This window comes from Enterobacter chinensis, from assembly GCF_034008295.1.
In the GTDB taxonomy this organism is placed as follows: domain Bacteria; phylum Pseudomonadota; class Gammaproteobacteria; order Enterobacterales; family Enterobacteriaceae; genus Enterobacter; species Enterobacter chinensis.
The window spans coordinates 286,298-340,917 of the sequence record NZ_JARDVI010000005.1; the positions used below are offsets into that span (position 1 = coordinate 286,298).

The window sequence follows — 54,620 nt, forward strand, 5'->3', positions numbered from 1 at the left end:
ACCTCGTTCAGTTTATGTTTAGTCAAAAAACCAAACCGTTCCTAAACGGCAAAAAAATTATCGGTTGACGCCTCTACAACAAAACATCATCGCAACATTTCAAAGTAAAGAAATTAACAAAATCAGTATAAAAGCGCGATAGCTATCACATTTGCAGTCATAAACATCGCTTGTTAAGGTGCGCCCAGATGAATTTAATGACGAGGCATAAAACATGAAAAAACTGAATATCCTTCTTCTTTCTGCTCTGGCTGCCGTATCGGGTTCCGCACTGGCAATGGGCGGCACCGTTGAGCAGGGTAAGAACTTTACTAACCTTAATCTGGAAATGGGGAAATCCTCATCCGGTCTGTATGTCGAAAGTAACTGGCTCAAAAACACCGAAGATGGTACCCAGACCGGCGGCGTTGGCGCAGGCTACAACCTGGAAGTGGGTCCGGTGATGCTGAATGCGGGCGCGAAGGCAATCTACCTCGGCCCGAAAAAAGGCGATAACGGTGTGGCGTTCCCGATCGGTGGCGGCGTAAACGTTGCGCTGACCGACAGCATCCACGTGTATGGTGAAGGCTATGTGGCACCTGAAGGCCTGAACAACAGCGTGAAAAACTACGTTGAAGCCAACGGCGGCGTAAGCTGGACGCCAATTACGCCAGTGACCCTGAAAGTGGGTTACCGCCACGTGAGCGTTGATGGCAAAGACGGCCGTCCTGGCCACACGCTGATTGACGGCGCATATGTAGGCGGTGGAGTCACCTTCTGATGAAACACCGCATCACCGCGCTTTGCGTTCTGAGCCTCACGCTGATGCTCACCGGCTGCGTCCAGTACAAATGGGTGAAACCGGGCGTCAGCGACGTTGAAATGAATAAAAAGCTCACGGAATGCGAAGCGCAGGCACTGATCGATCTGCCCCCGGATAACGTGGTGACCGGTTCAAGCTCGGAAAAAACGGACAAATCGAAAAAGAAAAAGGACACTTCCACGAGCTACACGGTTGAAGACGCGAATGAATATCGCCGTGATACGTTAGTCGACAGCTGCATGTTCAAAAGCGGCTGGGACAAGATCGAAGTGCAATGACCCCTTAAAAAAACCTGCCGGCTGGCAGGTTTTTTATTACCTCTTACTTGCGAACAACAACCAGCTTCTGGTTCACAAACTCTTTGATCCCCAGATCCGACAGCTCGCGTCCGTAACCGGAACGCTTCACGCCGCCGAACGGCAGCTCTGGTGCGGTATCGGTGAGCCAGTTGATGTACACCATCCCGGTCTCAATCCGCGACGCCATTTTCTTCGCGCGTTCGATATCCTGGCTGAACACCGCGCCGCCCAGGCCATAGTGGGAATCGTTCGCCAGGGCGACCGCCTCGTCGTCATTTTTCACCACGTACATCTGTGCCACCGGGCCAAAGAACTCCTCGAAATATGCCGGGTTATCGCGCGAGATATTCGTCAGGATCGTCGGCTCGAAGAAGCTCCCGTCGCGCTGAACCGGCTTGCCGCCATAGTGCAGCGTCGCACCGTTTTTCACCGCCTCGTTAACCTGTCTGGTCAGCGTTTCCAGGGCATCTTTAGACGAGAGTGGTCCCAGCGTGGTGCTTTCATCCAGCGGGTCGCCAATCTTCACCTGCTTAAATGCCTCGGTGAATTTGCTCAGAAAGGCATCTGCAATTTTCTCGTGCAGGATAAAGCGCTTCGCCGCGGTACAGACCTGCCCGGCGTTGTTGAGCCGCGCATTCACGCCAGTCTTCACGGCTTTGTCCAGGTCCGCGTCATCGAGCACCACGAAGACGTCGTTCCCGCCCAGCTCAAGAGTCGATTTCTTGATGTGCTTCGCCGCCTGCGCGGCCACCACGCTGCCAGCTTTTTCGGAACCGGTCAGCGCGGCACCTTGCACGCGATCGTCGGCGATGATGTTCGCCACCTGCTCAGACGAAATAAAGAGGTTCGTCCACGCCCCTTCCGGCGCACCCGCCTCGCGCACCAGATGCGCAAAAGCCTCGGCGCAGTGCGGCACGATGCTGGCATGTTTAGCCAGCACGGGGTTACCCGCCGCCAGGTTCGGTGCCAGAACGCGCATCAGCTGGTAATACGGGAAGTTCCACGGCTCAACGGCCATCAGCACGCCGATCGGGTGATGCTCCACCCACGCATCCCCGAGTTCAGATGGGTACTTCACCGGAGCCAGGAACTGCTTCGCGTTGTCCGCATAGTAGCGGGCGATTTGCGCGCACAGCTTCACCTCGCCGCGGCTCTGTTCGATAAGCTTCCCCATCTCCTGGCTGGCGATTTTAGCCAGCTCCTCCGTGCGCTCGTCGATCAGGTCGGCAAGCTTATGCAGCACCGGCAGGCGCTGGCTGATGTCGCCTTTCGCCCACTCTGAATGGTAGAGCGCATCGGCCGCCTTCAGCGCCGCTTCAATATCCGCGTCGGTATGTGAGGGGTATTCTTTGATGAGCTGGTTAGTGGCAGGATTTACTGTCTGATAAGCCATGTCGAATCTCCTTGTTTTACCGCTTAGGGTATTAAGGGTAGTCAACATGACTGGCTGTGGGCGTAAAGTTGGGTATATCCGGAAGGTTCTTAATGAAGCGCTGCCAGAGGGTTCGCTGACGTGGTATAAAAAACCTTCAGAAGGAGCGCCCATGACCGATACCCGACACATCCGCCAGACGTTTCACCGCGCCTCAGGCCTTGAGCGGCGCAGCACGTGGCAGAGCACGCAGGCGTACAAACGTCACTGTCATCCCCAGCTCTCCATCGGCGCGATTGTGGAAGGCCAGACCTGCTGCGTCTGTCACGACAGAGAGTACATCCTTAACCCCGGGGACCTCATCGTGATCCCGTCCTGTGCGCCGCACAGCTGCAACCCCGTCGCCGGAAAGCCGCGCAGCTACCATATGCTCTATATCGACACCGAGCTTCCTCTGGCGCTACAGGTGATTCGTAATCCTACTCTATTTGCCCATTACCTGGACGTTGTCGAGACATTGTCTCCGGCGTCCGTGGAGACGCTGCTTTCCGCCCTTCCCCGCTGCGCGGATAAAGCAGAGGCGCTTCGCTCAACCAGCCAGCAGGTTCAGCAGGCGTTTCTTGCCGACCTGGCCGCACCGCCTTCGCTTGACGAACTCGCCCGGCGATTCTCGCTGCGCAAGGAGACGCTGATCCGCACCTTCAGGCAGGACACCGGCCTGACGCCGGGCAGCTTCCTCAACATCTCCCGCGTGGAGTTCGCCAAAGCGCGGCTGCGCGCCGGGGATGATATTGCCGACGTCGGCTACCAGAGCGGGTTTGCCGACCAGAGCCATTTTCATAAGACCTTCGTCAGCTATACCGCCGCCACGCCGCGCCAGTACGCCACGGGCCGATCAATATCCGACAATAAATAGATTTTGCATCACCGTAGTCTGACCTCAGATTTTTAAAGTGAGGTTGCTATGGAACTGTTATTCCCTTCCGCTTTTCTCGCCCTGGCGCTGGCGCATTTTGCTGCCCTGTTAAGCCCGGGTCCGGATTTTTTCCTGCTGGTGGGCTACGCCGCGCGCTACCGACTGCGCGGCAGCGCCGGGCTGTGTTTCGGCATCACTGCGGGCAACGGGGTGTACATCCTGCTGGTGATTATCGGCTGGAGCGCGCTGCGCCAGTTTTCGTGGCTGTTTACGCTTATCGAGCTTTGCGGCGCGCTGTACCTGCTCTGGATAGGTTCGCATCTGGTGTGCAGCCGACCTCAAGTGCTGGTGCTGAATGAAGCTCACCAGCGCTTTCCCCCGCTGCGTAAGCAGATCCTGCTGGGGCTCGGTTCGGCGCTGCTCAATCCGAAGAACGCGCTGTTCTATCTGGCGCTGATGACGGCGCTGCTGGGGCCGGACGTCACGCTGCTTCAGCAGTCGACCTGCGGCCTCTGGATGGTGCTGGTGGTGCTGGCATGGGATCTGGCGCTGGTGTCGCTGATGGGGCTACCCGCGGTTCAACAGAAGCTCAGCCGCTCGCTCTGGCTGATTGAGCGGACGGCAGGGGTGGTGCTGATGGGGTTTGGTGGGTGGGTGCTGTGGCGGTTTTTGCACATTCCCCCCGTCTCCCTCTATCCTTAACCCATGGAAAAAATAGCTGAACTCAAACGCGCCAAGCTGCTGGCGCTGTCGCTGCTGCTGGTTGCCGCCGCGGCGTTTATCACCACCCTGTTCCTGCCGCAGACCTTTTGGGTGCGCGGCGTGAAGGCCATTGCCGAGGCGGCGATGGTCGGCGCGCTGGCTGACTGGTTTGCCGTGGTCGCGCTGTTCCGCCGGGTGCCCATTCCGTTTATCTCGCGCCATACGGCGATTATTCCGCGCAATAAGGACCGAATCGGCGACAATCTCGGCCAGTTCGTGCAGGAGAAGTTTCTGGATACCCAGTCGCTGGTGGCGTTGATCCGCCGCTATGAACCTGCACAGATGATCGGTGCCTGGTTCAGCAAGCCTGAAAACGCCCAGCGCGTCGGGCTGCATCTGATGCAGGTGATGAGCGGTTTTCTCGAACTGACCGACGACGGGCGCATCCAGCGTCTGCTCAAACGCGCGGTGCATAAGGCCATCGACAAGGTCGACTTCACCGAAACCAGCGCCGTGATGCTGGAGAGCATGACCAAAAACAACCGCCACCAGGTGCTGCTGGACGCCATCATCAACCGCCTGATCGCCCTGATTCAGCGAGAAAGCACGCGGGACTTTATTGCCGACCAGATTGTCCATTGGCTGAAGACCGAGCATCCCCGCAAGGCGATGGTGCTGCCCACCGAGTGGCTGGGGGACCAGAGTGCGGAGATGGTATCGAACGCGGTGAACACGCTGCTGGACGACATCAGCCACGACCGCACGCACCAGATCCGCCAGGCGTTTGACCGCGCCACGCTGAAGCTTATCGACAACCTGAAAAACGATCCGGAAATGGCGGAGAAAGCCGACAACATCAAGCACTACCTGAAAAATGACGAAGCGTTTAATCGCTACCTGGGCGAGATGTGGGCCGACCTGCGCCAGTGGCTGAAGGCGGATATGCAGAGTGAGGACTCGCGCGTGAAGCAGCGCATCGCCAACGCCGGGCTGTGGTTTGGCGAAACGCTCACGCACGACGCCAGCCTGCGGGCATCGCTGAACGAGCATCTGGAACAGGCCGCGCACCGCCTCGCGCCGGATTTCGCGGCGTTTCTTACTCGCCACATCAGCGACACGGTCAAAAGCTGGGATGCCAAAGACATGTCCCGCCAGATTGAGCTCAACATCGGCAAGGACCTGCAGTTTATCCGCGTCAACGGTACGCTGGTGGGCGGGACGATTGGTCTGATCCTGTTTTTACTCTCGCAAATTCCGACGCTTATCCATTGAGCGTACTGAAGATCAGTTCACGCATCCTGCTTATAGCTGCATCAGCCGGGATATTTCCCTGATGCAGCGCAATCCCCAGCTCCCCTGCATCCGGCAGCAAACGGCTGTCGACCTGTAGCGTATCAGGCAGGCCAATACGCGTGCGGAGCGTAATACCCAGCCCCGCGCTGACTCCCGCCCACAGCCCGCTCAGGCTATGGCTGGTAAAGGCGATACGCCAGGGAATGCCAGCCGAATCCAGCGCCGCGATGGCCCTGCTGCGCAGGATACAGGGCGCGTCAAACATCACCAGCGGCAGCGGCTCACCCCGGCGCAGATACCCTTCGATATCCTCGCGGGATCGACAAACCCATGCAAGCGGTTCGCTGCGCACATAGCCGCCTTCTCGCCCTTCCTGCCAGACCAGCGCAAGATCGAGTTCGTTTGCCGCCACGCCGTTCAGCAGCGGCTGGTTGCGATCGACGCGTGCGGTTATCCGCAGTTCAGGGTGCTGTCTGTTAAACTCGCCGAGAATCTGCGGCATCACGGACTCGCCGAAATCTTCCTGCATTCCCAGACGAACTTCCCCCTGAAGCAACTCGCCCTTTATTGCCCGTAGCGCCTCATCATTTAACGCCAGCATGCGTCGGGCGTAGCTCAGCAGAATTTCACCCGCGGAGGTCAATGCCAGCGTACGGCCCTGCTTCACGGTGAGCGCAACACCGCACTGCTGCTCCAGCTTTTTTAGCTGGGCGCTGACCGCAGATGTGGACCGACACAATCTGCCCGCCGCCTCGGCAAAACTGGCGGACTGGATCCCCTCCACAAAACTGCGCAGCGCGTCCAGGTCTAATGCCAAAAGTCGTTTATCCATACCATCCTCATTTTCAGGACGTTTAATCAAAAACATTGCGATTTTATTTATGGTGGCACCCTGCGAGAGTCTTTACCAGACAACAGGAGGAAAAAATGAGCACAACATTACATCGCGACACACTGGCGCAGCTATCACCTAAACTGGCGGAACTCAGCCAGCAGGTGCTTTTTGACGATATCTGGCAGCGCCCACAGCTGTCCCCGCGGGAGCGGAGCTTGATCACCCTTGCTGCCCTGACGGCGCTTGGGCGCACCGCACAGATCCCCTGGCATATCGACTACGCCCGACAAAACGGCGTTACTGACGAAGAGATTGCCGAGGCGTTTACCCATCTGGCGTTTTACGCAGGCTGGCCTGCGGCCGTCAGCGCTCTGGCCTGCCTTGCTGAGGAGAAACGATAATGCCGTTTGTCCGTATCATGACGGGTGACCGCTATAGCGAGATGCAAAAGAAACACATCTCGGACATTTTGCATCAGGCGCTGACGGAGACCTTCGCCGTTCCCGCGCAGGACCGGTTTCATTTTTTTGAATGCTTCGCTGCCGGGGATCGATACATTGATCGGCACTATCTCAGTCCGGGCAGAACGGAGGGGGCGATATTATTCAATATCGTTGCCGGTAAGCCGAGGAGCGAAGAACAGAAAGCGGCGTTGTACCGCCAGCTGGCTACGGAACTGAATCTGAAGATGGGTATCGACGGCGCGGACGTGATGGTCGTTATCCAGTTTACGGCCGCTGAGGACTGGAGCTTCAGCGGCGGCATACGCTATCACCTCTGAATGACGTAGCGCGTGGGGGCGAATCGGTTGAGGATCAGGTGTACCAGAAAGACCATCGTCAGCGTCGCCACCAGCGAAAAGGTAACGGACGTGATGCGATAAAGATCGCTGAACACAAGGTCGCTGTCCGGGTGCATGTTCTGCCCGAACATAATGCCGATGGTCGTAATGCTGGAGAACCCCACCCCGGCACCGACCTTTTCCATCACGTGCAGCCGCGCGCCAAATGCCAGCCCGAGGCCGATCAGCGGCATCATCAGCAGCATATGGCTGCTGTGGTCGTAGAGGATAAGCTGGACGACCAGAATATAGAGACAGCCCAGCACCACACCAACCACGCGCCAGATGGAGCTCATCACCGCGCCGCGATAGTGCATCGGGAACAGAATCAAAATCCCCGCCATCAGCGCCGAGAGCGAATCGCTTAAATCGCTCATCTGAAAAACGACGAAAATCAGCGTCGCGACGGTGCCGGAGAGCAGCGACTCGTGGCGCACGCGAGCATCGTCTTTCTCGATAAGCGGCGGCGGCTTGCGCGGCTCCACATCCGGCAGGAGATAGTTCATCAGCGCGCTCAGGCATACCGCCATGACGCTTGCTTCAATGTTAGAAAACAGCAGCGTGTGCCAGTTGGTGGTGGGGTAGCTCATAAAATTGAGCATCACGCTCTGGCACACCACGCCCATTGAACCGAACAGAAACAGCGGCCCCTTGCTCATAAAGCGAAAGCGCATCACGTACAGGGCAAACACCACCAGCGTCATGATGACCGGCCATTGCGACAGATAGCCGATGATTATCACCATTTCCACGCAGTTGAGCGATGCGCTGAAGATAAACTGCTTCGCCACGTGGCGGTTAAACACCGGGACCAGCGACAGCAGCATGATCGGGTAGACCACGAAAAAGACGCCGTAGCTGGTGTTGTAAAAGCTGGAGATGCTGAGCGCAATCATCCCGGCAAAGACGATGCGCAGGGTCTGGCGAAAGTCGTTTGCCGTGTAGACGATGTTGCCGTGCGGGGTAAACACCCGCGCCAGGGTGCTAATAGACATAGTGAAGCAGGCTCACCAGATGGATTTGCATCCCGGAGAAGAAGCGCGCAAACGGACCTTCGCTGTTGTAGAGCTGCACGGTCGCGCGGGCGCCGGTCGGCAGATGCTTTGGCAGCGGTTCGTCCAGCGCAACATGAATGCGCATCCGCTGGGCATCACGTACCCAGCGGTTAGAGGTTTCCGGCTCGGAGAGCTGGCCGTTAACGGCCTCCTGACCGGCGAGGATCCCCGCGTCGCTGCTGGTCACGTGGGCGCGGAAAACGTGCCCCGGCAAGGCGTCAAACACCACGGCGGCATCGGTGCCCTGGTGGGTATGGCGCAGGCTCTTCTCGCGGAAATCGGCCACGATATCGGTCTGATTGTTCACCAGCGCCAGCGCGGCCGAGCCAGAGGAGGCATAAAAACCGGGGCTTAACTGCAGGTTGCTGACCGTACCGTCCGCGAGGGCGTAGACCTTCGTCCAGCCGAGATTCAGCTCCGCTTCATCCAGCGCGTTACGGTATTTTTGCAGCGTCACGTTGCGGTGCTCATCCCGCTCGCCGCGCTGGATGCGCAGGTTCTGGATATTCGCCTGAATCGAGCTGACGGACTGCTCGCTGCTCTGCCAGGCGGTACGGACCTTATCCAGATCCGCCTGCGAGACGTTCTGTAACGTGCTCAGCTTCTGGTAGCGATCGAAGGTCACTTTGTCGTTACGCGCGGTCAGCACCGCGGTTTTCAGGCTGGCCTGCGCGGCAGCGATCTGCGCGTCCAGCTGTTCGTTGGAAAGGCGAGCCTGCTCGAGGGCGATTTGCGCCGCTTCCACTTTATTGCGAAACGGCGTGTCATCGAGCTCAAACAGCAGATCGCCCCGCTTCACCTGGCTGTTGTTGTGGACATGTACCGCCGCCACATAGCCGGAGACGCGCGGAGAAACCGGCGTTACCACGCGCATCACGGTAGAGTCCGGCGTCAGCGGGATCCAGATATCGGCGATGACAAAGTAGACAAACATCAGCAGGAAAGAGGCAATACTCACCCTTACCCAGCGGGCAAACTTTTGTTCAGGAGTCATTATTTTTCGGTCTTGTTATCTTCTTCGCGGATTGTCCGCAAATTGCAGGCGATTTGATTCAGGGTGGCGCTGAAAATGTCGATATGTTCAGGCGCGATGTTTTGCGATACGCGCGCCTGATATGTCTCAATCACCTGAGTGAGCCTTTTTAATATGGCTTTTCCCTCAGGCGTCAGCGTCAGAAGCCGGATGCGCTTGTCATAAGGCGATACGGTGCGCAGCAGGTAACCCTGTTTTTCCAGCTGTGTCAGGGTGCGCATCAGCGGCGGCAGTTCAATGCCCTGCATCTCCGCCAGCTCACTCACCGAGACGTTATCCCCAAGCTGATGCAGCTGCATCATCACCGTCCAGCTCGACTGGGTTAACCCGGTATCGAGAATGGCGTCGTCGATGACGGCGCGCCATTGGCGCACAATCATCGCCATCCGCATGCCCATCGGCCTGCGGCAGAACAGTTCTTCTTCACTCATGGGGAAACCTCTCGTCACACGCGGCCACGATAATAGTTATCAGGGTAAGTATCAAGAAACGCGAGGCGAAAGAGCAGGAATTGTGAAAGGATATCTCTCGCTCCCGGTGGGCTGAGGGATCCCCAGTAATATGCTCATGCCGGATAACTTCTTCTGCCAGACTCAGGTATGGCAGAACCCGCCTGTGCCTGATGCTGCTTGCCTGATAGTGCCAGTGTAAACACTGCCTTTCTGCCCTGTAGCCTGCCAACCACATCATTTAACGGCAACGGCACAATAATCCGGACAGGTGAAGACAAAAGCAGGAAGGAACGGAACTTTTAAATAGTGTATTCTTTTTATCAGGTTAAAGGAGACGTGAATGACAGTGAAAGACCAGGAACTTATCGCGGCAGGATTCACCAGTAAGGATATCGAGAGAATCAAACGTCACCAGGCGACTGGGGACTCGCAGGAAAAGGTTCTGAAGGATCTGGCCGGCTATTTCCTGTCGGTAGCCTGGATCACCGGCGGGATGGCCATAATCACCCTGCTCACCGTGATCTTTGGCAGCGCCAGCCATGTTATCTCCTGTGTGATTGCCGTCGTCTTTCTGCTGATTGTGCTGCTTCTGGTGATGCCGGTCAGACTTGGCTATAAATCATGGAAGCTGATGAGATCACATATCAGCGACTCCGGTCATCACGGGTAAGAAGTTCCAGTACCACCTTCGCACTGACCCCCCATCCCAGAACCTTCATCGTCAGTTTGCCTGGAGACATAGTTTCCACCTTGCGGAAATAGTCTCCGGGAAGATAACGGAAAAGACGCCAGGCCTCAGCTTTCCCGGTCAGACCAAACACACCATAAACGTTGGCTGCAAGCGTGGTTGCATTAAAGATCCCCAGGCCGACATCGCGGCTGAAGCCCATAAATTCCGCTACGGACATAGCGCCGTCCGCCAGGATCCCCTCTGAAGCAGGTTCATTCAGGAGCTGGCGGGCTGCCTCCCGTGATACCGTATTAAGGGCATCACCGACCAGAACGGCACCGGCAAGCATACCAGCAGGCGTCATAGTTGCGATCATAACACCGCCAAACATAGCCTGAACGCCGGCGAGAACGACCTTAATCCCGGATATGAAGTATCCGACAATTTTATTCTGCTCTGTTACATACTGAATTTCAGCGTAGATTCGGGCATAACCGGTTTTCAGCATGCGCGACTGTTCAAGCAGGAACTCATTCTCAGCCCTGAGTTTTTTCAGGCAGGTAATGCATTCTTCATCGCTCCTTGCTCTCCTCGCCGCGTCAAACTGTTGCATGACAACCTGTCTTATCTCATCCACGAATTTCAGACGGGTCAGTGAATCACTGAGGTGCATGGCCGCGACGGTATTTGCGGTATTCACAAGCTTTCGGGCTTCCAGATTGATCATCGTATCAGCCCACTGGCGCCGACTCTGCCCCGGAAAAAGAGCGATATCCATTGCATATTCCTTTTCTGCCGTCAGGACGAATATTCCTTAACCCACCAGCCTGGGTCAGTTTGGGTGTAGAGAATTATTGTACAGAAAGCCTGTTTTTGGAACAGGCTTTCTGTAGCAATAGGGGGTACTCCAGCCCTGTGGGAGAGAGTCGGAGTGAGGGCATCATCCGCAGCGGAGTTTAGCGGCTAAAATGCTTCCTGACGGCAACTTTTCCTGAAGCCGTCACCACCACCTCCCGATACCCCGCCACCCGCTGGATCCAACCTTTACTTTCCAGATGCATGAGCAGCGCCGCGCCGGCTTCGCCTCCAAGATGAAACCGCCGCTCGCTCCAGTCCAGGCAGGCACAGCAGGCCTTGCGACGGGGATGAACACTTAACGCAATGCCGAGTTTCAGGAACTGCTCCCGGCCATACAGCGTCAGCGCAGAACCGTCTGCCTCAAGCCAGCCTTCTGCCTGCATGAACTCATAGATCTGCACCGCCACCGTTCCGGCAAGATGGTCGTAGCAGGTACGGGCTTCACGCAGGGCTTTCGGGGCGGTGGTTTCCGGCGGCGCAATGCGGCTCCAGGAGAGCCCCATCATCTGCTCGACCAGCGCCGCCACGTCGGGCCCGGCAAGGCGATAATAGCGGTGTCTCCCCTGAGACAGGCAGGTGATCAACTTCCCTTCCACCAGCCGGGCGAGATGCCCGCTGGCGGTCGACGGCGCAACGTCTGCCGCAGCGCTCAGTTCGGTAGCCGTCCACGCCCGCCCGTCCATCAGCGCGCAGAGCATTTTCACCCGCGACGGATCGGCCATTGCAGCCGCCACCGCGGCAATGGCCTGCTCCAGCGCCGCGCTGTTATCAGGGGGTAAGCTCGTCTTTAACATTCGTCGCCCAGGGTTCGGTGATCTCTGCGGCCAGCTTATCATCATCCGTCAGCAGAATAAGGTGATTCGCATGATCGCTGTACTGGGTCAGGATAGACACGCCCTTTGCGGCCAGCGCGGCCGCTAGCTCGCCCAACTCGCCGGGCCGCTCCTGCTTGAGTTTTCTGATAACCGGCTTGCGTACGGCCTGCACGTTGAACCCGCCATCGGTCAGCACGCGACGGGCTTTTTCCCCCTCTTCCACCAGGAAGTGGGCATGCGTGCCAAATACGCCACCGCCTTCCAGCCCCACGCCGCTGCGGCCCAGCAGTTGTCCAAAGCGCGCCAGTTCACCGGGGATATCGCTAAAAATCACATGAACGTCATACATCAGCATGCCCTCCGGTTTCGGAACTGTATTCCCGCACCACCTGCGCCACGCGAATGCGGTAGTACGCGAAAATCGACTCCCGCCCTTCGGCCTGCGCCGCCTGGTGAAACGCGTTCTGCTTCCAGCGAAGGATAGCCTCTTCGTCACGCCACCAGGAGAGCGAGAGAATTTTGCCGTCGGTGGTCAGGCTCTGAAAACGTTCGATATCAATAAAGCCGTCGATGTCCGCCAGCAAAGGCTTGAGTTCGGCGGCGAGCTGCAGGTAGCGCGCCTGATGATGAGGTTCCGCTTTGGCTTCGAAAAGGACTGCGATCATGGGTGTCTCTCCATTATGAGGGTGAGGAGAGAATGCAGGGGGAAAAAGCACAATGCTTCGGTAAGGAGCGAAATGTTGTGCCGGATGGCACTGCGCTCAACTTCTCGTTGAATTCCCGTGATGACGCACTTATGATGATTACTGTACGGATAAATGCCGTACAGTAATTTTGCCTGTAAAACGAGGCGTAAAGCCTGGATAAAGATTGAGAATGAAACCATGTCAGCACTGAAGAAGCAGCGCATCGATCTCCGGTTAACCGAAGATGACAAAAATATGATCGAAGAAGCGGCGGCAATGACAAACCAGTCGATTTCACAATTCATGGTCAGCACAGCCTCTGAACGCGCAGCAGAGGTAATTGACCAGCACCGCCGCCTGGTCCTTAGCGAAGCATCCTGGAATACGGTGATGGATGCCATAAGCAATCCGCCTGCGCCTAATGACCACCTGAAGCGAGCGGCTAAGCGTCTCCGGGATATGGAGTAATACGTGAACGACGTGAAGATAGGGATTTTTTCAGAAGACGTTGAGTACGACGTAAGCCATTTCGACTGCGGAGAAGAGAGCCTTAATATCTTTCTGACGGAGCACCTGAAACGCCAGCATCGCGGAAAGTTTTTGCGGGGTTATGTTCTCACCACACGAGAGTCAAAACCGCGTATTCTGGGCTATTACACGCTCTCCGGAAGCTGTTTTGAAAAGGCTTACCTGCCCTCAAAAACACAGCAAAAACGTGTTCCTTATAAAAATGTGCCGAGCGTTACCCTTGGCCGTCTGGCGATTGATAAACGTATTCAGGGGCAAGGATATGGCGAATTACTCGTTATCCATGCCATGAAGACCGTTTATTTAGCCTCCTTTGCCGTCGGCATTCATGGCCTGTTTGTCGAAGCACTCAACCATAAAGCCAAAGATTTTTACCTCAGGCTGGGGTTCATACCGCTCCTGGCAGAGAATGAATTCACACTGTTCTTACCGACGAAAACCTTTGAAAACGTGTTTGAAGAGTGATCCCAGCCCGTAACGCCCCGGCAAGCGGGGCGTGCTATCCATAGGCAGAGCTAACCGAGAATTGACCTCGGCTCCATAAACGCCCGGATCCCCCACTCGCCCATCTCGCGCCCCACGCCTGAGTGTTTGAAGCCACCGAACGGCGCTTTCGGTTCATGAGCGAGGGTATTCACCAGCACGCGGCCGGAGACTATCTGCTGCGCCACGCGACGAGCCCGCTCTGAATCACGACCCAGAACCATCGCGCTCAGGCCGTATTCTGTGTCATTGGCAATGGCGACAGCCTCCGCCTCGTCACGATAGGGGATTACGCACAGCACCGGGCCGAAGATCTCGTCACGGGCAATGGTCATCTGGTTGTTCACGTCGGTAAACAGCGTCGGACGCACGAACCAGCCGTCTCGCGTCCCGTCCGGTCGCCCTTCGCCGCCCGCCAGCAGGCGCGCCCCTTCTTCGATCCCTTTGCGGATATACCCCTGCACCCGCTGCCACTGCTTCTCGCTGACCATCGGGCCAACCTCTGTTGCGCTATCGCGCGGGTCGCCGGATTTCACCGCCGCCACGGCCTGCGCCAGCGCGGCTTCAATTTCAGTCTGACGCGACCGGGGCACCAGAATACGCGTCCCGGCCACGCACGCCTGCCCGCTGTTCATAAACCCGGCCTGAATCGCCAGCGGGATCGCCTGAGTCAAATCCACATCATCCAGCAGGATCGTCGGCGATTTACCGCCTAGCTCCAGCGTCACGCGCTTAAAGCTTTCCGCCGCGTTGCGCAGGATCGCCTTGCCGGTATTCGTCGAACCGGTAAATGAAATTTTCGCGACGCCCGGGTGACGGCTAATGGTTTCGCCCACCGTATCGCCGCGTCCGGTGACGATATTAAACACGCCCGGCGGTAATCCGGCATCGCGCAGCGCTTCGGTGACGATCTGCGTTTGCAGCGCGCTCATTTCACTCGGTTTGATCACCGCCGTGCAGCCCGCCGCGAGCGCAACCGCCAGTTTGCCGCAGATAAACCCCGCATCGCTGTTCCACGGCGTGATCAGCCCGGCCACGCCAAGCGGCGTCATCTGTACCGTTGCGGCACCTGCGGTGGTGACAAACTCAAACGCCTCCAGCGCTTCAATGGCCTGGGCAATCACATCCGCCGGGTAGCTGGCCATCCACGCCGAGCGCGAGGCCGGCGCGCCATACTCTTCGATTACCGCTTCCAGCAGATCGTCATGTCGGGCGACTACGGCGGCATGCATGCGCTTCAGCGCGGCAATGCGCGCCTGCTTTGTGGTCTGCGACCACGCCGGAAACGCCGCTTTCGCCGCCGCGATAGCGCGTTCGGCGTCAACCTCATCCGCCAGGCGAACCTGACCAATAACCTCTGCCGTTGCCGGGTTGTACAAGTCAAAACGTTCGCTACCGTGCGGGGTAACAAACTCGCCGTTGATAAAGATCTGTTCGATGTTGTGCATATAACCCTCCTCAGGCCGTGTGGGCACAGTCTGGCACGGCTTCTCCGTTGCGATAATCCACGCTATGCTGCAAGGGTTGTTTCGATTTTCAGGATAATCTATGCATCGTTCAGGTCTGACAGAGCTGGAAGTGGTGATGGCGGTGGTGCGGCGCGGCAGCTTTCGCGGCGCGGCGCAGGAGCTGGGGATGTCCGCCACGGCGGTCAGCAACGCCATCGCCGGGCTGGAGAGCCGCCTTGAGACGCGCCTTTTCAACCGCACCACCCGCAGCGTGGCCCTCACCGACGCCGGGCAGCGCTACGTGGCGCGAATTGGCCCGGCTCTGCAGGAGATCCGTCTCGCCGGGGAGGAGATCCACAGCGACACCGGGGAACCCGCCGGCACGCTGCGCCTCAACGTGCCGAACCATATCGGCACGCTGTTTCTGGACCAGCTGCTGATCGACTTCATGATCCGCTACCCGAAAATGCGCGTTGAAACGGTGAGTGAAGCGAGGATGATCGATATCGTCGCGGAAGGCTATGACGCGGGGATCCGCCTCGAAGAGTCCGTCCCGCAGGATATGATCGCCGTGCCGCTGACCGGTGAGATCCGCCAGCTTGTCACCGCCACGCCGGACTATTTCGCCCGTCACGGTATACCCGAGACGCCGGACGATCTGCTCCAGCATCAGGGGATCGGCATGCGCATGGCCCACGGCGGGATCTACCGCTGGGAGCTGGCCCGTCGGGGGGAAACGTACGCGCTTGCCGTGCCGCCGCGCTTTGCCACCTCGGATCTTTTCGCCTCGATCCGCGCCGTGAAAGCAGGTTTAGGTGTGGGGTTTTTACCGGAACTCTATATTCAGGACGAGCTGAAAAGCGGAGAACTGGTGAGCGTGTTAAACGACTGGGCGCAGCCGTTTGCCGGGCTGCGCCTGTACTACGCTGGCCATCGCCACGTCCCGCCGGGGCTGCGGGCGCTGGTGGCGATGATCCGCGAGCGCGGAATTATTCCAGGTTAGCTTTGTTCAGCCCGTAAGCCGCATCCAGCGCGCCGGGCGCCATGCGGGACGTGATCCCCAGACGGTTCCAGGCGTTGATCGCCACGATGGCGAAGTTCAGCTCTGAAATCTCCACGTCGGAGAAATGCTCCGCCACGCTGCGATAGAGCGCATCGCTCACGCCGTGAACGCCGATTTGGGTCAGCGCTTCGGAGAACGCCAGCGCCGCTTTTTCACGGGCGCTGAACAGCGGAGACTCGCGCCAGGCCGCCAGATGGTAGAGACGCAGCTCGCGCTCGCCGGCGATTTTAGCCTCTTTCGAGTGCATATCCAGACAGAAGGTGCAGCCGTTCAGCTGCGACACGCGAATGTCGATCAGGTGCTTCAGCGCCGGGTCGATGGAGGTTTTTGCCACCTCCATGCTCAGGGCAGACAGCGCGTTAGCGAGGGCAGGTGTGACTTTATGGTGGTTGACGCGAGTGCTCATGGTCTTTCCTCTAATTTATACTGTATGTGTCATGCGATGAGGCAAATCTACGCCGTTCATGACATAGTAAAAAGACACAAAAAGCGTGAAACGAGGTAGGACATGAAGCCGGGCTATCACGAGATTTATTCCCGCTATCGCGACAACATCACGCGCGGCGTGCTGAAGCCGGGCGATAAGGTCCCTGCCATCCGCGTGCTGGCCGAAGAGTTGAAGGTGGCGCGCAAAACCGTCGAAACGGCATATGCCATCCTGACGGGCGAAGGGTATCTGGTAAGCCAGGGGGCACGCGGCACGCGGGTGAACCCGGATTTACTGCTGCCGGATAAAAGTCCACCGACGGAACAGCCCACCGGCACGCTCCCGGCATCGCTTATCAGCCAGCGAGAGAGAGCGGGATTTCTGCGCCCCGGCATTCCTTCCCTCGACAGCTTCCCCTATAAAAAATGGCTGCTGCTGGCAGGCCAGGCGACGCGTTCCATGCGCCAGGAAGAGATGCTTAACCCGCCGGTGCTGGGCTGGTATCCGCTGCGCCAGGCCATCGCCAGCTATCTCAACATCTCACGCGGGCTCTCCTGCAGCGCCGAGCAGGTGCTGATCACCAGCGGCTACAGCGGCAGCCTGCGCCTGATCCTCGACACGCTTGCCAGCCGCAGCGACAAGGTGGTGTTTGAAGATCCGGGCTATTTTATGGGCCAGCAGCTGCTCAAGCGGATCGTGCCACGCCTGCACACCGTGCCGGTCGATCGCAGCGGCATCGACACGGAATACCTGCTCCGTCACCATCGCGACGCCCGTTTTGCCATCGTGACCCCGTCGCACCAGAGCCCGCTGGCGGTTACGCTCTCCCTGCCGCGTAAGCAGCAGCTGCTCGACTGGGCCAGCCAGAACGACGCGTGGATTATTGAAGACGATTACGACGGGGAATTTCACTACACCCGCAAGGTGCTGCCGTCGCTGAAAAGCCTCGACCCACACGACCGGGTGATTTTTATGGGCACCTTCAGTAAAACCATTATGCCGTCGCTGCGTATGGGCTACGTGGTGATGCCCGCCAGCACCGTCGGGGTCTTTACCGACTGCGCGGACATCACCACCAGCGGCCAGCCGGTGCTGACGCAAAAGATCCTCACCGCGTTTCTCAACGAAGGGCATTTCTTCCGTCACCTGAAGAAGATGCGCGCGCTGTATCAGACCCGCCGCGACTGGATGATTGCCGCCCTGCAGGAGGTTTATGGCGATCTGTTTTTCACCGAGCAAAACGACGGTGGGATGCATATCGTGGCGTTTCTCACCAAAGGAAGCGGTGACCGTGACGTGGCGCGCTGCTGGCAGGAACAGCAGCTGCAGGTCAATGCGCTTTCCGAGTGGTATCGCGGGTCCGGGAAGCGCTACGGGCTGGTGATGGGCTATAACAACGTGCGGTCGTATCAGGAGGCGGTGGCGCTGCTGGAAAGGCCGAAACGGCAGACGCTTGAGCTGTTGAGCTGAACATCGCCGGGTGGCGGCTTCGCCTTACCCGGCCTACAGGATCGGCGCTAAACATCGCCGGGTGGCGGCTGCGCCTGACCCGGCCTACGGTTTAAATATCATTGCGCGATAACCCAACGTCCCTGAGCTGCTCGTCGCTCATTTGGCTCAGAATGCGGCGGGTACGGTGGATGCGATACCAGTTACGCAGCGTTTTCGCTACCCAGACAAACGCGATAAACGGACGTTTTGAACGATTCTCGTAGAATTCCATGATGCTCTCCTCGCTGTGCCAGTGGGCATATCATCACGGAAAATGGCCTGTACAATACAGATTCAAAAACTGCTTTTGTTTACCATACAGATCCGCTAAAACGGTATCTGCATGGCGGTTTACCCATCAATCTGTACTGGTTTAACAATCTGTATGGTGAAAACAAAGGATACAGCATGACACGCTACCAACATCTGGCCAACCTTCTGGCAGAACGTATCGAACAGGGGCTGTATCGCAGCGGCGAACGTCTGCCGTCGGTACGCACGCTGAGCCAGGAACACGGCGTGAGTATCAGCACCATACAGCAGGCCTATCAGATCCTCGAAAACCTCCAGCTGATCACCCCTCAGCCGCGCTCCGGCTATTTTGTTTCGCAGCGCAAAGCGCAGCCGCCCGTCCCGGCCATGACGCGCCCGGTGCAGCGTCCCGTGGACGTCACCCAGTGGGATGAGGTGATGATGCTGCTGGATGCCCGCGCCGACAAAGAGATGATCTCCTTTGGCGGCGGCTCGCCGGACATTAACCAGCCCAGCCTGAAGCCGCTGTGGCGCGAGATGAGCCGCATTGCGCAACATAACCCGGGCGAGATGCTGAGCTATGACGTGCTTGACGGGCGGCTGGAGCTGCGCGAGCAAATCGCCCGCCTGATGCTGGACGGCGGCTCGACCGTGGCAGCGAACGAGATTGTGATCACCAACGGCTGCCACGGCGCGCTGTCGATCGCCCTGCTCTCGGTGTGCAAACCGGGGGATATCGTGGCGGTAGAATCGCCATCGTTTCACGGCACCATGCAGATGCTGCGCGGCTTCGACATTAAGGCCATTGAAATTCCCACCGATCCTGAAACCGGGATCAGCATTGAGGCGTTAGAGCTGGCGCTGGAGCAGTGGCCAATCAAAGCGGTGATCCTGGTGCCCAACTGCAACAACCCGCTCGGTTTTATCATGCCGGAAGCGCGGAAAAAGCAGGTCTTAGCCCTCGCCCAGCGGCACGATATCGTGATTGTTGAGGACGATATTTATGGCGAGCTGGCCGCAGAGTACCCGCGCCCGCGCACCATTCATTCAATGGATATCGACGGTCGCGTGATCCTCTGCAGCTCGTTTACCAAAACCGTGGCGCCGGGCCTGCGCGTCGGCTGGATTGTGCCGGGGCGCTATTACGACCGGGTGATGCACATGAAATACGCCGCGGGCGGGTTTAACGTGCCGGGCACGCAGATGGCGGTGGCGGCGTTTGTCCGCGACGGCCATTACCATCGCCACGTACGCCGTATGCGCCAGATTTATCAGCAGAATATGGAAACCTATACCTGCTGGGTGCGACAGTATTTTCCGGCAGAGATTTGCGTCACGCGCCCGCAGGGAAGCTTCCTGCTGTGGGTTGAACTGCCGGAAAAGGTGGATATGGTGTGCGTCAGCAAGCAGCTGTGTCGGCTGAAGATCCAGGCCGCGGCCGGGTCGCTGTTTTCCGCCTCCGGAAAGTACCGCAACTGTCTGCGGCTCAACGTGGCGCTGCCGCCAACGGATAAGCATCGCGAGGCGTTGAGGAAGATGGGAGAAGCGATCGTGATTGCGATGGAGGAGTAGTTTTTTGCCGGGTGGCGGCTTCGCCTTACCCGGCCTACGTTCTTGCCGTTGTAGGCCCGGTAAGCGCAGCGCCACCGGGCGACAGACCGCACTACTCGTCGAAGTACCAGTACCCCTGGTTAATCAGCCCGGTGAGCTCCTCAACAAACGCCGGGTTGTTCAGCGCATCGCCCAGCTCAGCCTGGCCCAGCTCGGTGTAGCGGCACAGCGCATCCGCCGCCTTCGCGTCTACCGTTTCCAGCTGTTCGCTGTTGATAAAGAAGCTGCCGTTAATGTTCAGCACGCGCAGGCCGCTCAGGCGAGACAGCGTTTCGCCGCCCTGCAATGCGTCCAGCACCTCTTCCGGCGCATACGGCGGCTCGGCGGCGGCGATATCCAGTTCGTGACGCGGCGTGGAGACAAAGCTGCCGAACCATTTTGTGAAATCATCCGGCTTACCGATCATGTCGATCATCATCTGACGAAGGCGATCGAGCTCGTACTGCTCCACGCGGCCAGGGTGTTCGCGACAGGTCAGATCCGGATCGCTGTAGTGCTCGCCGCCCAGATCGTTTTCCAGCGCGTAATCGGCGAAGCTGCTGATCAGATCGCGGCCGTTTGGCCCGCGGAAGCCGACGGAGTAATTCAGCGCGGTCTCATGGGTAAAGCCGTCGTGCGGGAATCCAGGTGGGATGTAGAGGATATCGCCCGGGGCCAGATCTTCGTCGATGATCGGCTCGAACGGATCCACATGCAGCAGCGCCGGGTGTGGGCAGAACTGACGCATCGGCAGCTTGTCGCCCACGCGCCAGCGGCGGCTTCCCATCCCCTGAATGATGAACACATCATACTGATCGATATGCGGGCCAACGCCGCCGCCCGGGACAGAGAAAGAGATCATCAGGTCATCCAGACGCCAGTCCGGCAGGACGCGGAACGGACGCACCAGCTCCGCCGCGGGCATATGCCAGTGGTTTACCGCCTGCGCCAGCAGCGACCAGCCCGTTTCGCCCAGATCGTCAAAGTGCTCAAACGGACCATTGCTGGCCTGCCATTTGCCGTTGAAATGGCTCACCAGGCGGCTATCGACTTCCAGCTCCATCGCCAGGCCTGCCAGCTCGTCCGGGGTAATCGGGTCGACAAAATTCGGGAAGGCATTTTTCAGCACAACGGGTTTTTTTTGCCAGTATTTTTCAAGAAATTCCGGCCAGTTCAGGTTCAGTTGATACGCCATGGGTAGCACCAGTGAGAGGGGAAACAGGCGCGATTATAGGCAAGAAGGCAGAGGGGGAACTTGTCATGGGTCAAACGAGGGCGTGTAGGTCGGGTAAGGCGTAGCCGCCACCCGACACGTACACGGCGATAAAATCTTAATCCAGCTTCAGCTCGTCATAATGGGTAATCAGCTTGCCCACGATGCCGTAGTCCAGCGCTTCTGCCGGAGACATCCAGAAGTTGCGGTCGGTGTCTTTTTTCACTTTTTCCAGCGGCTGCCCGGTGGCGTCAGCGATCAGCTTGTTCACGCGATCCAGCATGCGGATGATTTCGCGCGCTTCGATCTCAATATCCGTCGCCTGACCGCGCACGCCGCCCAGCGGCTGATGGATCATAAAGCGGGTATTTGGCAGCGAGTAGCGGTGCTCTTTTTTCGCCGCCAGGAAGATGGTGATCCCGGCGCTTGCCACCCAGCCGGTGCCGATGACGTGCACTTCCGGGCGGATGAACTTGATAAAGTCGTGGATGGTATCGCCCGCTTCCACGTGGCCGCCCTGGCTGTTGATGTACAGCTTGATCGGATCGTTGCTGACGCTCTGCAGCAGGATCATCTGGGTGATCACTTTCTGCGCCAGCTCCTGGTTAATCTCACCGGAGATCACAATCGAACGGGACTCCAGCAGTTTTTGCTGCAGCGCACCCGTGCCGTTTGACCCTTCCGCTTTATCCTTGTCACTTTCTTTCAGTGTGTAGTGCATTGTTATGTCCTCAGCATTTAGCGCTCAAAACCAGAGTGTAGCCTGTTTTACCCGTGAAAGTCCTCAGGCGCACACAATGCGAACCTCCTGCGCCGCAAACGCGTCGAGAACGCCCTTTTCCATCCCCTCTTCCACCACCAGCACATCGATGTCACGGCTCGTCGCCACCACATAGCGCGCCACGCCGGGCAGCTTGTCGGCGGTCAGGGCCACGATGGTCTGGTTACTCTGGGCGATCGCGACTTTTTTGAACGCGCAGTCGGCAAAATCGAACCCGGTGAGCCCCATCTCCGGGTCCATCGCGCAGCCGCCGATAAACGCCTGGTCGAAGATAATGCCCTGAATCTGGCTTGCCGCCGTGGCGTCCACCGCGCCGCCGGAGGTCCGCTGGATCTGCCCGCCGGTGACAATCACTTCACACAGCGGATGATGCAGCAGCTCCGCGGCAATCGCCGGGGAGTTGGTGACTACCGTAACGCGAAGATCCGCCGGAAGGGCTTTCGCCAGCGCCAGGTTGGTCGTGCCCGCGTCGATAAAAATACAGCCGCCAGGCTTAACCAGCGCTGCTGCTTTCTGCGCGATTGTGTTCTTTTCTGCACTTATTTTCTGTTCGCGGCTGAAAAAATTCCCCGCGTCAGGCAGCTGAAGTACCGCGCCGCCGTAGACCTTTTTACAGATCCCTTCTTTGCTAAGCTCATGTAAATCCCGACGAATAGTGTGCTCGGACACGTTCATCTGGCTCGCCAGCTCGGTACAGACCACCCTTCCGCTCTGCTGAAGGATCTGACGGATCCGCTCTTGTCGTTGTTCCGGAAAAGCAGCATAATCGAGCATAGGAAGTCCCTGTAAAAGTCTAATCGAGTATCAATGCGCATAATGTTGCATAACCGCGCAATACACACAACGAGGGTTATTATGAATATTGCACATGTCGCACTCTGGACCCGCAGCCTCAAGGCACAGGTTCAATTCTGGGAAACGGTGTTTGGTGGCCGTAGCAATGAACGCTACGTCAGTCAAAATCGTCCGGGGTTTGAATCCCATTTTATTACGCTGGATGACGGACCGACTATCGAGCTGATGACGCTGCCGGACCTGCCAGGCGCGCCGTCACACCCGGAGTTTATCGGCTGGGCGCATATCGCCATTAACGTCGGCAGCAGGGCGCAGGTGGACAGCATGGCAGAGCGGGCGCAGGCAAACGGCACGCTGCTCAGCGCCCCGCGCATGACCGGGGACGGGTTTTATGAAGCGGTGATTGCGGATCCGGACGGCAACCGCATTGAGCTTGTCGGTGCATAAAATCAGCGTTTCGTTCCTTAACCGCCCCTGCTACGGCTCGCTATACTTCATCTTCATACGGTTATCATATTGTTAAATGATAATGATAGTTAATGTGTTAAGATGAAAGTCAGCATAAACAGTCTCTTACGTAATCGTCGGGACTGTTTGCATCCTCGACATGTAAATCAGCACCGGGGCGGTGAATGGAACACATTGTGTATGTGGTTGATGACGATGACGCAGTCAGGCAGTCCGTAATCGGGCTGCTGGAATCGGCAGACTTAAACGCCATCGGCTTTTCCTCGGCAGAAGCATTTCTTCAACACCGGTTTGAGGAGCTGCCGTCGTGCGTGATCCTCGACATGCAAATGCCTGCCATCTCGGGCTTTGAGGTGGCTGACGCGCTCAAAGACAGCGGGCGCGAGATCCCGATTATTTTCCTCACCGGCCACGGCACCATCCCGATGTCGGTGCGCGCCATAAAAGGCGGCGCTTACGAATTTCTCACCAAGCCCGTTGAATCCGCCGCGCTTATCGACGCCATTGAATCCGCGCTTCGACTGGCGGAACACAACGCCGTGCGAAATAAAGAGCACTACGCCCTGAAGCAGCGGCATATGTCCCTCACGCCGCGCGAACACGAAGTGCTGACGCTGGCGATTAGCGGCATGCTGAACAAGCAGATTGCCGCCGAGCTGGGCGTCAGCGAGATCACGGTGAAAGTGCATCGCCGCCGCGTGATGGAGAAAATGCAGGTGCGCTCCGTGGCAGAGCTGGTCAGGGCCGTTGAGCGCCTGACCAAAAGCCAGCCTGCGGAGTAACGTTTACGCGCCCTGTTCGGCCAGCGGCAGCGCAAAGGCAAACACGGTGCCGTGCGGCTCGCGGCGGCGCGCGCTCAGCTTCCCGCAGTGGCGCTCAATGATGCTGGCGCTGATGGTCAGCCCCATCCCCATTCCCTGCGCTTTGGTGGAATAGAACGAGTCAAAAATCTGCTCCAGCCGCTCGGGCTCAATGCCGCTGCCGGTATCGGCGATCTCGACGATAACTTTCCCGTCCGCGTTGTCGGTGCTGAGGGTGATGGTGCAGGGGCGATCCGTCACCTCGGCCATCGCCTCTACCGCGTTCATCACCAGGTTAAGCAGCACCTGCTGGATCTGCACGCTATCGCCGGTGACAAAACTCTCCTGCGCTTTCAACAGATAATCAACGCTAATATGTCGCAGCTCCAGCTCGCTGCGCGAAAGCGTGATGATATGGTGGATCAGGTAGTGCAGATCGATGCGCGAGAAGGTGGGATCCTGCTTGCGCGTCAGGGACTGGATGCTGCGAATGATCTCCCCCGCCCGCGCGCCTTCCTCGGCAATCTCCTCCAGCCCTTCCCGCACTTTATCCAGACGGGCAGGTTCGCGGTTAAGCCAGCGCAGGCTTGCCCCGGCGTTAGAGACGATCGACATCAGCGGCTGGTTGATCTCGTGGGCGATGGAGGAGGTCAGCTGTCCGACGGTGGTAGCGCGGGACACCCGCGCCAGATCCGCCTGCGCCACCCGCATGGCATCTTCCGCGGCGCGCTGGCTGGTGATGTCGGTGATGATGCCGTAATACTCATTCACCTCGCTGCCCACGCCCACCGGATCGCCAATCCCGAGGATGTAGCGCGTTGAGCCGTCGGTACGCTTCACGCGAAACTCCGCGCGCATGGAGAGCCCGTCGCGCACGCTCTGGGTGACGATGGCGCTGATGCGGGCGTAATCGTCTTCATGAACGAAGGTCAAAAACTCCGCCATGGAGATCATCTTTTGCCGCTCGGGCAGGCCGAGAATGCGGGCGTACTCGTCTGAGACAAACATCAGATCCTGCTCCAGCTCCCAGCGCCAGCTGCCGGTGTGGCTGATCTGCTCGCCCAGCATCAGCGAGGTCTGGCTGGCGCGCAGCTCTTTTTCCACCCGCCGGCGCTGGATGTTCTCCGCCAGCAGCTCGGCGTACAGCCGCGCCGTCTCCAGGGAGACCGCGGCCTGCGCGCCCAGCAGGCTCACCACCCGCGAGTGCTCGGCGGTGAAGACCTCCGGCATCAGGCGGTTTTCCAGGTACAGCACGCCCACCAGCCGCGCCTGTTTGAACATCGGGACGCACATGACGGCCGCCCCCGAGGTCACCAGATAGGGATCCTGACTGAAGGGATGGAACTCCTCCGGTTTACCGGTGCGGATCTCCTGCCCGGTGCGGATCACCGCCGCCAGCACCGACAGCGGCAGGTCGGTCGCCGTCGGCACGTCTTTCAGGATCCGCACCCGCACGCCCTCGGTGCTGGTCCAGGCGCTGGCTTCGATCTCCGGAATGAGGTTATCGTTCACGCGAAGCAGCAGGCCGCGCTGCGCCCCGGCGCGTTCGAGCAGGATCGTCATCAGGTTTTCGATTAAACGCTCAAGGTTGATCTCTTCCGACAGCGCGCGTGAGGCTTTGATGACGCTCTGCAGATCGCGGATCGTCTCATTCTGGGCGAACGCCACCGTGTCATAGGCGCTTGCCTGCCCCGAGGCCAGCAGATGCGGGAAATCCTGCTCCAGCTGGCGGATTTTGGCCTGCGCGCCCGCGCGTCCCCAGGCGGCAATGGCCCCGCGGAAGTGCGCGTCCGAGGCGGTCGGGTAGCCGCAGGCCAGGGAAAAGCGTCCCGCCAGCTCGTGGGCCAGGGCGTTGATCGGATTAAACCCGCCCTCGCGGGAGAGCCGGACCGCCTTCTCATACTGCTCAAGCGCGATGCTGTTCATCCCGTCCAGACGCACGATTTCGGCATAGATCAGCGCCTCTTTATCCGCAAACGTGCCGGGATTAATGCGCGCCCAGAGGGCGATTTTGTCGTAGTGGGCGTGAATGCTGCGGCGGTGGTTCGCCGAGAAGGTCTCCGGCGTCAGCTGACGCGACAGCGCCAGGGCGCTGTAGAGATGGTAATCCAGCAGATGGATGTGCCCCGGCGCAGACCACGCGTACCAGCCGGCCATCTCCAGATCCGCCTGCGCGTCGGCATACTCCCCGCAGGTAAAGTGCGCCATGCCCCGGTAGAGCCAGTACCAGAACAGCATGGTGGAGGTCTGCTCCGGGGCCTGCTCCGGCGACGCGGGAAGCAGCGCCTCGGGCAATACCTGCGACGCGGTCCAGGTGCCGATGACCGGCGTGCGCAGGAACTCAACGTAGCCGCGCTGGAGCATTAAAATGGTTTCCACGTCCTGGAAGTGGGTTTTACGCACAAACGCCAGGCCGCGATCGATGCTGGTCAGCACCCCGTCCAGGTGATCGCCCCGCGAGAGGAAGTTAATCACCTGGTGGCAGGCCGCAAAGCAGGCCATCGTCATATCGCCATGGGTAACCGCCGCGCTGAAGCAGGCTTTCGCACACTCGATGGTAAACGATAAAGGCTGGGTCCAGACGCTAAGCTGGTCGAGCGGCAGCAGGGTTTTGGCTTCAAACGCATCGTAGCCGTGGCGGCTCACCAGCTCGCGAGCCAGCGTGCCGTACTGAAACCCGAGGCGATACTCGGCGTAGCGGTGGCCCATCAGCACGCCAAACCAGGCCATCGCCGTGGTGGAAGCACCGGTGATGCCGTGGTCGAGGGTCAGGTGCATCATGCGGCAGAGCAGTAAGAAATGCAGGCGCGGGCAGATGAAGCTGGCGCAAATGCTGGCGCTGTAGAGCAGGTTCATCACCGCTTCGGTTTCCGGGTTCTCCATTCGCGAGAGCGGGGCAAACAGGTTTTGCGGCGCGTCATTCGCGCGGTTGCAGAAGCGTTCCCAGGCCTCGTCACAGTCGGCGTCTTCCGGATAGCGGCCAATCTGGATACCAAAAACCCCCAGCCAGCAGAGCGCCGCCTCCAGCGCCAGACGGCTGTCCGACTGGCGAATGTAGACTTCCACCAGCAGGTTGGCCGCCAGCGCCTTTTCGGTCAGCCCGCCGGGGCAGCCGAGGATAGCGTCACACAACTCGCGGGTGCGCTCCAGGTGCCCCAGCGCAAACTCGCAGCCCGCCTCTTCGATATCGAGCATAAAATCTGACACCGTCCCGGCGTTGCCCAGCGCTCTGGCGGTCTGGATATAGCCGAGCGCCGAAAGGTAATCTCCCGAACGCTTCGCGCGTCGCGCGGCCAGCAGGCTCAGCTCGCGGAACCTCTGGCGCTGCGGGGCGGGGTGTATGCTGTCCAGCGCGGCCGTGACGTGGTGAACGGCGCGGAACAGCAGCTCGTTTCCCGCCGCCTGCCGCGCGGCGTCGGCCAGCAGGCTGGCAGTCGTCAGGTGAAGGCGGCTTTTCTCATGCCGATCCAGCAGCGCAAAGGCGGCCTCCTGCACCCTGTCGTGGGTGAAGGCGTACTCTTTTTCCGTCAGCACGATGAGCTGCGCCATCACCGCCGGGTGCAGCGCATAGCGCATTTCCGCCATCGACAGGCCGACCACGCGGCACATCATCTCCATTTCGCCCGTGCCGCCGAGGCAGGCGATGCTGCCCAGCAGGTGGCGCGTCTCGTCGGGCAGCTCTTCAAGCTGCTCCAGCACCAGGGTAACCACGTTTTCGGTGTAATGCCTGGCGCGGATCGCCTGCAGATCGTAGTGCCACTTGTCCTGATATTTGTTATGTACCACCAGCCCGTCATCGACGATGCGGCGGAAAAATTCGTGCACAAAGAGCGGGTTGCCGCCGGTTTTTTCATGGATCAGCGTGGCGAGGTCGGTCGTCGCCGCGCTGCGGGTGCGAAATACCGTCGCCAGCCAGCGGGCCACGGCTTTGACAGACAACGCCTGCGGGACAATCTCGCTCGCGTGTTGCGCCGCCTCCGGCAGGCTCGCCAGCGGCTGTTGCAGCGTGGGGTCGGATAACGAACCGATATCGCGGTGGGCCACCACCACCAGCAGCGGGATTGCGCCGCAGTTCACCAGCAGATAGTTCAGCGTATGCAGGCTGGCGGCGTCGCTCCACTGGAGATCGTCGAGCACCAGCACCAGCGGGCAGCCCTGCGAGGCAAAGGTTTTCACCAGCGCCAGCACCATATGGCTGAAGCGCGCCCGGGCATCAATGGAAAACGTATCCGCCGAGAAGCGCGGCTTGCTCTCAAGCAGCAGGCCCAGCTCGGGCACCAGGCTGACGGCCAGCGCCTCGTATCCCTCCAGGGCGCGCGAGAGGCGGATTTTCCACTTCGCCACCTCGTCTGCCGGCAACCCCAGCAGGTGCAGCGTCAGGGTGCGGAACGCGGAGCTTAATACGCCGTAGGGCAGTGACGGCGAAAACTGATCGACTTTGCCCACCGCCAGCAGCACCGTGCGCTGCTGCAGCGTTTTGAGCGCCGTCGCGATGATCGAGGATTTGCCGATCCCCGACGGCCCGCCGATCGTCACCAGCTCCGGCATCCGGTTCTGCCCCACCCGCTCAAACGCGGCAATGACGTCGTTCGCCTGCGGATGGGTCGCGAACAGGGAATCCGCCAGATGGATCGCCGGGGTGCGATCCTGCTGGCCGGGGGTAAAGGCGACGATCTCGCCCTCGCAGGTCAACGTCGCCTGGCAGCGGCGGAGATCGGCAATCAGCCCGTCGACCGTCTGGTAGCGGTTATCCGGGTGCTTTTCCAGCAGCTTCAGGATGATGGTCGACAACATTCCCGGCACGTCCGGGCGGATCGCGTCCGGGGACAGCGGCTCCGAGGCTATATGGTAATGCGCCCAGTTGGTCTGATCGTCCTCCCCCAGCTCAAACGGCAGGCGGCCGGTCAGAAGTTCATACAGCACCATGCCGAGGCTGTAGAGATCGCTGCGGTTATCAACGGGACGCTGGGTGCGGGAGGTGTGCTCCGGCGACATCCAGGCGGGCGTACCGCCTGAAACCGCAAGCCGGGTCTGGGAGAACGCATCAGAGAGAGTACAGGAGAGGCCAAAGCTGCCCAGACGGCAGGTGGCATCGTGCTGAACAAAAATACTGCCGGGCTTGATATCGCCGTGGATCAGGTTTTGCAGATGCATCTGGCGCAGGGGGACGCAGATCTGGATCGCCAGCTCGATAAAGCGTGCGATCCCCGAGATCGCCCTGCCCGCGCGTCGCGCCAGCAGCTCAAACGAAAACGGGGCGTACACCAGCGCGAAGCGCCCCCGGTACTGGGTGGACGCGACGGCGCGAATGGCCCAGCTGTCCTGCAGCATATCGCGCAGCGCAAACTCGTTTTTGAGCAGCCGGGTGGCCCGCTCTTCCTCTTCGTCGCTGACCGCGGTGGCGATAATGAACGAGCCGCCGGAATGAGGATGTCGCGCGTGCATCCAGGCGATTCCGCCCTCCTGCGCCAGCACGGTAAAAATCACATCCTCTTTAAGGACAAAAACCCGCCCCTGATGAAGATTCCCCTGGGCGGGCCAGAATGCAGGCTGCTCGTTTTCGTTCATCCGCGATCCTTATTGTCGGCGGGCCAGCTCCCGCTGAATATGATCCAGCAGAATATCGATGTTAATGGGCTTACGCAAAAAAGCAGCGGCGCCCAGGCTGAGAGCGTACCGCTGCATATTTTCATCAGCATGACCGGAGATAAAGAGCACGGGCGGCGGCGGTACGGCCAGCAGCCGCAGCTTGTCAAACAGCTCCAGGCCGCTCATGCCCCGCAGCTTGATATCGGTGATCACCAGCGCCGCGCCGGACAGGGCGAGAGGATGGCTGAGAAATACCTCTGCCGAATCAAACGTATCGGTCGAATAGCCTTCCGACTCCAGGAGATTACTCAACCCGCTGCGGACGGAACGTTCGTCATCAATGATGGCAATGCGCCACGGCAGCGTCATGCTGTCTTTCCTCTCACAAATCATTAAACGTCGCGATCGTCCTTCGCGGGCGCAGGAGGCGCCGTGCCGCTGATTTTCGGCACGCATTCGTGACGAAACCAGGCGAGGGTAAGCGGTTCGCGACTCAGTAAACGCCGTCCCACCGGGATGAGCTGTTCACCTACCAGCATGCCAAACAGGCCAAGCAGGGCAACAACCGGCGGCGCCGGGGAATGGACGTCGAGCAGGGCGTAAATTACCCCAGCAACCACGCCGCACACCAGCGAAATTATCCACGCTTTCATGAGGACACTCCCGTCTGCGATGTAGCCTGTGGAACGGTCACCTGAGGCGGCGGCGCGGCGTCGCGGGATAACAGATGCCGCGTCGCCTGTTCACCTGCCAGCATCCCCAGCAGGCCAATCAGCGCCAGCGCGGGCGGCGCAGGGGAGCGCACCTTCAGCACGGCATACATCAGGCCAATCAACACGCCTGCGGCAAGGGATATCAGCCCAATACTCATTGTGAACTCCAGAGAAAAAGGCAGCGGCGAGCCGGATGAGGGACCAGCCCGCCAGCGAGGCTTAGCGAGCCGGGACCGGCGCTAAGGTACGGTGCTCGCTCTTCTGGCGAGACGGCGCTTTGTGCACCATGGTGTAGGCGTAATCCACGCCCATGCCGTACGCGCCGGAGTGCTCGCGCACGATATCCATCACCGCGGTGTAGGTCTCTTTACGCGCCCAGTCGCGCTGCCACTCCAGCATCACCTGCTGCCAGGTGACCGGGATCACGCCCGCCTGGATCATGCGCTGCATCGCGTAGTCGTGGGCTTCTTTGGAGGTGCCGCCGGACGCGTCCGCCACCATATAAATTTCGTAATCGCCTTCCAGCATCGCGCACAGGGCGAAGCTGTTGTTGCACACTTCGGTCCACAGGCCGGCAACCACCACCTTCTTCTTGCCGTTGGCCTTCAGCGCGTCGCGCACTTTCTGGTCATCCCAGGAGTTCATGGAGGTACGCTCCAGAATGTCCTGGCCCGGGAACACGTCCAGCAGCTCCGGGTAGGTATTGCCGGAGAAGCTTTCGGTCTCAACGGTGGTGATGATGGTCGGGATGTTGAACACTTTGGCCGCTTTCGCCAGCGCCACGGTGTTGTTTTTCAGCACCTGGCGGTCAATCGACTGCACGCCAAACGCCATCTGTGGCTGGTGATCGATAAAGATTACCTGACAGTTTGCAGGGGTTAACACTTCGAGCTTTGAAGAGGTCATAGCATTTTCCAGTGGTTAAGGGTGAAATCGCCGCGAGTGCCACGACGATAAAATCACCCTCATCCTGCGGTTTTCCGTCTTTGCGCGTAATTATCTCTTCGTATAGTTAACCTTAGGTATAGTTATACTTTGGTATACCTATCCTATTGTATAACTGGATCTTTGCCGAAACCGGTTCCCATAATCCTGACCATTCCCCTCTCAGTCAGGAGCAGTTATGGTTACCCTCGGTAAAGCCGATCTCATTCTGGTTAACGGCCAGTTTCACACCGTCGATCGCGAGAACCCTGTCGCGGAAGCCGTTGCCGTGCGCGATGGAAAATTTCTGGAAGTGGGTACCGTCGCCGAGGTGATGCAACACCATTGCGACGGCACTAAGGTGGTTGACTTAAAAGGCCACACCGCCATCCCCGGCCTGAACGACTCGCACCTGCACCTGATCCGCGGCGGGCTGAACTACAACCTCGAGCTGCGCTGGGAAGGCGTGCCGTCCCTGGCCGATGCCCTGCGGATGCTGAAAGAGCAGGCCCTGCGCACGCCGTCGCCCCAGTGGGTGCGCGTGGTGGGCGGCTGGACCGAGTTCCAGTTTGCCGAGCGCCGCATGCCGACCCTCGACGAAATTAACGACGCCGCGCCGGATACCCCGGTCTTCATCCTGCACCTGTACGACCGCGCCCTGCTCAACCGCGCCGCGCTGAAGGTGGTCGGCTACACCAAAGACACGCCGAACCCGCCGGGCGGCGAGATCCAGCGCGACGCCAACGGCAATCCGACCGGGATGCTGATCGCCCGTCCAAACGCCATGATCCTCTACGCCACGCTGGCCAAAGGGCCGAAGCTGCCGCTGGAGCAGCAGGTCAACTCCACGCGCCAGTTCATGCGCGAGCTGAACCGCCTGGGGCTGACCAGCGCCATCGACGCGGGCGGCGGCTTCCAGAACTACCCGGAAGATTACGAGGTGATTGCCGAGCTGCACGAGAAAAAGCAGATGACCATCCGCATCGCCTACAACCTGTTTACCCAGCGTCCGGGCCACGAGCTGGAAGACTTTGAAAAATGGACCGACATGCTCACGCCGGGCCAGGGCAGCGACTTCTTCCGCCACAACGGCGCGGGCGAGATGCTGGTCTTCTCCGCCGCCGATTTTGAAGACTTCCTCGAGCCGCGCCCGGACCTCGCGCCGGGCATGGAGGACGAGCTGGAGCGCGTGGTGCGCCATCTGGTGGAGCACCGCTGGCCGTTCCGCCTGCACGCCACCTACAACGAATCCATCAGCCGCATGCTGGACGTCTTCGAGAAGGTGAACCGCGACATTCCGTTCAACGGCCTGCACTGGTTCTTCGACCACGCTGAAACCGTTACCCAGGCCAACATCGACCGCATCAAAGAACTGGGCGGCGGCATTGCCGTGCAGCACCGCATGGCCTTCCAGGGGGAATATTTTGCCGAGCGTTACGGCATCGAAGCCACCCGCCATACGCCGCCGGTGGCGAAAATGCTCGAGACCGGCGTGCCGGTGGGCTTAGGGACGGACGCCACCCGCGTGGCGAGCTACAACCCGTGGACCGCGCTCTACTGGCTGGTCTCTGGCCGTACCGTCGGCGGGATGCAGATGTACGACCACAGTGCCCGTCTGGATCGCGATACCGCGCTGATGCTCTGGACCCAGGGCAGCGCGTGGTTCTCCAGCGAGCAGAACCAGAAGGGGCAGATCAAGGTCGGCCAGCTCGCCGATCTGGCCGTGCTCAGCAAAGACTTCTTCCGCGTGCCGGAAGAGGAGATCAAGGGCATCGAGTCCGTCCTGACGGTGGTTAACGGCGACATCGTCTACGCCGCAGGCAGCTTTGGCCCGCTCGCGCCGCCGGCCATTCCGGTCCTGCCCGAGTGGTCACCGGTGGTGAAGGTGCCGGGCCACTACCGCAGCGCACCGCCGCAGGCCGCACGCGTGGGTATGAGTGTGGTTCACCACTGCAGCGGCCCGTGCGGGGTTCACAGCCACCAGCATGACTTCGCCCGCACGTCAGAGATGCCGGTGTCCGACGATAACGCTTTCTGGGGGGCGCTGGGCTGCAGCTGCTTTGCATTCTGATGAAAAACACCACTATGCCGCCCCGGGTCGACCTGGGGCTGTTCTTCCTGCGCCTGACCGGCAGCCTGCTGCTGCTTTACGTGCACGGCCTGCCGAAGTTGCTGCACTTCAGCGAAGAGCTGACGCGCATTGAGGATCCGTTCGGCCTCGGGCCTTACGCGAGCCTGATCCCGGCGATTGTCGCCGAGGTGATTTGCCCGCTGTTTATCATCGCGGGGGTTTACACCCGCCTGGCGTGCCTGCCGATTATCGCCGTGCTGCTGGTGGCGATGCTGGCGGTCCACCCGAACTGGTCGATTGCCGAAGGGCAGTTTGGCTGGCTGCTGCTGATTATCTTCACCACCCTTGCCCTCACCGGGCCGGGCCAGTGGCGACTGCAGCGTAAGGCAACGGAGAGGTTTGCATGACGCAGGTTAACGACGTTCGCGACGCACACGTCGAGACGACGCCCGCACCGACGGTTTCGCCCTGGCAGCCGCTGAGCCAGCCGGTGTTCCGCATGCTGTGGATCGCCACGGTGGTCTCTAACGTCGGCTCATGGATGAGCGACGTCGGCATCAACTGGAGCATGCTGACCCTGAGCGCCGATCCGCTGGACATCGCGCTGGTACAGGCGGCCAGCAGCCTGCCGATGTTCCTCTTCGCCCTGCCGTCCGGGGTGATGGCGGACATCGTCGACCGACGTAAATACCTGCTCTTCTCCCAGCTGTGGGTGTTCATCGCCGCCGCCGGGCTGACGGTGCTCTCCTTCACCGGACACGTCACCCCCACCGTTCTGCTGGTGGCGACGTTTCTGCTGAGCGTGGGGGCGGCGATGAGCTCGCCGCCGTTCCAGGCCGTGGTGCCCGATCTGGTGAGCAAGCCAGAGCTGGGCGCCGCCGTGGCGCTGAACTCGCTCGGGGTGAACATCAGCCGGGCGATTGGCCCGGCGCTAGGCGGTTTTCTGCTGTCGCTCGCCGGGCCGTGGATGGTGTTTGCCCTGAACACGCTGTCCGTGGTCGGCGTGGCGTGGGTGCTGTGGCGCTGGCGTCCGGCGCCATCCATTCAGCGTCTGCCGCCGGAGCACTTCTTCTCGGCGGTGCGCTCCGGGATTCGCTACGTGCACGCCGCGCCGGTACTGCGCAACGTGCTGGTCCGTACGGTGGCCTTTTTTGTCTTCGCCAGCGCGGGCTGGGCCTTGCTACCGCTGGTGGCGCGCCGCGAGCTGGGCTTAGGCCCGGCGGGCTACGGCGTAATGCTGGCGTGCATTGGTCTGGGGGCGATTGCCGGGGCCATCCTGCTGCCGCGCCTGCGCCAGCGGCTGAACGCCGACCGCCTGATGGTGGCCGCCAGCCTGACCTTCGCCCTCACCATGCTGGCGCTGGCGTTTGTGCGCCACGTCTGGCTGCTCAACCTGTTTGAGTTCTTCACCGGCTTCGCGTGGATTGCGGTGCTCTCCACCCTCAACCTCGGCGCTCAGCGCAGCGCCGCCCGCTGGGTGAAGGCCCGCGCGCTGGCGGTCTACCTGACGGTGTTCTTTGGCTCGATGACCACGGGCAGCGCCATCTGGGGGCAGATCGCTTCCCGGTTCGGCACCCCGACCTCGCTGGTGGTCGCCACGCTGGGGATGGTTCTGGCAAGCGCCACCGTGTTCCGCTGGAAGCTGGGGAAAGATCCGGACCTGAACCTCGACCTGAGCGGTCAGCCGCTGGACGGCGTGGAGATTGACCTGCCGAACGAGCGCGGCCCGGTGCTGGTGTCGCACGAGTACATCATCGACCCGAACAACACGAAGGCCTTCCTCGAGGCGGTCCACGAGCTGCGCCGGGTGCGCCGCCGCGCCGGAGCGATGAGCTGGGCGGTATACGAAGATATTGAGCGCCCCGGTCTGTTTATCGAGACCTTCCTGATGGGCTCGTGGATTGAGCATCTGCGCCAGCAGGAGCGCCACACCATGAATGACCTCCTGCTGCAGAGCCGCGTTCTGGCTTTTCATCAGGGCACAACATCACCGGCTATTCGCTACCTGGTCGCGCCGGTATAACCATAACCATCACCTGCACAGGAACACACTATGGCAACGTTTAAGGCAAAAGACGGCACGCAGATTTACTACAAAGACGGCGGCGCGGGCAAACCGGTTCTCTTCAGCCACGGCTGGCCGCTGGACGGCGACATGTGGGACAGCCAGCTGAACTACCTGGCCGAGCGCGGCTTCCGCGCCATCGCCTTTGACCGTCGCGGGTTTGGCCGCTCGGATCAGCCGTGGAACGGCTACGACTACGACACCTTTGCGTCCGACATCAACGACCTGATCACCACCCTGGACCTGCAGGACGTGACGCTGGTGGGCTTCTCCATGGGCGGCGGCGACGTGACGCGCTACATCAACAACTACGGCAGCGCGCGCGTCGCCGGTCTGGCGCTGCTGGGCGCGGTCACGCCGATCTTCGGTAAATCCGACTCCTTCCCGCAGGGCGTGGATCAGAGCGTATTCGACGGCATTCGCGACGGGCTGCGTAAAGATCGCGCCCAGTTCATCAGCAACTTCGCCACCCCGTTCTACGGCATCAACGCCGGGCAGACCGTCTCTACCGGTGCCCTGACCCAGACGCTGAACATCGCCCTGCTGGCGTCGCTAAAAGGCACCATCGACTGCGTGACCGCCTTCGGCGAAACCGACTTCCGCCCGGATATGGCGAAAATCGACGTGCCGACGCTGGTGATCCACGGCAGCAACGACCAGATCGTGCCGTTTGAAAGCACCGGCAAGCTGGCGGCAGAGATGATCAAAAACGCCACGCTGAAGGTGTACGACAACGCGCCGCACGGCTTCGCGCTGACCCACCAGGACCAGCTCAACGAAGATCTGCTGGCGTTTGTGAAGTCACTGTAATCCTTTAAATGCGAAGCCTGATGGCGCTTCGCTTATCAGGCCTACAAGGGCTGGTCCTGTAGGCCGGGTAAGGCGCAGCCGCCACCCGGCGCTTTCGCAGACGCGTTCCGCTCCGCCAGCAAACGACAAATCTCCGCGTGCTTCTCCTCGGTAAAGGTAAAGCGCGACATAAACACGATTCGGATCACCGACCCAATCGCCGGCAGCAGGCAAATCCCGAAGAACAGCCCCGACAGCACGCCTGCACTCTGGATTTGCGCCTGCGGCACGTAGCCAATCATCGTCAGGAACACGCCTATCAACCCGCCGCCCACCGCCACCGACATCTTGCCGGTAAAGGTCTGCCCGGAGAAGGTGATCGCCGCGCAGCGCTTGTTCGTGTGGTACTCCGCGTACTCGATGGTGTCGGCAATCATCGACGAGGTGAGGATGTTAGTCATCATCACGAACAGCGTGCTCAGGCCGAGCAGAATAAACAGCATCGTCACCTGCTGATCCCCGACAAACCACATCACCACGCGCACCGCCACGTCCAGCCCGCAGAGGATCATAAACAGCTTCCGCTTCTGCATCCGGCGCGTCAGCATCGGCGCGACCAGGCACAGCACCGCCGCGACTATCCCCATCACGCCAATCGCCATCTGCAGGCTGCCGTCGCCCAGGTTGTTGATAAAGAAGTAGATATAGAGACCGCCCGCCACGTTGTGGAACACGCAGAAGAAGAACGACAGCAGGACGATAAACAGCGGCTTGTTCTGGCGCAGGTTGTGGAAGGTGTCGCGGATGGTCACCTTTTCCGGGCTCGGCGGCACGCGCTCTTTGATCTGCATAAAGCCGTTAAGCATCAGCGGCAGGCCCACCAGCATCATCACCAGCGCCGCCATAAAGTAACCTTTATCATTGCTGTACTGGGCGAAGAACGCCGCCAGCTTCGGGAAGAAGATGTTGGCGCAGGCAATGCCCGCGTTCACCCCGAGCATCGCCGCCGTCACCGCGCGGGTGCGCTGGGCGGAGTCGTTGGTCATCACCGACGACATCGACCAGAACGGGATATCGGAGATGGCGTACAGCGTCCCCCACAGGATGTAGGTCACCCCGGCGTAGAGGATTTTGGTGGTCATGTCCGCTTCGATTTTATAGAACGACAGCAGCGTGACGCCGGTGATCAGCAGCGGGGCGATCAGCAAAAAGTGGCGAAACTTGCCGAACCGGCTGTTAATGGTGTCCATAATGCTGGCAAACAGCGGATCGTGAACCGCGTCCCACGCGCGGGCAATCAGGAAGATGGTACTGGCCGCCAGCGCCGAGATCCCCAGCACGTCGGTGTAAAAATAGTTAATAAACGAACCTACTAAACCAAAGCTAAAACACTGACCTAAACCATAACCAAAATAAGACCACAGTTCGCGAGACGGTATTTTCATTGTCGTTGCCATTGATATATGCCTGCCTGGTTGCCCGGCGGTCGGCCGCCGGGTCGATATTATTAGCCCTGCACCTTCAGGGCGATCTTGCGCAGCTGCTGCATCAGGGCGATTTCACGGCGCGAGAACGGAATACCGTTCTCCTCGAACACGTCGTGGAACCAGAGGCGGCAGTAGTCCGTGGACTCCTTCATCACCACCGGCCACGGCAGCCACGTCTGGGTTTTGCCGCGCACCAGCCCCCACTGGTACGGCGCGACCTTCGCCGCGTACATCAGCGGAAGCTGCTCTTCTATAGTGCTGCCCACGTGGCGCGCCAGCCATTCGGTGCAGAACAGCGGGCGACCGAGCTGTTGCAGCTGCTGGATAATCGCCGTCATGCGCCCGGTGTGGGTGTAGGCGTGGAAGCTCACCACGTCCGAGAGCGCCAGCGCGGTCTGGTCCAGCGGATGCTGGAAGAACGTCTCACCCTCCTCTTCCGGCGGCAGACGCCACGCGCAGACGGTGAGCGGCTGGGTCGGATCTTCTTCACGCACCCACTGGAATGCGAGCTTCATAAGCTTATGGGCGCAGGTCTCCAGCTTCGCGTCGTACTGCACCTCCTGCGTGCCGGTCGCGAAAATGCCGCGGTTGCCCGGCTCGTTATAGAGATCCCACAGCAGAACGCGCTTATCGTCGCGGAACTGGCGGACAACGTCGCGGATATAGCGTTCAATGTCCGTCCAGCAGTCCGGATCGCACACCTTGTCGCGCCCCGGGCTCGCCGCCGCCTGGCTGTTGTGCTTGCCCGGCACCGGCGGTTTTTGCGGGCCGAGGTACGGCTCGTCGCCGGAGAAGCCGCAGTCGTCCATCAGGGTCAGCATGGTGCTGAACCCGTGGCCGTCGGCAATCTTCAAAAAGCGGTCGATGCGTGCCATCAGCCCGTCGCGGTCGTGCTCCCAGACGATAAACGGCAGGTTGATGCGCAGGGTGTTATAGCCCGCCTCCGCCGCCCAGCCCAGCTCGCGCTCGATGGTGGCGGCATCGAAGGTCTCTGCCTGCCAGATATCGGTCCAGTTCACCGCCGTCGACGGCAGATAGTTAAACCCGCACAGCCAGCCTTTTTGCTGATACCACGCCTGTGCCTGCTCCCTGCTCCACTGCTCTTTCATTACGCGACCTCTTACTGATAATATTTAGCTAATAAATATTAGTTGCAGGATAAATGCGCAAATCACGGCGTTGAGAAAAGCGATGCCCCTCACAAAGTTCACGCTTCGATGAATGAGAAACGTGATCGACGGCGCGTAAGCGTGCGGTTAGGGTATGATGCGAAGTCGCGAAAGGGAGAGGACGGATGAAGCGAAAAACGAAAGTGACGATGAACGATATTGCGCGGGCGGCGGGCGTGTCGCAGGCGACGGTATCGCTGGTGCTTAACCAGTCCCGCAACATCAAGCTCAGCGACGACACCCGCCAGCGGGTGATTGGCATCGCCACCGAGCTCGGCTACGACCGCCTCCCCGCCGTTCACGCCCCGCGCAACCAGGAAGAGATCGCCCTGCTGGTGAGCTCCATGCAGAGCTTCGACCCGTTTATCGACGCCATCAGCCAGGCGCGGGAAGCGGCGTGGCGCAACGAAACCCTGCTCACCGTCTACGACTACGGCGACGACATCGAGCTGGCGCTGAACATCATCCGCCAGCTGGAGAAGCGCAACTGCATCGGGATTATCCTCGCCTCCCCGGTCACCACGCTGGTCGACATGACGGCATTCCAGGACTGCACCCGCATCCCGCTGGTGCTGCTCAACCAGCGCGACCCCGGCTCGCCGCTGCTGCCGTCGTTTATCCCGGACGACTACGCCAACGCCTTCCAGGTGACTAAACACCTCATCGCCTGCGGGGCCACGCGCATTGCCCACATCACCGGCGAGAGCTGGATGGAGGCCTCGCGCCAGCGTCTGGCGGGCTACCAGGCGGCGCTGCAGCAGGCCGGACTCGCGTGCGACGACGGCCTGCTGCGGCAGACCAACTGGCAGTTCAGCGAGTCCTTCACCGCCACCACTTCGCTGCTGGAACTGGCCGAGCGCCCGGACGCCATCTTCTGCGCCAGCGACTGGCTGGCGATTGGCTGCTATCAGGCGCTGGCGGTGAACGGCGTGCGCATCCCGCAGGACATGCTGCTGGCGGGCTACGACGACCAGAAGATTTCCGAGCAGCTCACCCCACCGCTGACCAGTATCCAGCTGCCCTACAGCGAGCTAGGACGACTGGCGGTGGAGTACCTGTGCAATCAGGAAGATGCTGCCACGCACGTGACGCTGGCGGGCAGGCTGAAGGTGCGCGCCTCAAGCCTCGTCTGAGGTAAACACCATGCCCGCATAGGGCTTCTCGCGACACGCCGCCAGCCGCGCGGCGAGGCTGCCCACGTGCAGCTCCAGCTTGTGCCCGTCCGGGTCGAGAAAATAGAACGACGCCCCTTCACTTTTGTTCTGCTTCCAGACGGTGACGCCCGCCTGCTCCAGCCTTTGCGAGAACGGTTCAAAATCTTCTTCCGCCACGGTAAACGCGTAGTGGGTGTAGTCGCTCTCCTGCGGCGGCACGTACTGGCGCGCCTCGTCGTACGACAGGCAGACCCAGAGATCGCCACAGGTGAGATAGGCCCCGGTATTCCAGCGGGCCTGCAGCGTCAGCCCCAGCAGCTCGTGCCAGAAGGTGACGCTTTTTTGCAGGTCGCTGACCGCGAGGGTCAGATGGTTGAGTGATTGCAGCATGACGTGCCCTTTTGTTTTTCGCGCCGGACGTGGTACGGTAAAGAGATGAACATAAACCACGCCGTGCTCACCGTAAACCGCTGGTGGCTGCCTTCTTAAAGGCGGCTCGGAGTTGTTTTCCCCATTTTCAGATAGCCGCCGAAAGGCGGCTTTCACATTTCTAAGACCCCTTTCGGCAATTGCACATTAAGGAGTCTTTATGAACACACCAACCATCCTCACCGGCGATCGCCCAACCGGCCCGCTGCACCTTGGACACTTCGTCGGATCGCTTCGCCAGCGCGTGGCGCTGCAGCAGACGCACAACCAGTTTGTGCTGATTGCCGACCTGCAGGGGCTGACCGACAACGGCAGCAACCCGCAGAAGATCCGCGACAACATCCCCGAAGTGCTGGCCGACTACCTCGCCGCGGGCATCGACCCAAACCTGACCACGATCTGCCTGCAGTCCGCCCTGCCCGCCCTCGCCGAGCTGACGATGCTGTATATGAACATCGTCACCGTCGCCCGCGTGGAGCGTAACCCGACGGTGAAAAACGAGATTGCGCAGAAGGGCTTCGCCCGCTCGCTGCCGGTCGGGTTTATGGCCTACCCCATCAGTCAGGCGGCGGACATCACCGCGTTTAAGGCCGAGTGCGTGCCCGTCGGCGACGACCAGTTGCCGATGATTGAGCAGACCAACGAGATTGTGCACAAGATGAACAGCCTGCTGCCCGTCCCGGTGCTGCGCCACTGTAAGGCGATGCTGAGCGACACCAGCCGCCTGCCCGGCATCGACGGCAGCGCCAAGATGTCGAAATCGCTCGGCAACACGCTGCACCTTTCGGCCAGCGAAGAGACCATTCACTGTGCGGTCAGCGCCATGTACACCGACCCGAACCACCTGAAGGTGAGCGACCCGGGGGAGATTGAGGGGAACGTGGTGTTTACGTACCTCGACGCGTTTCATCCGGACAAGGACAAAGTGGCAGCAATGAAGGCGCACTATCAGGCGGGCGGGCTGGGTGACCGGGCGTGCAAGAACGAGCTGGAGGCGTGTTTGCAGGAGCTGATTGCGCCGATGCGGGAGCGCCGAGCGATGTATATGCGGGATAAGGGGGAGCTGATGGCGATGCTTAAGCGCGGGACAGAACGGGCGCAGGGGGTGACGCAGGAGACGTTGAGAGAGGTGAAGGTTGGGTTGGGGGTGCCGGTGTTTTGAATAGGTGAGTTGATTGAGGTTGGGCGGTGGAGTGTGATTGGCATGACGCCGCTTTGTATCGCAATTTAAAATATCGTTTCTTCTAAGGATACTTAATTTGCTTTTTAGATAATTTAAATTGCTTTAGTCAGTTTAATATTACATTGATAAATTCTTTATAATACGCTTAAAGGATTACCATGGCAGATGCGAATAATATAACCCTAAGATTGTTCAACATAATCGATTCTCCAGATACAGTCACAGCGTTTATAAATGGAGGCTTATCCGTTCCGCTAGATTATGGATATCTGATCTATGGTATCTTTGACACAGAAACAAGGTATGAACGAGAAACGGAAAGAATTCGAACAGCCACCGCAATCAGAGGGTAGATTCCTATGCGTAAGTTTATCACCCCCATTATAAACCTACTTCTTTGTTCATATTTAACCCTGGCATATATTCTTAGCTGGGTTGAATTTGAAACCTGGCATGATAAAACAATTTCCCTTTGTATTATTACTGTAACCACCTACATTATTTCAATTGTACTCAATAAATTATCACCCTGTAAGATAGATATTTTTGGTGGGTTCCTGGATGTTTTATCAGGCCCTTTACTTATCGTAGGTGCATTTGCTTGTATAGCCTTCCTTGAGCCATGGCCACTTAAGCTTATTGGCTTATTCATATACGTCGTGGCGATGTTTTGCCTACCTACTTTTATAAACATAGATGAGGAATAATCATGTCAAATCCAGTATAGCGTTGGTTAACTGATGCTAATGGCTCACCTGCAGTAGCAGGTTCCATGGTGTCCGGTCGGTTATCACGGTTTGATGCAGGCATTCTCCCGCACTAACCGTATCTTTGATGCTACAAAGACCTTCGGCAATATTGTGACGTTCAGAGATCTGGAACGCGCAACCATTGATGCCATCACGCTGTTTGGGGATAAAAATACCAAAAACGTGGTGCTTGAGAAAAGTTATAAAGAGTACATGGAGGGCTTTACCGATATCGTGACAGGTGAGGCCAAGCGCGGCTTTATCGATATTGTTACGACATTGGAATATCAGTTCCCTGATCCGGCTAGCATTGATAACGAGAAGGGGAAAAAGGCCTTCATTAAATTGTTTGGCGAATACCTGCGGGCTGAAAATATCCTGCAAAACTACGACGAATTTGCCATGCTGAAAGACCTGCAAAAAATCGATATCAGCGATCCCGATGCCGTCGAAATATTTAAGACAGCGCATTATCTTGACGATGAAAAGTTTGCCGAACTACAAACAATTCGTCTCCCCACAGAACGTAAGATTCAGGACTATCGTTCAGCCTACAATGATATCCGTGACTGGCAACGTCGCGAGAAAGTGGCTAATGACAAGGATAAGTCAACCACTGACTGGGATGATGTCGTATTTGAAATCGATTTATTGAAATCTCAGGAAATTAACCTGGACTATATTCTTGGTCTGATTTTTGAACATAACAGGCAGAAGAAAGGTAAAGAGGCATTGACTGAAGAGGTTAGACGGTTAATCCGCTCAAGTCTGGGTAACAGGGCCAAAGAAGGCCTGATTGTTGACTTTATTCAGCAAACTAACCTTGATGACATGCCAGACAAAGCCAGCATCATTGATGCGTTCTTCATTTTTGCTCAGCGTGAGCAGCAGCGTGAAGCTGACGCATTGATAAAAGAAGAAAACCTGAATGAAGAGGCTGCAAAGCGCTATATCCGTACATCGCTAAAACGCGAATATGCCACCGAAAATGGTACTGAGTTAAACGAGACTCTACCGAAGCTTAGTCCGTTAAACCCGCAGTACAAAACGAAAAAACAGACCGTTTTCCAGAAAATTGGTGAATTTATTGAGAAGTTTAAAGGGGTGGGTGGACAAATTTAGCCGTGGGCGCATAGGGGGACAAAGCGGTCCCCTTTACCTATGCCTGTGTTCGATACAACTGTCAGTGATAAATATATGCTTATTGACTGAAGTGCATATTCCGGGTTATTAGATAACGATCGCTAAAACCATCGTTAATAGACGCAGTCTACTTTTAAATTGATATATTTAGATATATTAGCTCAGACTTGATCTGACGGTTTTCACTGGCAGCACACAATCAAATATGACAGTCTGCTTTGAGCGAGGAGCAAACATTATGATATCATTAACTAGTGAAGGCTGTTTAGCCTCATTCACTTAGAAAATCGTAAACGTGTTTAGACAAATATGTTAGTGTCATGAAATAAAAATTAAATAGTTTATACGTAATGATTGGGAGACAATGATGGCAAGAGATATAATGATGGATTATCCGCTCCCCGCCTACTGGCAGGACTTTGAAAGACTGACATGCGAATTGTGCCGCGCGCTATGGGACGATCCAGGCACACAGCGGCATGGAAGAGCTGGGCAGGCTCAGGGAGGAATTGATATATCTGGCCGTGATAATAATCATAATGGTCAGAGAGTTGTGGTTCAGTGTAAAAAAAGGGTGTGGAAAACTGTAGCTTCAAAGGAAACACCAGCTAGCTCTCTAACAATTCAAGAAATCGATGATGAAATAAAAGAATTCATTAATTCAGGGAAAATTGCTGATCGTTATATTATAGCAATTACTGGGTTGAGGGATAAATCACTTCAGAATCATATTGACTCCATAAATGACTCTAAAGTTAATACTTTTGAAGTAAATATCTGGTTCTGGGATGAATATAGTGAATGGTTAAGTGAAAACCCTAAAATAGAAGCAAAATATTATCACGATATTGTTAAGTTTCGCAGTGAATATAGCTCTGAAGAATTGTTCTGTGAAATGCTTCATTCTGCTTTTGATCGACCTGCCTTTCATACTGAATTCTATTGTGAAAACAATATAGACAACTTTTTGCAGGCACTTGAGAGTATTCAACAAGCATTAACTACAGGAAATCTTGTAAACCGAGACGGGCATGTACAAAATCAAGTTCGTATACCCGATAAAAGAAAATTACCTATTGAATATCAACAATTGAAGAAAAAAATTCAAAATCTAAGGGATTATACTACGCAGGAGGTACGTACAGGCGCTATCACACAGCAGAATGAGTGGTTAATCATTAGTAATAGTGTCATTATAGGAAAGATGAATGCATTTAGAATAGAGATCATACATCTATTAAACAATATTCTAGACCACTATGGGTTTGAACATTTTTCATTAGAAGCCTATTAATTTGTGGCTGGTTTTTAGATTATCCGGAGGCAGCAATGTCTGCTTCTGGCACACAGCGGACCGTTTACTTTACATCTAAATATTAATATTTTTTTCAGCAAATGGCCCTCCACTTTACCTTCTACGCCAGCACATCAGGTTGAACGGTTCCCGTGATCACGACTCCGCAATTACCTTTTTTTATTTTTTAAAATTTTGCCGGCCAATTCTTCACCAATTTTACCTTTCATTGCTTTTAATATTTTTAAAAGAGTAAGCTCATTCTTGTAATGCGACTTCCTTTTAACGTAAAACTCTTGATATTCCTCAGCTGATATTTCTGATAGTAGATATCTTTTCATTAATTCAGTTGGTTCAATTAATAAACCTTTGGCTTGTTCTTCATTTAAAGCAGGAAGCATTAAGAAGAATAAAGGTTTTAACCGCTCTGTTATTGCGATCAAACGTTTCAAATAATGTTGTGGAATACCTCTTATTGCAAAATGCAGTGACTGCTCAGATTCATTTAGAAAGTCAATTGCTTCACGCTTTGAAAAGAATAAGGGTATTACATCTCTTCCGTTATGTTTTTGTGTAAACTTGTAGTATGAACCTGATACATTATCTTCCTCTCTTTCCATCAAAATCCAAAAAGGCTCACCGATCCAGTCTTTTGTAGGTAAAATTGAATTTATCAAGTAATCGGCAACCAATATGTTAAATTTTGGTAAATCTTCAGTTGTCAGTAAAGTAATGCCATGTTTTTCTGCGTATTCTTTTGCGCCACTTTGGTAACCAGACTTACTGACTATAACCCCGATAATATTCCCAATATCTGTGATTTTGTTGCAAAATGGCATAATAGTATCGCGATCAAGTGGGCGATTGTGATATTTACACTCTATCGCTACACGATGTATAAAGCCTGCATGTTCAAATTGGTAAAATACATCAATTTGATATTCACCTTTTAATCCCTTAAGGACAACGTTACGACTAACTTCCACTCCATTATCTCGTGGGTTAAGCAAGGTCGAGTAGACATATTGGGTATAAGTTTCTAAATCATTCCAAGTTTTAAGCATTGTCATTGTTCCCTAATAAAATCATTAGAATAGAGTGCCTAATGTACTCGCTGTTCTAATTATCAAAACCATACTACCATGCTTCCATCGAGGAATCTTAAGCTACCTAGGAGATATATCTTACATAGACGAAAATAGCTTTTGCTTCTCATTGTTTCAACCCTCATTTACTACATTGGTTGCACCTATACTGACTTCGACCGCCTCAAGCTCTTTTCGTTAATAGAGTCCGCTTCTGGCACAGAGCTGCTTGTCAGATTAGGTTTTGATCTGTGCCATAGCTGTGTCAGGTAAAATCTTAGCCAATACAATTTAGATCTACATTGAAGTGGTTTACTGAATTTCTTACTTTTTTTATATTCACTACTCCATCGATTTGCAGACAGAGTTTTTAAATATCACTAACTCTAAATAGCTCACTTTTCATTAATCTATATTTTTAATCTACTCTAATATTTTATTAAGTAGCATTAGAGTAGATTATCTATTCCAGAGCGCTTTGTGTATTTTCCCTGTCTGGTGATAATCGGAAACCAGATCGATAAACTCTTTGAAATCCTTGTTCTCAACCACTAGGCGGTTGACGGATTGCCAATCAATACTTGTTCGCTCTCGTGCAGGAATCAGAGTTTGGCTATTACCGGGATCTTGCGGATTAAGAAGGATCACGCCAATACCATGCAATGCACACAACATCTGCAGCTCTTTTTCCACACCACGCTGCTTATCTTCATTTATTTCGGTCGCGACGAGATAACCAAAATGTGCCCAGCTTGAATTGCTCACAGCCTGGAAGAAACATTCTCGAACATTGCTACGGTTAAGCTGACGTTTTACCTCAAAAGACCAAAGACGGGTCAAACGCCCTTCGCTATACCGTACGCAGTTTTGCACGACGATATCCCAACCTTTATCGAGAGGCTGCAAAGCAACAATATCCGGATAAAGCCAATGGTTTGCCCCAAGACCTTTGTTATTGCTTGAACGCTTTTCATCGATACGACGGCAAAGTAATTCTTCTTCTTCAGAAAGATACTCAATCAAAAGCGGGTAAAGAGCATGCTCAGAAATACCTACCGTCTCAGCAGACGGAGTAGGAACAATATCAAAAGATGACTCTTGTTGCACGCCATTATCGATTTTCTTACCCCAGTAATAAAGTCTGGGCCGCGGTTTGTCACGCGTCATAACCTGAGGACACATCGCTTTTGCCTGTACGGTTCTGCTCCCACCAACTTCAGCAGCTATTTGACTTAAGAAATCGTCATCACTGGCGAATCGAGGATTTTGACGCTTTACAGCGAGCTCTGCGCCATAGTGATCTATGATTTTTTGGGCAAGCTGACGGGCTGTAAATTGTTCATCAGGATTAGCCTGAAGAACATTGATAATCATCTGTGGACGACTAGTCATGGCTCCTGCCTTTGATGTAAGAGTACGAACGTTTTTCTCTGAATGGTTAGGTCTTGGTTATAGCTTTTCTGATCACATAGTGTAAAACCACCTATCATTTGAACCAAGCTTACAATGTAATTTTTTGACATCGACCGACAGATTTTATCATCAAAATGAACAACTCATCGGAATCTCTATATTAGACAATATACCGTTATCATCGGTAATCTTGTATTGCTTATCCCTTGGCTTGGCTGTTTTGACTTTAATATCTGTTAAAGCCATCTTTATCCCCTCCCTGTTGGTACAAGCATTATCGAACCGGAAATACCATCATCTATACCAACATCTGTTGGTAGATGTACGTTGAAGTCGGTTGACCTTGAGAGAGTTAATATAGCGGGAATGATGGGTAAATACTGGATTTCAGAGACAAAAAAAGCCGCCCTTAAGCGACTTTGATTTGCATCTAATGGTGCCGAAGGCCGGACTCGAACCGGCACGTATTTCTACGGTTGATTTTGAATCAACTGCGTCTACCGATTTCGCCACTTCGGCACTGAAGGGGATGCGGAAACGTTGTGGATTATACCTGTCGCGCGCCGCCATGCAAGCGACGACGCGCGAAACACGCGCTAAGTGCCCAAAAAACCAGCGCTACCGTCAGTCCAGCTCAGACACCGCCAGCCGAATCACCCTCGCCGCCTTCTGCTCCGGCAGCGCCAGCACCTTCGCCCACATCTCCTGCACCATATCGCAGGAGAGCTTCTCTTTGCCCGCCGCCTTCTCGGGTATCTGCAGCAGCTGGATGTCCTCGCCGTACTTATCGGCAAGTTCCTTCATAATCGGTCGCACATCCTCGACTGCCGCCTCACGTTCGGCGGGGGTCACGGTGTGGCTGTTTTTGCCGTAGGCCGCGCGCATCATGTCGGCGTCGGCCTGCATGCGTCGGGCCATCATCTCTTTATCCAGCACCCGCATCGGGTTGACGCCGCCTTTTACCGCCGGGTAGAGGAAGCGGAAACAGGCGTCGTCACTCACCTTCTGGATGGCTGCAGTCTGCTCCATGTTGGCCTTCATATACTCCACCACGTTGGCGTCCGGGGCGTGCTGCAGACGCGACATCTGCAGGGTCAAAATCTGCGGCTGGATGACGTCAATGATGTGCTGTTCAGACTCGCCCGCTTTCTGCATGGTGAGGATCTGCTCGCGAATGCGCTTCTGGAACGCGGGTTCCTGCTCTTTAATCACCTGCCAGGCGGGCATGGTGTTGAGGGTGGTATCAAGCTGCTGTTCAGGGGTGCGCTGCATACGCTGTTTGTCGAAGTACACCCAGAACGCCACGGCGGCGGCCGCGACGACGACAATCACAATACGGGTCCACGTTTTATTCATCTCGCATCCTTATCCTTTCGCTATGCCGTTTTACACCGGCACGCCGCTGTGGAAGCGAAACTCGTTGTCCGGTGTCGAGATAAGTGTGGCTTCAATTTCGCCAAAAAGCTTTATGCGCGGTGAGATATCGTCGTCGCTCACCTGCTGGGCGAGCGTCAGGTAGTCCTGATAGTGGCGCGCTTCCGAGCGCAGCAGTGAGAGATAGAACTTCTGCAGGTCGTCGTCGAGGAACGGCGCCAGCGCGGCGAAGCGTTCACAGGAGCGGGCTTCGATGTAGGCACCGCAGATGAGCTTGTCGATCAGCGTCAGCGGTTCGTGGGTGCGCACTTCCTTCAGCATCCCTTTGGCGTAGCGGCTGGCGGTGATTTTGACGTACGGAATATCGCGTGCCAGCATCGCCTCGCGAACCTGCCAGAAGTGGTGCAGCTCCTCTTTAATCAGCAGCACCATGCTGTCGATGAGCGCCTGGCCCCACGGGTCGTCGGTTTTGGGCATCACGCTTTTGCCAATCTGCCTGTGCAGGGCGATGAAGTCCGGCTCCGGGCCGTCGCGGAAGGTGAACTGTTCGTAGGGTTTGAGCCAGTCGAGCAGCGCGTCGGCACCGCTTTCGTCGGCGACGTATTTGCGCACGAGTAATAACGCGGTCTGGGCGGCCTTGAGCTCGCACACCATGTGGTCGGTGAGCAGCAGCGGCAGGTTCGCCGGGTCGCGGGCTTTATCAATCCATGCTTGCGGGGTCGGGCACTGGAGGAAGTTGAGTACGGGGGCGAGTATCTGCGGGTAATCCATGGTTCTGCCTTGAAAAAGCGGTGGCGCGCGCCACCGCCTGAAACGCTTAGTGACGCACGCCGTCGTCGTCTTCGTCGACGAAATCTTCGTCGTCGCCTTCTTCGCCGTCTTCACCGTTCGGATCTTCGAAGTAGGTTCCCCAGCCGTCGTATTCCACTTCAAACTTCTCGGCCAGGTTCATCAGCTGTTCTACCTGCGAGTCGATCAGCTCCGCCTTCAGCGCGCCTTCGCTCAGGATGTCGCAGCAGATGACGGTGTCGCCCTCTTCCACTTCCAGCTCTTCCGGCTCGGTCACTTCGTAACCCAGCTTGAAGGCCTCTACCGCCAGTTTTTCCAGCGCGTCGAAATCATCCGCAGAGAAATGGTGCTCGATGGTGTACAGCGCGTCCGGATCGCTACCGTCTTCCAGCAGTTCTTCAATAATCAGACGCGTCTCTTCGCGTTGCTCTTCCAGGTGTTCCGGGTTTGCCATGGCTCAATCCTCTTTAAAGTGCGGCAGATACTTCTATTTTCACACACGGACGGGTTTGCCTCCACCTTTGTTGGAAAGATTTGTGAAACGGGGTTGCAAATGAATAATTACACATATAAAGTGAATTTTAATTCAATAAGTGGCGTTCGCCATGTGAGGATAAAATGTCTGATCTGTACAAGAAACACTTTCTGAAATTGCTCGACTTTACCCCTGCACAGTTCACTTCTCTGCTGACCCTTGCCGCACAGCTCAAAGCCGATAAAAAAAATGGCAAGGAAGTACAAAAGCTTACCGGTAAAAACATCGCGCTCATCTTCGAAAAAGACTCAACCCGTACACGATGCTCTTTCGAAGTTGCCGCATTTGACCAGGGCGCGCGCGTCACCTATTTAGGGCCGAGCGGCAGCCAGATTGGGCATAAAGAGTCAATTAAGGACACCGCGCGCGTGCTGGGGCGGATGTACGACGGCATTCAGTATCGTGGTCACGGCCAGGAAGTGGTCGAGACGCTGGCGCAGTACGCAGGCGTGCCGGTGTGGAACGGGCTGACCAACGAGTTCCACCCGACCCAGCTGCTGGCGGACCTGTTGACCATGCAGGAGCACCTGCCGGGCAAGGCGTTTAATGAGATGACGCTGGTCTACGCGGGCGATGCGCGCAACAACATGGGCAACTCGATGCTGGAAGCGGCGGCGCTGACCGGGCTGGATCTGCGCCTGGTGGCCCCGAAAGCCTGCTGGCCGGAAGAGAGTCTGGTGGCGGAGTGCAGCGCGCTGGCGGAAAAACACGGTGGGAAAATCACCCTGACGGAAGACGTGGCGGCGGGCGTGAAGGGCGCGGACTTTATCTATACCGACGTGTGGGTATCGATGGGTGAAGCCAAGGAGAAGTGGGCGGAGCGGATCGCGCTGCTGCGCGGGTATCAGGTGAACGCGCAGATGATGGCGCTCACCGGCAACCCGAACGTGAAGTTCCTGCACTGTCTGCCGGCGTTCCATGACGACCAGACCACGCTCGGTAAGCAGATGGCGAAAGAGTTCGACCTGCACGGCGGGATGGAAGTGACGGACGAGGTGTTTGAGTCGGCGGCCAGCATCGTGTTCGACCAGGCGGAAAACCGGATGCATACGATTAAGGCGGTGATGGTGGCGACGCTTGGGGAGTGATCTTATCTCCCACTTTATTGATTCGGTGCGCTCTTCTTGCCGGGTGGCGCTGCGCTTACCCGGCCTACAAAACCCGTAGGCCCGTGCAAGCGAAGCGCCGCCGGGCGGATCAGGCCAGCTCCATTTCATTGATTTTTCACCCCGAAAAAGGTACGTTTTCGCCTTAATTCCAGCGTGGACATGCCAGCATTATGCCGATTATTCAGTCTGTTGAACGTGCGTTGCAGATCCTCGACCTGTTCAACGAGCAGGCCACCGAGCTTAAGATCACCGACATCAGCAAACTGATGGGGCTGAGCAAGAGTACCCTCCACTCGCTGCTGAAAACCCTGCAGCTTCACGGCTATATCGATCAGAACCCGGAGAACGGCAAGTATCGCCTCGGCATGAAGCTGGTCGAGCGCGGCCATTTTGTCGTGGGCTCTATCGATATTCGTCAGAAGGCGAAAGGCTGGCTGACGGAGCTGTCCCAGCGGACCGGGCAGACTACCCATCTGGGGATCCTGGACGGGCGTGAAGGGGTCTATATCGAGAAGATTGAAGGCAAGCTGGCCGCCATCGCCTATTCGCGCATCGGCCGCCGCCTGCCGGTTCACGCCACCGCCATCGGCAAGGTGTTGATCGCCTGGCTGGGCGAGGCCGAGCTGAACGCCCTGCTGGAGGGCTATCAGTACACTACCTTTACGCCTTCCACCCTCGGTTCCCGCGAGGCATTGCTGGATGCGCTGATAAAAACGCGCGAGCAGGGTTACGCCCTGGACAGCGAAGAGAACGAGCAGGGCGTGCGCTGCGTGGCGGTGCCGGTGTGGAACCACGAGTCTCGCGTGATTGCAGCCCTGAGCCTGTCGACGCTGACCTCCCGGGTGGATGATGCCGAGCTGGCTAATTTCCGCGAGCAGCTTCAGCAGGCCGGGCTCCAGCTCTCACGCGCGCTGGGCTACCCGGCCTGAGCCGTCAGGCCGGCTCGTAGGTGAAGTAGTCGAAGTCCGCGTGGCAGCCGTCGCCGCTGATGTCCTCGCAGTGCAAACCCACAAACGCGCCGGTGAAGAAGCCGCGCCCGCCGATGTAGTCGTCCGACAGTTTCCACGCCTCATACGTTACCGGCACGGCGTGCCACGTCTCGCCGTCAAACGAGTAGCTGTAGCGGTAGACCAGCGTATCCACGTCCACCCGCAGCCAGACGCTCTCCGCATGTTCCGGCACCGGAATCGGCTGCTCGTGCAGTGGCCACGACGGCACGTTGTGGTCGAGCTGGATAACCTTAATCGTTCTCCCCTGTCCCTCCTCGTAGTCCACAAAGCAGTAGCTCCAGTTTTTGCTGTTGTAGTAGCAGGTCAGCCCCGCGCTCTGCTGGAAGTGGACCGGCGAGAACTGCATCCGCGTTTCTGAGCGGAAAGCGAAGTGCTGCCAGCGGCGCGCCACGGTCGACTGGGTAAAGGTCGAGTTGAGCGAGTCGTTGCCGTAGAGCCGTAAGTAGCCCGGGCGCGCGGTGAGCGAGCCGAGGGTGTCGTCGAACGGAATGCGCAGGGTCTGCAGCTCCGGGTCGAGCGAACTGGCGTCAAAATCGTCCCGCCAGCCGTTCTGAACGGTAGCGGGCTGTTCCACCACCTGCGGGCCTTTCACGGTCAGCTGCGCGTGCTTGCCGCCTTCCACGTACGGCCAGCCGTCGCGCCACTCAATGCGGGCGATGCCGGTCTCGCGCCCCAGCGGGCAGTAGCCGCGTCCGCCGGAGGCCAGCAGCGGCACGCCGGGCAGGCGCAGCGGGCGGCTGGTGAGGTAGGCCATGTACCATTCCCCGGTGTGGGTCTGCAGCAGCGAGCCGTGGCCGCTCTTCTGCAGCGGGTTCTCCGGCAGGTGCCAGCTGGTCATCATCGTCACGTCCGGGTGCAGCTCGTACGGCCCGTCGATGGTTTTTGAACGCAGCAGCACAACCGCATGCTCGTAGCTGGTGCCGCCCTCGGCGACCATCAGGTAGTACCATCCCGCGTGGCGATACAGGTGAGCGCCCTCGGTGTAGCAGAGCGGCGTGCCGGTAAACAGGGTTTTGCGCTCGGGCGAGAGGGTGCCGGTTTGCGGGTCAAACTCCTGCAACACGATGGTGTTGTGCGGGTTGCTATGGTGGCGCGGCCCCCACGGGCGGTAGAGGTAGTACTTGCGGCCGTCGTCGTCGTGGAACAGGGACGGGTCAAACCCGCCGTTGCCCATCGGGATTGGCTCGCTCCACGGCCCCTCGATGGAGGGCGCGGTTACCAGAAAGTTACGGCCGTTTTTCCACGGCGAGTCGACAATCTTCACGTCGGTGTAGAGCAGCCAGAATTTGCCGTCGGCGTAGCTCAGGCACGGCGCCCAGATGCCGCCGGAGTCCGGGTTGCCCTTCATGTCCAGCATCGACACGCGGTCCAGCGGGGTGCTGACCAGCGACCAGTTTTTCAGGTCGCGGGAGTGGTAGATGCGCACGCCGGGGAACCACTCGAAGGTCGAGGTGGCGATGTAGTAGTCCTCGCCCTGGCGGCACAGGGACGGGTCCGGGTTGAAGCCGGTCAGAATGGGGTTAGTGATTTCCATATTGCCTCCGGTTAATGGGATGCGGCTGTCGCGGCGTCGGGAACGACCTCGCCCTGCGCCGCGCGATGCTTGATCAGCTGCTGGCTGATGGCCTCCACGCGGGCATCGGTGAGCTTATAAAACGACAGCATGATGAACATGCCCGCGTAGAGCACCACGGGCACCACGCAGAACAGAATTTTGATGGTGGTGAGCACCTCGACCGGCTGCACGCTGCTGCTGGCGGAGTAATTTACGTACGCCAGGATCCAGCCCACCACCGCCCCGCCAATTGCCAGGCCAATCTTCAGACTGAACAGGTAGGTGGAGAACACCAGCCCGTCGAGGCGGCGCCCGCTTCGGCTCTCCTCGTAATCCACCACGTCAGAGGCCATCAGCCACTGCAGCGGCGTGGTGGTGTTAAAGACGAACAGGAACAGAATGTTGAGGGCGAAAATCAGCGCGATGTGCTCCGCCGGGGTGACGAAAATCAGCAGGCTGATCAGCGAATAGGCGACGATGATCCACTTAAAGGCGGTGACGCGGTCGAAGCGGCCCAGCAGGCGGGAGGAGCAGAGCGAGCCGAACATGGTGGCGAGGCTGCCGTAGAGTAAAAACTGGGTCGCCATCTCCGGGTGATCCATCACGTATTTCACGAAGTAGAGCGTCGCCCCGCCGCGCACCACGTTAGAGCAGGTCGCCATCATCTTGAACGCGCACATGATGCGCCACTGGGTGTTGCCCAGCAGCAGCTTGAGATCTTTCGCCACCGACGAACCCGGCTGCACCTCAAAGGTGTAGCGCTCTTTGGTGGTGAAGAAGCAGACGTAGAGCAGCACCACGCCGCTCAGGCCCAGCACGCACATGGCGCCGAAATAGCCCACCTGCTCATTCCCTTTGCCGATGATGCTGACCAGCGGCAGCGCGATGCCGCTGATGGCGAGCGAGCCCGCCGCCGCCAGGAAGAAGCGCCAGGACTGCAGGGCGTGACGCTCTTTCGGGTCGGCGGTAATGACGCCCGGCATGGCGCAGTACGGAACGTTAACGAAGGTGTAGACCAGGGTC

At 57.7% G+C, this 54,620-nt stretch carries 56 protein-coding genes, 1 tRNA gene and 3 pseudogenes (1 of these 60 cut by a window edge); 28 read left to right on the plus strand and 32 right to left on the minus strand.

Going from position 1 to position 54,620, the window contains the following annotated elements; genetic code table 11:
• The first annotated feature begins 214 nt into the window (after positions 1-214).
• Together PYW49_RS16455 and PYW49_RS16460 are read left to right on the plus strand one after the other, a co-directional pair.
• Positions 215-760 carry a YfaZ family outer membrane protein gene (locus PYW49_RS16455; RefSeq protein WP_134349551.1) on the plus strand — a complete coding sequence of 182 codons (546 nt, stop codon included), beginning with the start codon at positions 215-217 and terminating at the stop codon, positions 758-760.
• Positions 760-1,080 carry a hypothetical protein gene (locus PYW49_RS16460; protein ID WP_320386974.1) on the plus strand — a complete coding sequence of 107 codons (321 nt, stop codon included), beginning with the start codon at positions 760-762 and terminating at the stop codon, positions 1,078-1,080. Before PYW49_RS16455 ends, PYW49_RS16460 begins: the two co-directional genes overlap by 1 nt.
• A gap of 43 nt (positions 1,081-1,123) precedes the next feature.
• Here the strand turns inward: PYW49_RS16460 and PYW49_RS16465 are convergent, their stop codons facing one another.
• The gene (locus PYW49_RS16465) at positions 1,124-2,494 is read right to left on the minus strand and encodes an NAD-dependent succinate-semialdehyde dehydrogenase (protein ID WP_320386975.1); all 1,371 of its coding nucleotides are present in this window, start codon (positions 2,492-2,494) and stop codon (positions 1,124-1,126) included.
• Between the two features lie 151 nt (positions 2,495-2,645).
• On the opposite strand from PYW49_RS16465, the gene PYW49_RS16470 reads away from it, so the two are divergent.
• Genes PYW49_RS16470 through PYW49_RS16480 form a run of 3 tightly spaced genes read left to right on the plus strand, consistent with a single transcriptional unit; the run spans position 2,646 to position 5,363 of the window.
• Positions 2,646-3,389, plus strand: a complete 744-nt coding sequence (locus tag PYW49_RS16470; RefSeq protein WP_320386976.1) for an AraC family transcriptional regulator — start codon at positions 2,646-2,648, stop codon at positions 3,387-3,389.
• A gap of 48 nt (positions 3,390-3,437) precedes the next feature.
• Complete coding sequence (locus PYW49_RS16475) at positions 3,438-4,091, plus strand: LysE family translocator (RefSeq protein WP_320386977.1); 654 nt, start codon at positions 3,438-3,440, stop codon at positions 4,089-4,091.
• Positions 4,092-4,094: 3 nt separating this feature from the next.
• Positions 4,095-5,363, plus strand: coding sequence for a DUF445 domain-containing protein (locus tag PYW49_RS16480; RefSeq protein ID WP_320386978.1), 1,269 nt, complete (start codon positions 4,095-4,097; stop codon positions 5,361-5,363).
• Here PYW49_RS16480 and PYW49_RS16485 read toward each other — a convergent pair.
• Positions 5,353-6,216, minus strand: a complete 864-nt coding sequence (locus PYW49_RS16485; protein WP_320386979.1) for a LysR substrate-binding domain-containing protein — start codon at positions 6,214-6,216, stop codon at positions 5,353-5,355. The genes PYW49_RS16480 and PYW49_RS16485 overlap by 11 nt on opposite strands.
• 95 nt (positions 6,217-6,311) lie before the next feature.
• Between PYW49_RS16485 and PYW49_RS16490 the strand changes: the two genes are divergently transcribed.
• Positions 6,312-6,620, plus strand: coding sequence for a carboxymuconolactone decarboxylase family protein (locus PYW49_RS16490; RefSeq protein WP_134349545.1), 309 nt, complete (start codon positions 6,312-6,314; stop codon positions 6,618-6,620).
• A complete protein-coding gene (locus PYW49_RS16495; protein ID WP_134349544.1) occupies positions 6,620-7,000 on the plus strand; it encodes a tautomerase family protein in 381 nt (126 codons plus the stop codon). The genes PYW49_RS16490 and PYW49_RS16495 overlap by 1 nt, the downstream gene beginning before the upstream one ends.
• Here PYW49_RS16495 and PYW49_RS16500 read toward each other — a convergent pair.
• Genes PYW49_RS16500 through PYW49_RS16510 form a run of 3 tightly spaced genes read right to left on the minus strand, consistent with a single transcriptional unit; the run spans position 6,991 to position 9,579 of the window.
• Positions 6,991-8,055 carry a DUF2955 domain-containing protein gene (locus PYW49_RS16500; RefSeq protein WP_134349543.1) on the minus strand — a complete coding sequence of 355 codons (1,065 nt, stop codon included), beginning with the start codon at positions 8,053-8,055 and terminating at the stop codon, positions 6,991-6,993. The genes PYW49_RS16495 and PYW49_RS16500 overlap by 10 nt on opposite strands.
• Positions 8,045-9,112, minus strand: coding sequence for an HlyD family secretion protein (locus tag PYW49_RS16505; protein ID WP_320387073.1), 1,068 nt, complete (start codon positions 9,110-9,112; stop codon positions 8,045-8,047). The genes PYW49_RS16500 and PYW49_RS16505 overlap by 11 nt, the downstream gene beginning before the upstream one ends.
• Positions 9,109-9,579 carry a MarR family transcriptional regulator gene (locus PYW49_RS16510; protein ID WP_320386980.1) on the minus strand — a complete coding sequence of 157 codons (471 nt, stop codon included), beginning with the start codon at positions 9,577-9,579 and terminating at the stop codon, positions 9,109-9,111. Before PYW49_RS16510 ends, PYW49_RS16505 begins: the two co-directional genes overlap by 4 nt.
• 361 nt (positions 9,580-9,940) lie before the next feature.
• On the opposite strand from PYW49_RS16510, the gene PYW49_RS16515 reads away from it, so the two are divergent.
• Complete coding sequence (locus PYW49_RS16515; protein WP_320386981.1) at positions 9,941-10,270, plus strand: hypothetical protein; 330 nt, start codon at positions 9,941-9,943, stop codon at positions 10,268-10,270.
• On the opposite strand, the gene PYW49_RS16520 is transcribed toward PYW49_RS16515, so the two are convergent.
• The 4 genes from PYW49_RS16520 to PYW49_RS16535 form a co-directional block, all read right to left on the minus strand.
• Positions 10,245-11,048, minus strand: a complete 804-nt coding sequence (locus PYW49_RS16520) for a DUF4225 domain-containing protein (protein ID WP_320386982.1) — start codon at positions 11,046-11,048, stop codon at positions 10,245-10,247. The genes PYW49_RS16515 and PYW49_RS16520 overlap by 26 nt on opposite strands.
• Before the next feature lie 178 nt (positions 11,049-11,226).
• Entirely contained in the window at positions 11,227-11,922 is a 696-nt protein-coding gene (locus PYW49_RS16525) for an ArsR/SmtB family transcription factor (protein ID WP_320386983.1), read from the minus strand.
• Positions 11,897-12,292: an amino acid-binding protein gene (locus tag PYW49_RS16530; protein ID WP_134349537.1), complete on the minus strand. Its 396-nt coding sequence runs from the start codon at positions 12,290-12,292 to the stop codon at positions 11,897-11,899. Before PYW49_RS16530 ends, PYW49_RS16525 begins: the two co-directional genes overlap by 26 nt.
• Positions 12,285-12,608: an antibiotic biosynthesis monooxygenase family protein gene (locus PYW49_RS16535; protein WP_134349536.1), complete on the minus strand. Its 324-nt coding sequence runs from the start codon at positions 12,606-12,608 to the stop codon at positions 12,285-12,287. The genes PYW49_RS16530 and PYW49_RS16535 overlap by 8 nt, the downstream gene beginning before the upstream one ends.
• Positions 12,609-12,827: 219 nt before the next feature.
• Between PYW49_RS16535 and PYW49_RS16540 the strand changes: the two genes are divergently transcribed.
• Both PYW49_RS16540 and PYW49_RS16545 read left to right on the plus strand, forming a co-directional pair.
• Entirely contained in the window at positions 12,828-13,097 is a 270-nt protein-coding gene (locus PYW49_RS16540; protein ID WP_134349535.1) for a type II toxin-antitoxin system TacA family antitoxin, read from the plus strand.
• Between the two features lie 3 nt (positions 13,098-13,100).
• Positions 13,101-13,622, plus strand: coding sequence for a GNAT family N-acetyltransferase (locus PYW49_RS16545; protein ID WP_320386984.1), 522 nt, complete (start codon positions 13,101-13,103; stop codon positions 13,620-13,622).
• Between the two features lie 50 nt (positions 13,623-13,672).
• Here the strand turns inward: PYW49_RS16545 and PYW49_RS16550 are convergent, their stop codons facing one another.
• Positions 13,673-15,088 (minus strand): aldehyde dehydrogenase family protein, encoded by a 1,416-nt coding sequence (locus PYW49_RS16550; protein WP_320386985.1) that lies wholly within the window; start codon positions 15,086-15,088, stop codon positions 13,673-13,675.
• A gap of 100 nt (positions 15,089-15,188) precedes the next feature.
• Between PYW49_RS16550 and PYW49_RS16555 the strand changes: the two genes are divergently transcribed.
• A complete protein-coding gene (locus PYW49_RS16555; RefSeq protein WP_134349532.1) occupies positions 15,189-16,091 on the plus strand; it encodes a LysR family transcriptional regulator in 903 nt (300 codons plus the stop codon).
• On the opposite strand, the gene PYW49_RS16560 is transcribed toward PYW49_RS16555, so the two are convergent.
• Complete coding sequence (locus PYW49_RS16560; RefSeq protein ID WP_134349531.1) at positions 16,078-16,557, minus strand: carboxymuconolactone decarboxylase family protein; 480 nt, start codon at positions 16,555-16,557, stop codon at positions 16,078-16,080. The two genes, PYW49_RS16555 and PYW49_RS16560, sit on opposite strands and share 14 nt — an antisense overlap.
• Before the next feature lie 102 nt (positions 16,558-16,659).
• Between PYW49_RS16560 and pdxR the strand changes: the two genes are divergently transcribed.
• Complete coding sequence (gene pdxR, locus PYW49_RS16565) at positions 16,660-18,048, plus strand: MocR-like pyridoxine biosynthesis transcription factor PdxR (protein WP_134349530.1); 1,389 nt, start codon at positions 16,660-16,662, stop codon at positions 18,046-18,048.
• 91 nt (positions 18,049-18,139) lie between these two features.
• Here pdxR and PYW49_RS16570 read toward each other — a convergent pair whose 3' ends face one another.
• On the minus strand, positions 18,140-18,301 hold the full coding sequence (locus tag PYW49_RS16570; RefSeq protein WP_134349529.1) for a DUF1127 domain-containing protein: 162 nt from the start codon (positions 18,299-18,301) through the stop codon (positions 18,140-18,142).
• 176 nt (positions 18,302-18,477) lie between these two features.
• Between PYW49_RS16570 and PYW49_RS16575 the strand changes: the two genes are divergently transcribed.
• A complete protein-coding gene (locus PYW49_RS16575; RefSeq protein WP_320386986.1) occupies positions 18,478-19,893 on the plus strand; it encodes an aminotransferase-like domain-containing protein in 1,416 nt (471 codons plus the stop codon).
• Between the two features lie 91 nt (positions 19,894-19,984).
• Here the strand turns inward: PYW49_RS16575 and PYW49_RS16580 are convergent, their stop codons facing one another.
• The 3 genes from PYW49_RS16580 to PYW49_RS16590 all read right to left on the minus strand — a co-directional run bounded on the left by PYW49_RS16580 (position 19,985) and on the right by PYW49_RS16590 (position 22,679).
• Positions 19,985-21,106, minus strand: a complete 1,122-nt coding sequence (locus tag PYW49_RS16580) for a ribosomal protein uL16 3-hydroxylase (RefSeq protein WP_320386987.1) — start codon at positions 21,104-21,106, stop codon at positions 19,985-19,987.
• A gap of 136 nt (positions 21,107-21,242) precedes the next feature.
• A complete protein-coding gene (locus tag PYW49_RS16585; RefSeq protein ID WP_047346219.1) occupies positions 21,243-21,845 on the minus strand; it encodes an ATP-dependent Clp protease proteolytic subunit in 603 nt (200 codons plus the stop codon).
• A gap of 63 nt (positions 21,846-21,908) precedes the next feature.
• On the minus strand, positions 21,909-22,679 hold the full coding sequence (locus PYW49_RS16590) for a DeoR/GlpR family DNA-binding transcription regulator (RefSeq protein ID WP_320386988.1): 771 nt from the start codon (positions 22,677-22,679) through the stop codon (positions 21,909-21,911).
• A gap of 81 nt (positions 22,680-22,760) precedes the next feature.
• On the opposite strand from PYW49_RS16590, the gene PYW49_RS16595 reads away from it, so the two are divergent.
• The gene (locus PYW49_RS16595; RefSeq protein WP_134349525.1) at positions 22,761-23,147 is read left to right on the plus strand and encodes a VOC family protein; all 387 of its coding nucleotides are present in this window, start codon (positions 22,761-22,763) and stop codon (positions 23,145-23,147) included.
• 185 nt (positions 23,148-23,332) lie between these two features.
• Positions 23,333-23,950: a response regulator transcription factor gene (locus PYW49_RS16600; RefSeq protein WP_134349524.1), complete on the plus strand. Its 618-nt coding sequence runs from the start codon at positions 23,333-23,335 to the stop codon at positions 23,948-23,950.
• A 3-nt stretch (positions 23,951-23,953) separates the two neighbouring features.
• Here the strand turns inward: PYW49_RS16600 and PYW49_RS16605 are convergent, their stop codons facing one another.
• From PYW49_RS16605 to PYW49_RS16625, 5 genes are all read right to left on the minus strand, one after another.
• Complete coding sequence (locus PYW49_RS16605) at positions 23,954-29,536, minus strand: trifunctional serine/threonine-protein kinase/ATP-binding protein/sensor histidine kinase (RefSeq protein ID WP_320386989.1); 5,583 nt, start codon at positions 29,534-29,536, stop codon at positions 23,954-23,956.
• A gap of 9 nt (positions 29,537-29,545) precedes the next feature.
• Positions 29,546-29,926 carry a response regulator transcription factor gene (locus PYW49_RS16610; protein ID WP_047957675.1) on the minus strand — a complete coding sequence of 127 codons (381 nt, stop codon included), beginning with the start codon at positions 29,924-29,926 and terminating at the stop codon, positions 29,546-29,548.
• 23 nt (positions 29,927-29,949) lie between these two features.
• Positions 29,950-30,210, minus strand: a complete 261-nt coding sequence (locus PYW49_RS16615) for a XapX domain-containing protein (protein WP_010427264.1) — start codon at positions 30,208-30,210, stop codon at positions 29,950-29,952.
• A complete protein-coding gene (locus PYW49_RS16620; protein ID WP_320386990.1) occupies positions 30,207-30,428 on the minus strand; it encodes a DUF1427 family protein in 222 nt (73 codons plus the stop codon). Before PYW49_RS16620 ends, PYW49_RS16615 begins: the two co-directional genes overlap by 4 nt.
• A gap of 61 nt (positions 30,429-30,489) precedes the next feature.
• Positions 30,490-31,176 (minus strand): hydrolase, encoded by a 687-nt coding sequence (locus PYW49_RS16625; protein WP_047059056.1) that lies wholly within the window; start codon positions 31,174-31,176, stop codon positions 30,490-30,492.
• A gap of 217 nt (positions 31,177-31,393) precedes the next feature.
• Between PYW49_RS16625 and PYW49_RS16630 the strand changes: the two genes are divergently transcribed.
• The 4 genes from PYW49_RS16630 to PYW49_RS16645 are packed head-to-tail and all read left to right on the plus strand — an operon-like array spanning position 31,394 to position 36,140.
• On the plus strand, positions 31,394-33,265 hold the full coding sequence (locus tag PYW49_RS16630; protein ID WP_320386991.1) for an amidohydrolase: 1,872 nt from the start codon (positions 31,394-31,396) through the stop codon (positions 33,263-33,265).
• On the plus strand, positions 33,265-33,672 hold the full coding sequence (locus PYW49_RS16635; protein ID WP_320386992.1) for a DoxX family protein: 408 nt from the start codon (positions 33,265-33,267) through the stop codon (positions 33,670-33,672). The genes PYW49_RS16630 and PYW49_RS16635 overlap by 1 nt, the downstream gene beginning before the upstream one ends.
• The gene (locus tag PYW49_RS16640; RefSeq protein ID WP_320386993.1) at positions 33,669-35,288 is read left to right on the plus strand and encodes an MFS transporter; all 1,620 of its coding nucleotides are present in this window, start codon (positions 33,669-33,671) and stop codon (positions 35,286-35,288) included. Before PYW49_RS16635 ends, PYW49_RS16640 begins: the two co-directional genes overlap by 4 nt.
• Positions 35,289-35,318: 30 nt before the next feature.
• The gene (locus PYW49_RS16645; RefSeq protein WP_320386994.1) at positions 35,319-36,140 is read left to right on the plus strand and encodes an alpha/beta fold hydrolase; all 822 of its coding nucleotides are present in this window, start codon (positions 35,319-35,321) and stop codon (positions 36,138-36,140) included.
• A 41-nt stretch (positions 36,141-36,181) separates the two neighbouring features.
• On the opposite strand, the gene PYW49_RS16650 is transcribed toward PYW49_RS16645, so the two are convergent.
• Together PYW49_RS16650 and PYW49_RS16655 are read right to left on the minus strand one after the other, a co-directional pair.
• On the minus strand, positions 36,182-37,576 hold the full coding sequence (locus PYW49_RS16650) for an MFS transporter (protein WP_320386995.1): 1,395 nt from the start codon (positions 37,574-37,576) through the stop codon (positions 36,182-36,184).
• A 50-nt stretch (positions 37,577-37,626) separates the two neighbouring features.
• Entirely contained in the window at positions 37,627-38,715 is a 1,089-nt protein-coding gene (locus tag PYW49_RS16655; RefSeq protein WP_320386996.1) for a cellulase family glycosylhydrolase, read from the minus strand.
• 185 nt (positions 38,716-38,900) lie between these two features.
• Here PYW49_RS16655 and PYW49_RS16660 point away from each other — a divergent pair, with 185 nt between their 5' ends.
• Positions 38,901-39,908, plus strand: a complete 1,008-nt coding sequence (locus PYW49_RS16660; RefSeq protein WP_320386997.1) for a LacI family DNA-binding transcriptional regulator — start codon at positions 38,901-38,903, stop codon at positions 39,906-39,908.
• On the opposite strand, the gene fosA is transcribed toward PYW49_RS16660, so the two are convergent.
• The gene (fosA, locus tag PYW49_RS16665; RefSeq protein ID WP_320386998.1) at positions 39,894-40,319 is read right to left on the minus strand and encodes a FosA/FosA2 family fosfomycin resistance glutathione transferase; all 426 of its coding nucleotides are present in this window, start codon (positions 40,317-40,319) and stop codon (positions 39,894-39,896) included. The genes PYW49_RS16660 and fosA overlap by 15 nt on opposite strands.
• Before the next feature lie 199 nt (positions 40,320-40,518).
• Here fosA and trpS point away from each other — a divergent pair, with 199 nt between their 5' ends.
• The 5 genes and pseudogenes from trpS to PYW49_RS16690 all read left to right on the plus strand — a co-directional run bounded on the left by trpS (position 40,519) and on the right by PYW49_RS16690 (position 44,727).
• On the plus strand, positions 40,519-41,520 hold the full coding sequence (trpS, locus tag PYW49_RS16670; RefSeq protein WP_320386999.1) for a tryptophan--tRNA ligase: 1,002 nt from the start codon (positions 40,519-40,521) through the stop codon (positions 41,518-41,520).
• A 179-nt stretch (positions 41,521-41,699) separates the two neighbouring features.
• A pseudogene (locus PYW49_RS16675) lies at positions 41,700-41,888 on the plus strand (hypothetical protein); the annotation flags it as partial.
• A 12-nt stretch (positions 41,889-41,900) separates the two neighbouring features.
• On the plus strand, positions 41,901-42,248 hold the full coding sequence (locus PYW49_RS16680; RefSeq protein ID WP_320387000.1) for a hypothetical protein: 348 nt from the start codon (positions 41,901-41,903) through the stop codon (positions 42,246-42,248).
• Between the two features lie 81 nt (positions 42,249-42,329).
• Positions 42,330-43,412 (plus strand): annotated as a pseudogene (locus tag PYW49_RS16685) (type I restriction endonuclease subunit R, EcoR124 family); the annotation flags it as partial.
• Positions 43,413-43,815: 403 nt separating this feature from the next.
• On the plus strand, positions 43,816-44,727 hold the full coding sequence (locus PYW49_RS16690; protein ID WP_320387001.1) for a restriction endonuclease: 912 nt from the start codon (positions 43,816-43,818) through the stop codon (positions 44,725-44,727).
• 170 nt (positions 44,728-44,897) lie between these two features.
• On the opposite strand, the gene PYW49_RS16695 is transcribed toward PYW49_RS16690, so the two are convergent.
• From PYW49_RS16695 to rraB, 7 genes and pseudogenes are all read right to left on the minus strand, one after another.
• Positions 44,898-45,791, minus strand: a complete 894-nt coding sequence (locus PYW49_RS16695; protein ID WP_320387002.1) for a restriction endonuclease — start codon at positions 45,789-45,791, stop codon at positions 44,898-44,900.
• Positions 45,792-46,271: 480 nt separating this feature from the next.
• Complete coding sequence (locus PYW49_RS16700; protein WP_320387003.1) at positions 46,272-47,204, minus strand: COG2958 family protein; 933 nt, start codon at positions 47,202-47,204, stop codon at positions 46,272-46,274.
• 189 nt (positions 47,205-47,393) lie between these two features.
• Positions 47,394-47,471: pseudogene (locus PYW49_RS16705) on the minus strand (Arm DNA-binding domain-containing protein); the annotation flags it as partial.
• A 188-nt stretch (positions 47,472-47,659) separates the two neighbouring features.
• Positions 47,660-47,744: transfer RNA gene (locus PYW49_RS16710), tRNA-Leu, on the minus strand.
• A gap of 105 nt (positions 47,745-47,849) precedes the next feature.
• The gene (locus PYW49_RS16715; RefSeq protein ID WP_320387004.1) at positions 47,850-48,581 is read right to left on the minus strand and encodes a topoisomerase II; all 732 of its coding nucleotides are present in this window, start codon (positions 48,579-48,581) and stop codon (positions 47,850-47,852) included.
• A 30-nt stretch (positions 48,582-48,611) separates the two neighbouring features.
• The gene (gene miaE, locus PYW49_RS16720; protein WP_003862942.1) at positions 48,612-49,370 is read right to left on the minus strand and encodes a tRNA isopentenyl-2-thiomethyl-A-37 hydroxylase MiaE; all 759 of its coding nucleotides are present in this window, start codon (positions 49,368-49,370) and stop codon (positions 48,612-48,614) included.
• Between the two features lie 46 nt (positions 49,371-49,416).
• Positions 49,417-49,842 (minus strand): ribonuclease E inhibitor RraB, encoded by a 426-nt coding sequence (rraB, locus tag PYW49_RS16725; protein WP_320387005.1) that lies wholly within the window; start codon positions 49,840-49,842, stop codon positions 49,417-49,419.
• Positions 49,843-49,941: 99 nt separating this feature from the next.
• Between rraB and argL the strand changes: the two genes are divergently transcribed.
• The 3 genes from argL to xynR all read left to right on the plus strand — a co-directional run bounded on the left by argL (position 49,942) and on the right by xynR (position 51,961).
• Positions 49,942-50,037, plus strand: a complete 96-nt coding sequence (argL, locus tag PYW49_RS16730) for a putative translational regulatory protein ArgL (protein ID WP_213014347.1) — start codon at positions 49,942-49,944, stop codon at positions 50,035-50,037.
• The gene (argF, locus tag PYW49_RS16735; RefSeq protein WP_023299201.1) at positions 50,007-51,011 is read left to right on the plus strand and encodes an ornithine carbamoyltransferase; all 1,005 of its coding nucleotides are present in this window, start codon (positions 50,007-50,009) and stop codon (positions 51,009-51,011) included. The genes argL and argF overlap by 31 nt, the downstream gene beginning before the upstream one ends.
• 191 nt (positions 51,012-51,202) lie before the next feature.
• Positions 51,203-51,961, plus strand: coding sequence for a DNA-binding transcriptional repressor XynR (gene xynR, locus PYW49_RS16740; RefSeq protein ID WP_320387006.1), 759 nt, complete (start codon positions 51,203-51,205; stop codon positions 51,959-51,961).
• Between the two features lie 4 nt (positions 51,962-51,965).
• Here xynR and PYW49_RS16745 read toward each other — a convergent pair whose 3' ends face one another.
• Positions 51,966-53,576 (minus strand): glycoside hydrolase family 43 protein, encoded by a 1,611-nt coding sequence (locus PYW49_RS16745; RefSeq protein ID WP_320387007.1) that lies wholly within the window; start codon positions 53,574-53,576, stop codon positions 51,966-51,968.
• A gap of 11 nt (positions 53,577-53,587) precedes the next feature.
• Positions 53,588-54,620, minus strand: the 3' portion of a protein-coding gene (locus tag PYW49_RS16750; protein WP_089599417.1) for an MFS transporter. It continues 350 nt past the right edge of the window; the window shows 1,033 of its 1,383 coding nt (coding positions 351-1,383); its start codon lies beyond the right edge, outside the window — the gene reads right to left on this strand; the stop codon is at positions 53,588-53,590.

Excerpts from the sequence above, each read along its gene's own strand:
- rraB (WP_320387005.1), bottom strand. The coding sequence starts at position 49,842 with ATGGCAAACCCGGAACACCTGGAAGAGCAACGCGAAGAGACGCGTCTG.
- PYW49_RS16655 (WP_320386996.1), bottom strand. The coding sequence starts at position 38,715 with ATGAAAGAGCAGTGGAGCAGGGAGCAGGCACAGGCGTGGTATCAGCAA.
- PYW49_RS16570 (WP_134349529.1), bottom strand. The coding sequence starts at position 18,301 with ATGGAATTCTACGAGAATCGTTCAAAACGTCCGTTTATCGCGTTTGTC.
- argL (WP_213014347.1), top strand. The coding sequence starts at position 49,942 with ATGAATAATTACACATATAAAGTGAATTTTAATTCAATAAGTGGCGTT.
- PYW49_RS16480 (WP_320386978.1), top strand. The coding sequence starts at position 4,095 with ATGGAAAAAATAGCTGAACTCAAACGCGCCAAGCTGCTGGCGCTGTCG.
- PYW49_RS16485 (WP_320386979.1), bottom strand. The coding sequence starts at position 6,216 with ATGGATAAACGACTTTTGGCATTAGACCTGGACGCGCTGCGCAGTTTT.
- PYW49_RS16625 (WP_047059056.1), bottom strand. The coding sequence starts at position 31,176 with ATGACCTCTTCAAAGCTCGAAGTGTTAACCCCTGCAAACTGTCAGGTA.
- PYW49_RS16455 (WP_134349551.1), top strand. The coding sequence starts at position 215 with ATGAAAAAACTGAATATCCTTCTTCTTTCTGCTCTGGCTGCCGTATCG.
- PYW49_RS16465 (WP_320386975.1), bottom strand. The coding sequence starts at position 2,494 with ATGGCTTATCAGACAGTAAATCCTGCCACTAACCAGCTCATCAAAGAA.
- PYW49_RS16680 (WP_320387000.1), top strand. The coding sequence starts at position 41,901 with ATGCGTAAGTTTATCACCCCCATTATAAACCTACTTCTTTGTTCATAT.
- PYW49_RS16610 (WP_047957675.1), bottom strand. The coding sequence starts at position 29,926 with ATGACGCTGCCGTGGCGCATTGCCATCATTGATGACGAACGTTCCGTC.
- PYW49_RS16615 (WP_010427264.1), bottom strand. The coding sequence starts at position 30,210 with ATGAAAGCGTGGATAATTTCGCTGGTGTGCGGCGTGGTTGCTGGGGTA.
- PYW49_RS16520 (WP_320386982.1), bottom strand. The coding sequence starts at position 11,048 with ATGGATATCGCTCTTTTTCCGGGGCAGAGTCGGCGCCAGTGGGCTGAT.
- PYW49_RS16650 (WP_320386995.1), bottom strand. The coding sequence starts at position 37,576 with ATGGCAACGACAATGAAAATACCGTCTCGCGAACTGTGGTCTTATTTT.
- PYW49_RS16525 (WP_320386983.1), bottom strand. The coding sequence starts at position 11,922 with ATGTTAAAGACGAGCTTACCCCCTGATAACAGCGCGGCGCTGGAGCAG.
- xynR (WP_320387006.1), top strand. The coding sequence starts at position 51,203 with ATGCCGATTATTCAGTCTGTTGAACGTGCGTTGCAGATCCTCGACCTG.
- PYW49_RS16575 (WP_320386986.1), top strand. The coding sequence starts at position 18,478 with ATGACACGCTACCAACATCTGGCCAACCTTCTGGCAGAACGTATCGAA.
- PYW49_RS16470 (WP_320386976.1), top strand. The coding sequence starts at position 2,646 with ATGACCGATACCCGACACATCCGCCAGACGTTTCACCGCGCCTCAGGC.
- PYW49_RS16540 (WP_134349535.1), top strand. The coding sequence starts at position 12,828 with ATGTCAGCACTGAAGAAGCAGCGCATCGATCTCCGGTTAACCGAAGAT.
- PYW49_RS16690 (WP_320387001.1), top strand. The coding sequence starts at position 43,816 with ATGATGGATTATCCGCTCCCCGCCTACTGGCAGGACTTTGAAAGACTG.
- PYW49_RS16590 (WP_320386988.1), bottom strand. The coding sequence starts at position 22,679 with ATGCTCGATTATGCTGCTTTTCCGGAACAACGACAAGAGCGGATCCGT.
- PYW49_RS16500 (WP_134349543.1), bottom strand. The coding sequence starts at position 8,055 with ATGTCTATTAGCACCCTGGCGCGGGTGTTTACCCCGCACGGCAACATC.
- PYW49_RS16555 (WP_134349532.1), top strand. The coding sequence starts at position 15,189 with ATGCATCGTTCAGGTCTGACAGAGCTGGAAGTGGTGATGGCGGTGGTG.
- PYW49_RS16585 (WP_047346219.1), bottom strand. The coding sequence starts at position 21,845 with ATGCACTACACACTGAAAGAAAGTGACAAGGATAAAGCGGAAGGGTCA.
- PYW49_RS16560 (WP_134349531.1), bottom strand. The coding sequence starts at position 16,557 with ATGAGCACTCGCGTCAACCACCATAAAGTCACACCTGCCCTCGCTAAC.
- PYW49_RS16530 (WP_134349537.1), bottom strand. The coding sequence starts at position 12,292 with ATGTATGACGTTCATGTGATTTTTAGCGATATCCCCGGTGAACTGGCG.
- PYW49_RS16645 (WP_320386994.1), top strand. The coding sequence starts at position 35,319 with ATGGCAACGTTTAAGGCAAAAGACGGCACGCAGATTTACTACAAAGAC.
- PYW49_RS16535 (WP_134349536.1), bottom strand. The coding sequence starts at position 12,608 with ATGATCGCAGTCCTTTTCGAAGCCAAAGCGGAACCTCATCATCAGGCG.
- PYW49_RS16510 (WP_320386980.1), bottom strand. The coding sequence starts at position 9,579 with ATGAGTGAAGAAGAACTGTTCTGCCGCAGGCCGATGGGCATGCGGATG.
- PYW49_RS16460 (WP_320386974.1), top strand. The coding sequence starts at position 760 with ATGAAACACCGCATCACCGCGCTTTGCGTTCTGAGCCTCACGCTGATG.
- PYW49_RS16495 (WP_134349544.1), top strand. The coding sequence starts at position 6,620 with ATGCCGTTTGTCCGTATCATGACGGGTGACCGCTATAGCGAGATGCAA.
- argF (WP_023299201.1), top strand. The coding sequence starts at position 50,007 with ATGTCTGATCTGTACAAGAAACACTTTCTGAAATTGCTCGACTTTACC.
- PYW49_RS16695 (WP_320387002.1), bottom strand. The coding sequence starts at position 45,791 with ATGCTTAAAACTTGGAATGATTTAGAAACTTATACCCAATATGTCTAC.
- PYW49_RS16550 (WP_320386985.1), bottom strand. The coding sequence starts at position 15,088 with ATGCACAACATCGAACAGATCTTTATCAACGGCGAGTTTGTTACCCCG.
- PYW49_RS16715 (WP_320387004.1), bottom strand. The coding sequence starts at position 48,581 with ATGAATAAAACGTGGACCCGTATTGTGATTGTCGTCGTCGCGGCCGCC.
- fosA (WP_320386998.1), bottom strand. The coding sequence starts at position 40,319 with ATGCTGCAATCACTCAACCATCTGACCCTCGCGGTCAGCGACCTGCAA.
- PYW49_RS16490 (WP_134349545.1), top strand. The coding sequence starts at position 6,312 with ATGAGCACAACATTACATCGCGACACACTGGCGCAGCTATCACCTAAA.
- PYW49_RS16700 (WP_320387003.1), bottom strand. The coding sequence starts at position 47,204 with ATGACTAGTCGTCCACAGATGATTATCAATGTTCTTCAGGCTAATCCT.
- PYW49_RS16630 (WP_320386991.1), top strand. The coding sequence starts at position 31,394 with ATGGTTACCCTCGGTAAAGCCGATCTCATTCTGGTTAACGGCCAGTTT.
- PYW49_RS16580 (WP_320386987.1), bottom strand. The coding sequence starts at position 21,106 with ATGGCGTATCAACTGAACCTGAACTGGCCGGAATTTCTTGAAAAATAC.
- PYW49_RS16620 (WP_320386990.1), bottom strand. The coding sequence starts at position 30,428 with ATGAGTATTGGGCTGATATCCCTTGCCGCAGGCGTGTTGATTGGCCTG.
- PYW49_RS16595 (WP_134349525.1), top strand. The coding sequence starts at position 22,761 with ATGAATATTGCACATGTCGCACTCTGGACCCGCAGCCTCAAGGCACAG.
- trpS (WP_320386999.1), top strand. The coding sequence starts at position 40,519 with ATGAACACACCAACCATCCTCACCGGCGATCGCCCAACCGGCCCGCTG.
- PYW49_RS16515 (WP_320386981.1), top strand. The coding sequence starts at position 9,941 with ATGACAGTGAAAGACCAGGAACTTATCGCGGCAGGATTCACCAGTAAG.
- PYW49_RS16745 (WP_320387007.1), bottom strand. The coding sequence starts at position 53,576 with ATGGAAATCACTAACCCCATTCTGACCGGCTTCAACCCGGACCCGTCC.
- PYW49_RS16635 (WP_320386992.1), top strand. The coding sequence starts at position 33,265 with ATGAAAAACACCACTATGCCGCCCCGGGTCGACCTGGGGCTGTTCTTC.
- PYW49_RS16600 (WP_134349524.1), top strand. The coding sequence starts at position 23,333 with ATGGAACACATTGTGTATGTGGTTGATGACGATGACGCAGTCAGGCAG.
- PYW49_RS16640 (WP_320386993.1), top strand. The coding sequence starts at position 33,669 with ATGACGCAGGTTAACGACGTTCGCGACGCACACGTCGAGACGACGCCC.
- PYW49_RS16475 (WP_320386977.1), top strand. The coding sequence starts at position 3,438 with ATGGAACTGTTATTCCCTTCCGCTTTTCTCGCCCTGGCGCTGGCGCAT.
- miaE (WP_003862942.1), bottom strand. The coding sequence starts at position 49,370 with ATGGATTACCCGCAGATACTCGCCCCCGTACTCAACTTCCTCCAGTGC.
- pdxR (WP_134349530.1), top strand. The coding sequence starts at position 16,660 with ATGAAGCCGGGCTATCACGAGATTTATTCCCGCTATCGCGACAACATC.
- PYW49_RS16605 (WP_320386989.1), bottom strand. The coding sequence starts at position 29,536 with ATGAACGAAAACGAGCAGCCTGCATTCTGGCCCGCCCAGGGGAATCTT.
- PYW49_RS16660 (WP_320386997.1), top strand. The coding sequence starts at position 38,901 with ATGAAGCGAAAAACGAAAGTGACGATGAACGATATTGCGCGGGCGGCG.